The 57671-nt window shown below is 39.3% G+C and carries 59 protein-coding genes and 3 pseudogenes (1 of these 62 running past the window's edge); 23 read left to right on the forward strand and 39 right to left on the reverse strand.

What is annotated here, in order from left to right; genetic code table 11:
- Positions 1-248: 248 nt before the first annotated feature.
- Together KW850_RS15265 and KW850_RS15270 are read right to left on the reverse strand one after the other, a co-directional pair.
- Complete coding sequence (locus tag KW850_RS15265; RefSeq protein ID WP_218348445.1) at positions 249-812, reverse strand: TetR/AcrR family transcriptional regulator; 564 nt, start codon at positions 810-812, stop codon at positions 249-251.
- Between the two features lie 12 nt (positions 813-824).
- Positions 825-1532 (reverse strand): MBL fold metallo-hydrolase, encoded by a 708-nt coding sequence (locus KW850_RS15270; RefSeq protein ID WP_218348446.1) that lies wholly within the window; start codon positions 1530-1532, stop codon positions 825-827.
- Positions 1533-1769: 237 nt separating this feature from the next.
- Between KW850_RS15270 and KW850_RS15275 the strand changes: the two genes are divergently transcribed.
- The 4 genes from KW850_RS15275 (at position 1770) to KW850_RS15290 (ending at position 3313) form a co-directional block, all read left to right on the forward strand.
- A complete protein-coding gene (locus tag KW850_RS15275) occupies positions 1770-2096 on the forward strand; it encodes an ArsR/SmtB family transcription factor (protein ID WP_218348447.1) in 327 nt (108 codons plus the stop codon).
- Complete coding sequence (locus tag KW850_RS15280; protein ID WP_218348448.1) at positions 2080-2535, forward strand: SRPBCC family protein; 456 nt, start codon at positions 2080-2082, stop codon at positions 2533-2535. The genes KW850_RS15275 and KW850_RS15280 overlap by 17 nt, the downstream gene beginning before the upstream one ends.
- A gap of 192 nt (positions 2536-2727) precedes the next feature.
- Positions 2728-2904 carry a hypothetical protein gene (locus KW850_RS15285; protein WP_218348449.1) on the forward strand — a complete coding sequence of 59 codons (177 nt, stop codon included), beginning with the start codon at positions 2728-2730 and terminating at the stop codon, positions 2902-2904.
- Positions 2905-2923: 19 nt separating this feature from the next.
- A complete protein-coding gene (locus KW850_RS15290; RefSeq protein WP_218348450.1) occupies positions 2924-3313 on the forward strand; it encodes an SRPBCC family protein in 390 nt (129 codons plus the stop codon).
- Here KW850_RS15290 and KW850_RS15295 read toward each other — a convergent pair.
- Positions 3201-3635: a 2Fe-2S iron-sulfur cluster-binding protein gene (locus KW850_RS15295; RefSeq protein ID WP_218348451.1), complete on the reverse strand. Its 435-nt coding sequence runs from the start codon at positions 3633-3635 to the stop codon at positions 3201-3203. The two genes, KW850_RS15290 and KW850_RS15295, sit on opposite strands and share 113 nt — an antisense overlap.
- Positions 3636-4062: 427 nt before the next feature.
- Here KW850_RS15295 and KW850_RS15300 point away from each other — a divergent pair, with 427 nt between their 5' ends.
- A complete protein-coding gene (locus tag KW850_RS15300) occupies positions 4063-4566 on the forward strand; it encodes a DoxX family protein (protein WP_218348452.1) in 504 nt (167 codons plus the stop codon).
- 73 nt (positions 4567-4639) lie between these two features.
- Here the strand turns inward: KW850_RS15300 and KW850_RS15305 are convergent, their stop codons facing one another.
- The 5 genes from KW850_RS15305 to KW850_RS15325 form a co-directional block, all read right to left on the reverse strand.
- Positions 4640-4861 (reverse strand): hypothetical protein, encoded by a 222-nt coding sequence (locus KW850_RS15305; protein ID WP_218348453.1) that lies wholly within the window; start codon positions 4859-4861, stop codon positions 4640-4642.
- 179 nt (positions 4862-5040) lie between these two features.
- Entirely contained in the window at positions 5041-5529 is a 489-nt protein-coding gene (locus KW850_RS15310; protein WP_218348454.1) for a GNAT family N-acetyltransferase, read from the reverse strand.
- A 313-nt stretch (positions 5530-5842) separates the two neighbouring features.
- Positions 5843-7474: a M4 family metallopeptidase gene (locus tag KW850_RS15315; RefSeq protein ID WP_218348455.1), complete on the reverse strand. Its 1632-nt coding sequence runs from the start codon at positions 7472-7474 to the stop codon at positions 5843-5845.
- A gap of 241 nt (positions 7475-7715) precedes the next feature.
- On the reverse strand, positions 7716-9056 hold the full coding sequence (locus KW850_RS15320; RefSeq protein ID WP_218348456.1) for a DUF4179 domain-containing protein: 1341 nt from the start codon (positions 9054-9056) through the stop codon (positions 7716-7718).
- On the reverse strand, positions 9034-9570 hold the full coding sequence (locus tag KW850_RS15325) for a sigma-70 family RNA polymerase sigma factor (protein WP_218348457.1): 537 nt from the start codon (positions 9568-9570) through the stop codon (positions 9034-9036). Before KW850_RS15325 ends, KW850_RS15320 begins: the two co-directional genes overlap by 23 nt.
- A gap of 284 nt (positions 9571-9854) precedes the next feature.
- On the opposite strand from KW850_RS15325, the gene KW850_RS15330 reads away from it, so the two are divergent.
- Positions 9855-11375, forward strand: coding sequence for an ATP-binding protein (locus KW850_RS15330; protein WP_218348458.1), 1521 nt, complete (start codon positions 9855-9857; stop codon positions 11373-11375).
- A gap of 242 nt (positions 11376-11617) precedes the next feature.
- Here the strand turns inward: KW850_RS15330 and KW850_RS15335 are convergent, their stop codons facing one another.
- Positions 11618-12862 (reverse strand): MFS transporter, encoded by a 1245-nt coding sequence (locus tag KW850_RS15335; protein ID WP_218348459.1) that lies wholly within the window; start codon positions 12860-12862, stop codon positions 11618-11620.
- Between the two features lie 284 nt (positions 12863-13146).
- On the reverse strand, positions 13147-13824 hold the full coding sequence (locus KW850_RS15340; RefSeq protein WP_218348460.1) for an AlkZ-related protein: 678 nt from the start codon (positions 13822-13824) through the stop codon (positions 13147-13149).
- Positions 13825-14009: 185 nt separating this feature from the next.
- Between KW850_RS15340 and KW850_RS15345 the strand changes: the two genes are divergently transcribed.
- The gene (locus KW850_RS15345) at positions 14010-14789 is read left to right on the forward strand and encodes an alpha/beta hydrolase (protein WP_218348461.1); all 780 of its coding nucleotides are present in this window, start codon (positions 14010-14012) and stop codon (positions 14787-14789) included.
- Positions 14790-14981: 192 nt separating this feature from the next.
- Here KW850_RS15345 and KW850_RS15350 read toward each other — a convergent pair whose 3' ends face one another.
- Positions 14982-15437, reverse strand: a complete 456-nt coding sequence (locus KW850_RS15350) for a DUF2269 family protein (RefSeq protein WP_218348462.1) — start codon at positions 15435-15437, stop codon at positions 14982-14984.
- 325 nt (positions 15438-15762) lie between these two features.
- Between KW850_RS15350 and KW850_RS15355 the strand changes: the two genes are divergently transcribed.
- On the forward strand, positions 15763-15990 hold the full coding sequence (locus KW850_RS15355) for a hypothetical protein (RefSeq protein ID WP_218348463.1): 228 nt from the start codon (positions 15763-15765) through the stop codon (positions 15988-15990).
- A gap of 144 nt (positions 15991-16134) precedes the next feature.
- Here the strand turns inward: KW850_RS15355 and KW850_RS15360 are convergent, their stop codons facing one another.
- The 3 genes and pseudogenes from KW850_RS15360 to KW850_RS15370 form a co-directional block, all read right to left on the reverse strand.
- Positions 16135-16674 (reverse strand): HD domain-containing protein, encoded by a 540-nt coding sequence (locus KW850_RS15360; protein WP_218348464.1) that lies wholly within the window; start codon positions 16672-16674, stop codon positions 16135-16137.
- 12 nt (positions 16675-16686) lie between these two features.
- A complete protein-coding gene (locus tag KW850_RS15365) occupies positions 16687-17259 on the reverse strand; it encodes a GNAT family N-acetyltransferase (RefSeq protein ID WP_218348607.1) in 573 nt (190 codons plus the stop codon).
- Positions 17260-17283: 24 nt separating this feature from the next.
- Positions 17284-17745, reverse strand: a pseudogene (locus KW850_RS15370) (GNAT family N-acetyltransferase); the annotation flags it as partial.
- Positions 17746-17898: 153 nt separating this feature from the next.
- Between KW850_RS15370 and KW850_RS15375 the strand changes: the two are divergent.
- A complete protein-coding gene (locus KW850_RS15375; RefSeq protein ID WP_218348465.1) occupies positions 17899-18240 on the forward strand; it encodes a YqzG/YhdC family protein in 342 nt (113 codons plus the stop codon).
- A 28-nt stretch (positions 18241-18268) separates the two neighbouring features.
- Here KW850_RS15375 and KW850_RS15380 read toward each other — a convergent pair whose 3' ends face one another.
- Entirely contained in the window at positions 18269-18937 is a 669-nt protein-coding gene (locus tag KW850_RS15380; RefSeq protein WP_218348466.1) for an alpha/beta family hydrolase, read from the reverse strand.
- Between the two features lie 319 nt (positions 18938-19256).
- Here KW850_RS15380 and KW850_RS15385 point away from each other — a divergent pair, with 319 nt between their 5' ends.
- Complete coding sequence (locus KW850_RS15385; protein ID WP_218348467.1) at positions 19257-20111, forward strand: hypothetical protein; 855 nt, start codon at positions 19257-19259, stop codon at positions 20109-20111.
- Positions 20112-20284: 173 nt separating this feature from the next.
- On the opposite strand, the gene KW850_RS15390 is transcribed toward KW850_RS15385, so the two are convergent.
- Complete coding sequence (locus KW850_RS15390) at positions 20285-20998, reverse strand: MOSC domain-containing protein (RefSeq protein ID WP_218348468.1); 714 nt, start codon at positions 20996-20998, stop codon at positions 20285-20287.
- Between the two features lie 247 nt (positions 20999-21245).
- Between KW850_RS15390 and KW850_RS15395 the strand changes: the two genes are divergently transcribed.
- The 5 genes from KW850_RS15395 to KW850_RS15415 all read left to right on the forward strand — a co-directional run bounded on the left by KW850_RS15395 (position 21246) and on the right by KW850_RS15415 (position 26873).
- Positions 21246-21965: a GntR family transcriptional regulator gene (locus KW850_RS15395; RefSeq protein ID WP_218348469.1), complete on the forward strand. Its 720-nt coding sequence runs from the start codon at positions 21246-21248 to the stop codon at positions 21963-21965.
- Entirely contained in the window at positions 21962-23506 is a 1545-nt protein-coding gene (gene gntK, locus KW850_RS15400) for a gluconokinase (protein ID WP_218348470.1), read from the forward strand. Before KW850_RS15395 ends, gntK begins: the two co-directional genes overlap by 4 nt.
- A 19-nt stretch (positions 23507-23525) precedes the next feature.
- Positions 23526-24872: a GntP family permease gene (locus tag KW850_RS15405; RefSeq protein ID WP_218348471.1), complete on the forward strand. Its 1347-nt coding sequence runs from the start codon at positions 23526-23528 to the stop codon at positions 24870-24872.
- 148 nt (positions 24873-25020) lie between these two features.
- Positions 25021-26424: a decarboxylating NADP(+)-dependent phosphogluconate dehydrogenase gene (gnd, locus tag KW850_RS15410; protein ID WP_218348472.1), complete on the forward strand. Its 1404-nt coding sequence runs from the start codon at positions 25021-25023 to the stop codon at positions 26422-26424.
- 140 nt (positions 26425-26564) lie between these two features.
- Positions 26565-26873, forward strand: coding sequence for a hypothetical protein (locus tag KW850_RS15415; RefSeq protein WP_218348473.1), 309 nt, complete (start codon positions 26565-26567; stop codon positions 26871-26873).
- 24 nt (positions 26874-26897) lie between these two features.
- Here KW850_RS15415 and KW850_RS15420 read toward each other — a convergent pair whose 3' ends face one another.
- The 6 genes and pseudogenes from KW850_RS15420 to KW850_RS15440 form a co-directional block, all read right to left on the reverse strand.
- Positions 26898-27383, reverse strand: a complete 486-nt coding sequence (locus tag KW850_RS15420) for an HIT family protein (protein ID WP_218348474.1) — start codon at positions 27381-27383, stop codon at positions 26898-26900.
- A 136-nt stretch (positions 27384-27519) separates the two neighbouring features.
- Positions 27520-27636, reverse strand: a pseudogene (locus KW850_RS34280) (hypothetical protein); the annotation flags it as partial.
- A gap of 100 nt (positions 27637-27736) precedes the next feature.
- Positions 27737-28801: an autoinducer 2 ABC transporter substrate-binding protein LsrB gene (lsrB, locus tag KW850_RS15425; protein ID WP_218348475.1), complete on the reverse strand. Its 1065-nt coding sequence runs from the start codon at positions 28799-28801 to the stop codon at positions 27737-27739.
- A 17-nt stretch (positions 28802-28818) separates the two neighbouring features.
- Positions 28819-29829: an ABC transporter permease gene (locus tag KW850_RS15430; RefSeq protein ID WP_218348476.1), complete on the reverse strand. Its 1011-nt coding sequence runs from the start codon at positions 29827-29829 to the stop codon at positions 28819-28821.
- Positions 29830-29920: 91 nt separating this feature from the next.
- Positions 29921-30841 (reverse strand): annotated as a pseudogene (locus KW850_RS15435) (ABC transporter permease subunit); the annotation flags it as partial.
- On the reverse strand, positions 30838-32367 hold the full coding sequence (locus tag KW850_RS15440) for a sugar ABC transporter ATP-binding protein (RefSeq protein ID WP_218348478.1): 1530 nt from the start codon (positions 32365-32367) through the stop codon (positions 30838-30840). The pseudogene KW850_RS15435 and the gene KW850_RS15440, both read right to left, overlap by 4 nt.
- 272 nt (positions 32368-32639) lie before the next feature.
- Between KW850_RS15440 and KW850_RS15445 the strand changes: the two genes are divergently transcribed.
- Genes KW850_RS15445 through lsrF form a run of 4 tightly spaced genes read left to right on the forward strand, consistent with a single transcriptional unit; the run spans position 32640 to position 36329 of the window.
- Positions 32640-33608: a sugar-binding transcriptional regulator gene (locus KW850_RS15445; RefSeq protein WP_218348479.1), complete on the forward strand. Its 969-nt coding sequence runs from the start codon at positions 32640-32642 to the stop codon at positions 33606-33608.
- Positions 33586-35151 (forward strand): autoinducer-2 kinase, encoded by a 1566-nt coding sequence (gene lsrK / locus KW850_RS15450; protein ID WP_218348480.1) that lies wholly within the window; start codon positions 33586-33588, stop codon positions 35149-35151. Before KW850_RS15445 ends, lsrK begins: the two co-directional genes overlap by 23 nt.
- Before the next feature lie 20 nt (positions 35152-35171).
- Entirely contained in the window at positions 35172-35525 is a 354-nt protein-coding gene (locus KW850_RS15455) for a cupin domain-containing protein (protein ID WP_218348481.1), read from the forward strand.
- Between the two features lie 12 nt (positions 35526-35537).
- Complete coding sequence (gene lsrF, locus KW850_RS15460; RefSeq protein ID WP_218348482.1) at positions 35538-36329, forward strand: 3-hydroxy-5-phosphonooxypentane-2,4-dione thiolase; 792 nt, start codon at positions 35538-35540, stop codon at positions 36327-36329.
- 176 nt (positions 36330-36505) lie between these two features.
- Here lsrF and KW850_RS15465 read toward each other — a convergent pair whose 3' ends face one another.
- The 10 genes from KW850_RS15465 to hemY all read right to left on the reverse strand — a co-directional run bounded on the left by KW850_RS15465 (position 36506) and on the right by hemY (position 46601).
- Positions 36506-37576 (reverse strand): sulfate/molybdate ABC transporter ATP-binding protein, encoded by a 1071-nt coding sequence (locus KW850_RS15465; RefSeq protein ID WP_218348483.1) that lies wholly within the window; start codon positions 37574-37576, stop codon positions 36506-36508.
- A gap of 1 nt (position 37577) precedes the next feature.
- Complete coding sequence (gene cysW / locus KW850_RS15470) at positions 37578-38468, reverse strand: sulfate ABC transporter permease subunit CysW (protein ID WP_218348484.1); 891 nt, start codon at positions 38466-38468, stop codon at positions 37578-37580.
- A 70-nt stretch (positions 38469-38538) separates the two neighbouring features.
- A complete protein-coding gene (gene cysT / locus KW850_RS15475; protein ID WP_218348485.1) occupies positions 38539-39372 on the reverse strand; it encodes a sulfate ABC transporter permease subunit CysT in 834 nt (277 codons plus the stop codon).
- 84 nt (positions 39373-39456) lie between these two features.
- Positions 39457-40527 (reverse strand): sulfate ABC transporter substrate-binding protein, encoded by a 1071-nt coding sequence (locus KW850_RS15480; RefSeq protein WP_218348486.1) that lies wholly within the window; start codon positions 40525-40527, stop codon positions 39457-39459.
- 348 nt (positions 40528-40875) lie between these two features.
- Positions 40876-41046, reverse strand: coding sequence for a YezD family protein (locus tag KW850_RS15485; protein WP_218348487.1), 171 nt, complete (start codon positions 41044-41046; stop codon positions 40876-40878).
- Between the two features lie 303 nt (positions 41047-41349).
- Positions 41350-41853 (reverse strand): GNAT family N-acetyltransferase, encoded by a 504-nt coding sequence (locus KW850_RS15490; protein WP_218348488.1) that lies wholly within the window; start codon positions 41851-41853, stop codon positions 41350-41352.
- Between the two features lie 30 nt (positions 41854-41883).
- Entirely contained in the window at positions 41884-42897 is a 1014-nt protein-coding gene (locus tag KW850_RS15495; protein WP_218348489.1) for a glutathione S-transferase family protein, read from the reverse strand.
- 224 nt (positions 42898-43121) lie between these two features.
- Positions 43122-44369: a cation:dicarboxylate symporter family transporter gene (locus tag KW850_RS15500; RefSeq protein WP_218348490.1), complete on the reverse strand. Its 1248-nt coding sequence runs from the start codon at positions 44367-44369 to the stop codon at positions 43122-43124.
- A 387-nt stretch (positions 44370-44756) separates the two neighbouring features.
- Positions 44757-45083, reverse strand: coding sequence for a hypothetical protein (locus KW850_RS15505; RefSeq protein WP_218348491.1), 327 nt, complete (start codon positions 45081-45083; stop codon positions 44757-44759).
- A gap of 111 nt (positions 45084-45194) precedes the next feature.
- The gene (gene hemY, locus KW850_RS15510; RefSeq protein ID WP_218348492.1) at positions 45195-46601 is read right to left on the reverse strand and encodes a protoporphyrinogen oxidase; all 1407 of its coding nucleotides are present in this window, start codon (positions 46599-46601) and stop codon (positions 45195-45197) included.
- A gap of 508 nt (positions 46602-47109) precedes the next feature.
- Here hemY and KW850_RS15515 point away from each other — a divergent pair.
- Entirely contained in the window at positions 47110-47940 is an 831-nt protein-coding gene (locus KW850_RS15515) for an alpha/beta fold hydrolase (protein WP_218348493.1), read from the forward strand.
- Positions 47941-47962: 22 nt separating this feature from the next.
- Here KW850_RS15515 and KW850_RS15520 read toward each other — a convergent pair whose 3' ends face one another.
- The 3 genes from KW850_RS15520 to KW850_RS15530 all read right to left on the reverse strand — a co-directional run bounded on the left by KW850_RS15520 (position 47963) and on the right by KW850_RS15530 (position 49805).
- Entirely contained in the window at positions 47963-48838 is an 876-nt protein-coding gene (locus tag KW850_RS15520; RefSeq protein WP_218348494.1) for an NAD-dependent epimerase/dehydratase family protein, read from the reverse strand.
- 202 nt (positions 48839-49040) lie between these two features.
- Entirely contained in the window at positions 49041-49469 is a 429-nt protein-coding gene (locus tag KW850_RS15525) for a DUF1801 domain-containing protein (protein ID WP_218348495.1), read from the reverse strand.
- Between the two features lie 147 nt (positions 49470-49616).
- On the reverse strand, positions 49617-49805 hold the full coding sequence (locus KW850_RS15530; RefSeq protein ID WP_218348496.1) for a hypothetical protein: 189 nt from the start codon (positions 49803-49805) through the stop codon (positions 49617-49619).
- A gap of 155 nt (positions 49806-49960) precedes the next feature.
- Between KW850_RS15530 and KW850_RS15535 the strand changes: the two genes are divergently transcribed.
- The gene (locus tag KW850_RS15535) at positions 49961-50536 is read left to right on the forward strand and encodes an HAD hydrolase-like protein (protein WP_218348608.1); all 576 of its coding nucleotides are present in this window, start codon (positions 49961-49963) and stop codon (positions 50534-50536) included.
- Between the two features lie 112 nt (positions 50537-50648).
- Complete coding sequence (locus KW850_RS15540; protein WP_218348497.1) at positions 50649-50930, forward strand: YggT family protein; 282 nt, start codon at positions 50649-50651, stop codon at positions 50928-50930.
- A 39-nt stretch (positions 50931-50969) separates the two neighbouring features.
- Here KW850_RS15540 and KW850_RS15545 read toward each other — a convergent pair whose 3' ends face one another.
- From KW850_RS15545 to KW850_RS15555, 3 genes are all read right to left on the reverse strand, one after another.
- The gene (locus tag KW850_RS15545) at positions 50970-54161 is read right to left on the reverse strand and encodes a DEAD/DEAH box helicase (RefSeq protein ID WP_218348498.1); all 3192 of its coding nucleotides are present in this window, start codon (positions 54159-54161) and stop codon (positions 50970-50972) included.
- 134 nt (positions 54162-54295) lie between these two features.
- A complete protein-coding gene (locus KW850_RS15550) occupies positions 54296-55138 on the reverse strand; it encodes an aldo/keto reductase (RefSeq protein WP_218348499.1) in 843 nt (280 codons plus the stop codon).
- Positions 55139-55226: 88 nt separating this feature from the next.
- Positions 55227-55874: a bifunctional 4-hydroxy-2-oxoglutarate aldolase/2-dehydro-3-deoxy-phosphogluconate aldolase gene (locus KW850_RS15555; protein ID WP_218348500.1), complete on the reverse strand. Its 648-nt coding sequence runs from the start codon at positions 55872-55874 to the stop codon at positions 55227-55229.
- Between the two features lie 159 nt (positions 55875-56033).
- Between KW850_RS15555 and KW850_RS15560 the strand changes: the two genes are divergently transcribed.
- The gene (locus KW850_RS15560) at positions 56034-56798 is read left to right on the forward strand and encodes an IclR family transcriptional regulator (protein ID WP_218348501.1); all 765 of its coding nucleotides are present in this window, start codon (positions 56034-56036) and stop codon (positions 56796-56798) included.
- A gap of 68 nt (positions 56799-56866) precedes the next feature.
- Here the strand turns inward: KW850_RS15560 and KW850_RS15565 are convergent, their stop codons facing one another.
- A protein-coding gene (locus tag KW850_RS15565) for a sugar kinase (protein ID WP_218348502.1) crosses the window boundary here: on the reverse strand, positions 56867-57671 show its 3' portion. The gene runs 146 nt beyond the window's last position; only the last 805 of its 951 coding nucleotides appear in the window; its start codon lies off the right edge, out of view; its stop codon occupies positions 56867-56869.

Genomic DNA, 57671 nt, shown 5'->3' on the forward strand with positions numbered 1-57671 from the left:
ATATTTAGGTTAAACTGTATTTGAGTCATAATTAATTCCTCCACATTGTTTTCTTCGCCGTTAACATTGTAACCATGAGGAATTAATTTGACTCATTTTCTTTTTACACAATTATATGGACTCAATCTCCCAGAGGGACCGCGACCGACATTTTTCCACGTCTTCCGGCACTGTCAACCTCTCAGAGGGACCGCGATAGATATTTTCCCATGCTACGGGCACTGTCAACAAACCACATACTAATCTCCTTACCCAATCCCAGCTAGAAAGGCCTTAATGATAATCATCAAACTCTCATTCAAATCCACTGACATCTTAAACCCGCCTTTTTGCTCTAAGGCTGAGAATCCATGTAAAATACTGCGCAATCCCCTGACAGCATGTAAGGCACGGTCACCTTCTAATTGATAGGCCTGCAAAATACGGACTGAAAGGTCTACGATTTTTTCGCCCGCTTGCTGTACATCTACATCTTCGGGATTCGGGGCAAGCAAGGTAGCTTCATAAATACCTGGATGTTTTCGGGCAAAATCCACATATGCCTGACTTACCGCTAGAATAGCTTCGGTGCCTGACACCCCAATCGCAGCATTTGCCATAACTTCATACAGCCTATCAAGTCCGTAGATAGCCAATTTCTTTCGTAATCCAGTAAGTCCATCGAAATGGTTATATAATGAAGGGGGACGGATCCCTAGTTTCTTCGCCAAGTTAGCTAAGGTAACTTCCTGCACCCCCTGTTGGTCGGCAAGTTCTCCTGCTGCTTCAATTATAAAAGATATTTCGAGACCGATCTTGGGTCTTGGTGACATCGTCATTACTCCCTATCTAAGTTTTCGTTCAAGATGCCTGATTGCCTGTTCCATTTCATTCACAGGATTCATCACCATCTCTCCGTGGCCGACTGCAAGTACTGCTGGTTGATAACCTATTAATTTTCGCGCACTTGTCAACGCTGTTTCCTTACTCCATGTACCAAAGGCTGGGAATGGAAACCACGGAATGATATCCCCTGCTACCGCCATTCCACCTCTTGTTTGCAAGGCATCACCGGCAATCAGCGCCTTTGTACGCAAATCTAAAAAGGACATCGAACCAGGTGTATGCCCAGGCGTTTCGATCGCGGTTAACGAACCGATCAGATCGCCTTCCTTTAATAAGATGTTGGCACGCGTTTTTAATTTTTTCGGCACACCGCCTTTAATCGGTGTTTGTGCCTCATGAGAATCAAGGGACCGATCACCATTCATTAGTCTGTGATCGCGATTCGAAATATAGACCGGTACTTCTGGCAGCCATTCTTTTAATGAATCGAGCGCTCCGACATGGTCTTCATGAGCATGCGTCAATACAATTTTGGTAATCGGCTTTCCAATCGTTTTTGCTGCCTTCAAAATCCCCTTCGTGCAAAAACCTAATGCAGCATCAATTAGCGTTAGCCCATCCTCTTCCTCCACCAAATAGCAGTTGACTGGAAAAACACTCGCCATAAATGTGACTTGATACAAGTACCCATTTTTAATCATCCTCATAAGGAACATCTCCTTTTAACTAATATGATTAGTTTTATTTTAACTAATACTATTAGTTTTATCAAGCCCTTTTTGTGAAAAAATATCATTAGATTAGATACCATAAGGGAACCAAGACATTAACTTCTCATAATTTGACATATATTCATCACTTTTTCCAAAAGATACTAACTACTGAAAGGAGATTTTTTCATTAATTAAGTTGACACTTAATTAAGCATACGCTAAAATAACAACATGATTGAAAAAGTCCTACATGCTTTGGCAGAGCCTAGACGTCGAGATATTCTATATCTTGTTCGCGATGGAGAGCTTACCTCCAGCGCGATTGCCTCCCATTTTGACATCTCAGCTCCTGCAGTTTCTCAGCATCTCAAAGTTCTCGAACAATCTGGCCTTGTAGTGGTTCGGAGGGACGGAACAAAACGGTACTACGGTATCAGAAGGGACGGTTTTTCAGAATTAAAGCAGTATATTGACCGTTTTTGGGATGATAGTTTACTTCGTTTAAAAGAAGCTGCAGAAGAGGAAGAAAGGAGAATTAATCGTGAATCAGACCAATAATGACGTAATCACCAAAGAAATCTTTATTGAAGCTCGTCCGGAAACATTATTTTCATTCTTTACGGATGCAGACAAAATGGTCCGCTGGATGGGAAGACAGATCCTGCTCGAGCCTAAAATAGGCGGTAAATATCGAATTGATGTGAATGGCAGCGATATTGCCATGGGCGAATATGTTGAAATTGTTCCTTATGAAAAAATTGTCATGTCATGGGGCTGGGAAAAATCCAAGCTCGTGCCGCCCGGCTCAAGTAAAGTGGAATTCAAATTGACCCCGAAAGAAAATGGGACAAACCTAGTATTAACTCATTATGACCTCCCAGTGGAAGAAATCCCTTCACACCAACATGGCTGGTCACATTACATGCCACGCATCAAAGATTTTGCTGAAGGCAGAGACCCCGGCGTAGACCCCTGGTCCGTTGTAGCTATGCATTAATTTAATAAAATGGTTAAACTCATGGTTGATGTGGAGCGGAAGGCGCAAGACTCCCGCGGGAAAAAAACAGGATACGGGAGACCCCGCAGGCGTGTAAAGCACCGAGGAAGCTCCCGGACCGCCCACTGAAAGCGAACTTCTTTCGCTCTAATCAACTTTAATAAAAATAATTTATTAGGTAGAGAGAAAAAAATGACTAAATTATCTTGTAACTGTGGATTTACTGTAGAAAACGCCGACCGCTATAAAGTAGAGGCGGTTATGTGGCACCATGCCATTCAAGATCATGCGGACATGTTGAAAAGCATGAACGTTGAGATGCTCGAAGAATGGTTAAAAAATAAAGATAATCAGTTAGCATCTGCTTAATAAAATGGGAGGAATAAAAATGTCTAATATCATTCATCAGGAAGTAGTGTTCAACGCAAGCCCTGGACGATTATATGAAGCGCTCACAGATTCTCAACAATTTAGTGAAGTTACGGGAGGGGCTCCGGTTGAAATCAGCCCTGAAGCTGGCGGGACTTTTTCTTGCTTTGGCGGTATGATTCTTGGAAGAAACATTGAACTTGTTCCAGGTGTACGAATTGTTCAAGCTTGGCGTGTAGCGAACTGGCCTGAAGGGGTTTATTCTATCGCAAAGTTTGAACTTAAAGAACAAGACTCTAATACCCTTTTGGTTTTCGATCACATCGGTTTTCCTGAAGCTGAAGAAGTACATCTTGCGGCTGGATGGGGCGAAAATTATTGGAAGCCTTTAGAAAAATATTTAGGGTAAGCTTTTTCCTATCTACGTAAAAATGCTTGGAGCTTCTCCAAGCATTTTTATATATATCGATAACAATTTCCTCTGATTTAGCCCGCGAAACACATGCTAATATGCTCTTTTGTAAACCTTTTTGTTCCTCAGTTAAGAAGGAATCATAATGATCAATTTCCCCCTCTAGCACGTTAAGTTCACACGTTCCGCACCGTCCAACTCGGCAGGAATAAGGTGCCTTGATGCCCGCTTCAAGCAATGCCTCTAACGGGTTGGAATATCGATACACATCTTCCTTAAATGGATATGGAAATGATTTTAGGCCTGCTGCTTGATGCATAACCTCACTATTCACCGAAAATTCTATATATTCATTTTAATAAAAAAAAGGGGGAAATTAATCCTTTTTTTAGTGGGTTTCTGTATAAGCAGTTGGTCTGAAGGTCAAGACTTGCTTGGAAAACGGAGGAAATGTCTTTCATGAAGTAGATGATGGACAAAACTCACTTCGTATGCTGAGGATTTGTCTTTCATAACACCGATGATGGACAAATCTCTCTTCGTATGCTGGGAACTGTCTTTCATAACGCCGATAATGTACAAAAACACACCTGTGAATTGAAAAAAGATCGTTTGTTTGAAATTTGTTCAAAACTTTTTTACAAATATGTGAAATAGTGAACAATTTACCCTGATTTCAAAATAAGTTTGGTATAGTAAAAATGTAGATAACGAATAAAAATTTTATTAAACAAGGAGTGTTTCACATGGTAGTAAATTGGTTAAGAGAAAACAAAGTTGCCGCAGGCATTTTAACAGTCCTTCGACTTTATATCGGTTATTCTTGGTTAACAGCAGGATTCCACAAATTAACAGGCGGGTTCGATGCTTCTGGATTTTTAAAAGGAGTAATTGCTAATCCAGTAAAAGGTCCTGATGGCAGCGTCGTTTATGGCTGGTACGTAGATTTCTTACAGCATTTCGCATTACCAAACGTCGATATTTTTAATACAATTGTTCCTTTAGGTGAATTTTTAGTAGGACTTGGACTTATTCTTGGCTGCTTAACAACAGCTGCAATGTTCTTTGGTCTTGTGATGAACTTCGCGTTTTTCTTAGCAGGAACCGTATCTCATATCCCAACAGACCTATTCATCGGAGCTATTATCCTGTTCTCTGGTTTTAATGCCGGCCGTATCGGTCTTGACCGTTGGGTAATCCCATTTATTCGTAAAACCACTTTAAAAAAGCCCATTAAACAAAACGCCTAATGTAAACAAAAAAAGCGGCTCAATCTAAAGCATCCCTCTAGATTGAGCCGCTTTTTTAATTTTTCAGTGATTCTTAAAAGCTATTATCTTCTTCCAAGCGTTCCTTGTTCAAGTACCAATTTGATACCTGTGTAAGAATGGCAAACACGAAAAAGAAGTTCATCGCCCAGACATTAATGAACGGGGCTATACCGCCAAATTCAATGGTTTCAAGGCCTTTTAGCTTCATGACAATAGTTGATTCGATAAAAATAAGCACAAAACCCACTACACCAGCAATAGCCGCTCTGATCATATGTCATCCCCCTGAAACTTAAAAATTTATGTAAAATAATAAAATGGTGATTTTGACAATTTCGTGAACATCTCCCTCTTATTATATTACAAGAAACGAATTAACAACACCCTGAACACTTAAAAATAGGAGATAAATGGAACCAAAGATCTAACTAGTGGCAACTGCAATATCTTAAATTAAAGCGTTACCACCATATTCCAAGAAGTCCCGTCCACGCCCACCTTTTTAAAGCCCATTTTAGTATATAAATGGAGCGCCTTATTGTTAGGGTCCACGCTTAATGAAACCCTGCTAAATCCAATTTGTTTGGCTGCCTTTAACATCTCGCTAAGAAGAGCTGTCCCTATTCCTTTTCCTCTGTAATCTGGAAGAAGGGCCATTCCTAATAGTGGGGTATTCTCATCGATATAACCATATGTTTTATTGGTATCATTGAATAGTCGGATCCAGACAGCGCCAATTGGTGTGTCAGTCGAAGTTGTCGCAATTAAGGATGTATCGCCTTTTCTTCCCCAGCCTATCAATGATTGGGCAATTTGTGGTTCATTTAGTATATCTCGTGAAGGCCGCTGATCGCCCTCAGGAGTAAAAATTGCTTGATACAACATCTCCCATAAAAAATCCTCCTCTTCTTTAACTCCCTGTCTAATATGATATCTGTCCATATCCATCCCTCCTTTCTAGTAATTAAAAATATGTTGTGGTGCCAATCCTTATACATAACTATATTTCAGCCACATAAATTAGCGGAGCATTTTTACATTGCGCCACTAAAAATCTTCACAACTTCCACACAAGTTCCACCTAATTTCAACACAAGTTTTTCATATGATTAAGTCAAGTTAATACGGAAATAGTTAAAGAACTCATTTCTTAAAACTTCCCATTTTTGGATTGGTGCCTGACACCAATCTATTTTTTTATCCAGAAAAAAAGGTCAGCCATCACATTTTATGATGGCTGACCTACTATATTTTCTTAGTTTACCCCTACTTGTGTCCAAGCAGATTTAACAGCATTATATTGTGTGCTGCCAGAGCCATACAAATCAGCTGCGGCTGCAAGGAGAGCGGCACGTGCACCGCTAAAGTTACTTGTCGGAGTAAGATAGACCGTAAGTGCACGATAGTAGATTTTTTCAGCGACGGCTGTTCCCAGACTTGAAATCGTTAAATAGGCTGCTTTATTCGGAATACCACTATTTGTGTGAACTCCTCCATTATCTGAGGTTGTATTCACATAGCCGCTCATATTTTCTGGTTGTCCATAAAGACCAGGGTTTGAAAGACTGCGAAGGGCATCGCCAGCTTTATTAGGCGTGTACACATCTTCCCCAATTAAATAATCCCCTTTATCAAGGAATACTCCGAACGTATCAGAAATGGACTCATTTAAGGCACCTGATTGATATTGATATTCCAACCCTGCTGTTCTTTCTGTAACCGCATGTGTCAATTCATGGGCAACGACATCAAGTGCACCTGACAATGAACGGAAGGTTGTCCCATCGCCATCTCCATAAACCATTTGTGCTCCGTTCCAGAAAGCGTTGTTGTAATTTCTACCATAGTGGACAGTGGAGCGAAGAGTAGCACCATTATTATCAAAACTATTTCTATTAAACGTATTCTTATAATAATCATAGACAGCACCAGCATAGTAGTGCGCGTCGACATCTGCTCGCTGTGACGTAGCGTTGAAATTATTATCAGCATCAACAGAATAATTACCAGGTAATCGAGATGTATTTCCTGCCGTTCTTGTTTCAATAACACCCGTCATCGGCTTGGTAATATCATATAAATAATATGTTCCACTTGAATAATAAGTATTAATCGATTTCGTATCCCCTAGAACACCGACCCCTGTACCATCTGCGACAGCATTATAGGATTTTAAGATATTACCATTTACGGCATCCACATAGACGACCCAGTTGGCAGGGTATGGCTGAATAAATTGAAGATTTGTTTTGTAAGCCAAATTAAAGTGGTCACCATTTTTATATACCACTAATTCTGCCTTTTCCACCGTATCCTCTACCTTTTTACCAGTAGGACCAGCTTTGGCATTAGTTAAGGTTTCCTCTTTCGTTACTTTAATAGATTTCCAAGCCTTATCAAGGGCAGCATCCTTCGATAGCTGTGCTTTCAGGGCCCCTTTGAAATAGGAGGATGCCTCTGGGAACACATCTCCATTCACTGCGGTAACGATTCCATTTTTATCAGTGTGGACCTTAAACTTTGCTCCATCAACTGGAATCCCTTGAATTGATTGAACAAAATTATAGTGCTTGCTGCCAAGTTCATCCGTCTGAACATCTAGTAATGTTAAATCTTTAGCAGTATCTAATTGATATAACTCTTTATTTTCTTTTAAAAATTGTTTCACTGCATCTTTATCTTTATATGCTTTTGTTGATAGCTTTCCATGGACAAAGGATGGTACCTTTTGCCCTTGTTTCCAATAAACCTTAGCGTTCTGACCAAATTGCGCCGCATCTTTCTTAACCGTAACATTGTACGGAATCGTTTTTGCTGCAGCCGTAATCGGGAGCACAGACCCTATCGTTAATCCCAATGCTAATACAAGTGATGTTCTCTTTTTCATGCCAACCGCCTCCTAATTTCTTTTTGTGTATAATTTTCAAAATAATCATAACACGATGAATCTATTAGGATAATTGGGAAAAAAGTAGGGGGCAAGGTGTCAGGCACCAGCAGAAATATTCTATTCTATTAAAAAAACCAACGCTAGGTATGTCATGGCGTTGGGAAAATTTAGTTATTTATTTTTTCGTAAAACTAAACGTTTTTTTATTTATTGTAACTTTTTATTTAGGGCTTAAAGATTAGTCGATTTCAATTTTCACGGGGGCTAATTCAAGTGGCATATTCATCGCCATGGAATTCAAATTTACTCTAACCACGAACCGATCAGGTTGAAAATTCCCCAAGGTACTACTATCAAACGTACTTCTGAATCGCAATTTTTCCTTATCAAGGGTTTTTATCGTATGTTTGATTGGTTTCTCATATAGCTCTTTTCTTGATACCTTCACGAGTGTCACATCATTGCGGGCAAAATCATGAAAGTACGTGAAATTCCAATTTCCTTTCTCACCTCTATTTAATTGAAAATCGACAGTGACGGATTTTTCTTTTACCGTTATGTCTTCAACCATTACCGAGAGATTTTGTCTTTCAGCCTTGATTAGAACTGGAGTGTTTGTATCAAGGGAAACATATTGATTGGATTCTGATATGGCCGCTTGGGGACGAATTTCTACAAAACCCGTTTTGCCTTGTAACGGTTGTAAAATATTTGTCCTTCCTATTACAATCATCTTGTCCCCTGTCATTTTCTTTTCAAGCGTACTGGTTGATACTGGGTGGATCGGATTTCCTTTGTCATCGAACAACTCCATCCTGATTTGATCGAGTTTCCCTTCGCTTGGGTAGGAAGCTATGTAGTTAAGCGCGGTGGATGCCTTCCCATAAATAACAGAATTAACTTGGAACTTAACGTCATCCTTACTGCTTACTTTATGCATTTTTACAGTTTCAAAAGGTAATTGCTTAATTGGAACATTAAATCTCCAAGAACCCTTTTTTTGACCTATACTTTTAAATTCTAATGGAAATGTTGTATCTGTAGGTAATGCTGATTTTGGATAACTCAGTTGGATATGCCCGGTAAACCCGTTCTCAACACGCTCCATGTGGACGATTTCTTTCGTTTCTTCAATCCGATTGTCCCCATTAAATATCTCGTAAAAAGCAGCTAACCCTCCATCCTCATCCGCTTTTACGTTCCCTTTCACATCAAAAGTAACCCCAATAACAGCCCCATCAAAATAAGCACTCGTAATCGCTACATCTATCCCTTTATAGCTAGCAGTTTCGTTTAATTGGGTAATTAATTTTTGCGAAGCTAATTGTTCGCCTATTAAGTCTTTATAAAACCACCCCACCAGCGGCATCTCTGCCATTACCTTTGAAATGGACGGAAAAATAAACCCAGAAGAAATAAAGATTGCGGCTGCGGCTGCGGCCGAAAAAACAAAGACACGTTTTTTTCGAGGGTTTTTAGCCAAATTAGCTTGTCTCACACCCATTTTAATGGCCCTTACTACATCCTCTTTTGGCACTTCAATCTTTTCATATTCCTTAGAAAAAAGGTTCTTCTCCATTGTAACTGCCACCTCCTAATAGTTTTTTCAATTGATTTTTCCCTCGATAAAGATACGTCTTCACGGTATTCTCTGGGATATTCATCACTTTGGCCACTTCGCTTATCGGCAAATCCTGATAGTAAAACAGTATCACCGCATTCCTATAATGCTCATTTAATCTGTCGATGGCTTCTGCTAAATCTAAGGCCTCATCACGTCTATCCTCTTTCACTGGTAACATTTCAATAAAATCCTCCACCGGTATTTCTTTCTTTTTCTTTTTCAAGACATCATAGGCGCAGTGGATAATTATTTTGGTTAACCAAGTTAAAAAATATCTTTCCTCTCGTAATTGTCCGATTGCTAAAAATGCTTTATAGGCGGTTTCTTGAACAAGATCTAGCGCATCTTCACGATTCCCAACGTAGAGGTAAGCGGTCCGATACAATTGATCGCTATGTAAGATTAACAACTCTTCAAAGGCTTTCTTATTGCCCTTTATCGCTTTTTTTATCAGTTTTATTTCCTTCAATTTCTAACCTCCTTTCACTAATTAGAGAAGAGAGTACACAAAAAAGTTTCAAATTTTTTTAATGATAGTGTAACTATAGAAGTTAATGGAAGGTGGCCCCATACAGTTGGCTTGTCATTGCATTTCTTGGAGTAATTAATAAAACGGAGTAGGATAAAGGAACAACACCTTAAAATAAAGGAAGTTGAATAAAATTCCCAAAAATAAACAACTGTAAGGTATATTCCATTGCTTAAAAAAATAGTAGAATAATGATAAACAAATTTTTGAGGAGTAGATTCAACTTGGTTGCAGTTAGAGTTCTTTCATCAATCCTGAAGAATAAATTTTTAATATATCTACTACTCACTTTGATCCCCACAGTCGCAATCAGTTCGGTCTTAGCACAACACCGGGTAAAGGTATTGGAAGATCGAAATAAAAATAAAGCCGAAGATTATGCTAACTTTCACACAATGAATATTGAAAATTTCTTTAATGAAACGGTTGGCAGATTAGAGATGCTTGCTTCTTCGCTTAAGTTTCAGAATACCAGCCTAGAAAATTTAGAAACGTTACTTCGAGAAACAACAGGAAAAGATCCTCGTCTTTCCGGTTTCTTTTGGACTAACAGTAATGGTGACTTACTAATCAGCACGAATACAAATTCTAAAAATATAAATGTGAGCGATCAACCTTATTTTCAGCGTGCCATAAAGACAGAGAAAACAAGTTTTTCTGACGTACACATCGGCCGAGTCACTGGCAGGCAAATCATCACGATTGCCACACCCATTGTTGACCATGGCAAAATTCAGGGTGTTCTTGTTGCCAGTTTGCGTACGGACAAAATTGAAGCAGCCATAAAAAACCTGGTTACAGATGAAATGGTCATCGTCATGGATGATTCTAACAAAGTATTATTTAAAGCAGGCTCCATCCCTGAAGAAAACTCGATAAAATACAGCATGAAAATGGCCAATGTACCGTGGACGATTTCAGTCCTAGTCCAATCTGGGAATCGACTAGCTTTTTGGAAACCGTTTTTAAAATATATGATCATCTTTCTAACCCTTTCAAATATCGTCTTTTTATGGGCACAATATTTTCTTTTAAAAAAGAAAATAAAAAGGGAACAGGCCCAAACGGAACATCATAAGTTAGAATTAATCGGGAAGCTTGCGGCAAGTACAGCCCATGAAATACGGAATCCATTAACCGGTATAAAAGGCTTAATAAAACTGTTAAGCGAGGAATATCACGATCAAAAGGCCCAATCCTATTTCGAAGTGATTCAAACAGAAATCGATCGGATCAATGTCATTGTTAGTGAATTGCTTGTTCTAGGGAAACCGACTGCTCACACGCTAAAAACTGATAATGTTAATAACATCGTTGCTGAAATTGAGCCGATTATTCATTCCGAAGCCAATTTTATGAATGTGGAGTTAACCATCCATTATTGCAAGGAAAGTCTGCTTGTTTCTTGTGTCAAAGACCATCTCAAGCAAGTTATTCTTAACTTAACCAAGAACTCTTTGCAAGCTATGCCTTATGGAGGGAAACTTTCTATTACTCTAGAGAAGCTAGCAGATAATTGTTTGATTACCGTATTGGATAATGGAGTTGGGATGCAGCAGGATCAAATAAACCAAGCATTTAACCCATTCTTCACATTAAAGAAAGATGGTTCTGGCCTAGGTCTAACCGTCTGCAAACGAATAATTGACTCCTATGGCGGGAACATTTTTATTAAAAGTGTATCCAATGAAGGAACACAAGTAGAAATTACTTTGCCATTAGTAGTCGACAGGGACAGTTATTAAAAATCGTAGTCAGCCACTACGATTTTTTTTACTGCTTTGGCGCTCAAATGCCCCTATCATCAAAAAAAGCACTATTCTACTGAATAGCGCCTTATCTTTATGCTTGAATTTAGTGATCCTTTGAAAAAGGAAAATACACATCTATATTGTAATCGATATCATCCCTTTTTAATATAGGATTCTATGACAGTTTTTGCACAAAAAAAGCTGCCCTATGTAAAGAGCAGCCTTGTTGTATTTAATTAAGCTTCTTCGCTTTTTTTCAAAATTGGGAGCGACTGTTTGAAAAGAGGAACTAGAATAATAACCCCCACGATAAAAAGGAAGGCAGAGGCTTCATACATCGTGACAAGCGAAAAGGTTTTTTTCAGCCAGCCGCTCGCACTCATGGTAATGACCATTGTTCCCATAAACATCGGGTTTAATATCCCATTAACCCGCCCAATAAAAGCTTCATCTGTATTTTGCAAAATCATCGTATTAATTCCAATATGAATACAGGGCATAAACAAACCGCTAATAAATTGTGCGGTCAATGTCAGCCACAACTGTTCTGATAGCCCCATCACAATAAATCCTAAAGCAGAGGCGCTCATTCCTATCGCAAGCAAGATTTGTGGAGGAGTCTTTTTCGCTAATCCCATTATGAGGCCCCCACCTAAAATCATCCCTGCTCCAAATGCCGCCATCAACCATTGTAGGTCCTCTTTTGGTAAACCAAGTTTTTCCGTAATGAGGAATACAGAAAGTGGCTGCGTCAGCCCTAATCCTAACCCTGCTGCTGCAAAACAGCCCCCAAGCAAAGTTAGCGCCCGGCTGTTCCAAACATAGCGGAAACCTGCCTTCATTTCCTCCATAAGTGTGGTTTTTACAGCGTTTTCCTCGATTTCTCGGTCAGGTGGGAGCATAAATAGAATCGCTGCCGAGAGCATAAAGGCAATCCCCATCACAGCGATGGCTGCACTTATGCCGTAATGCTGATAAACAAAAGTACCAATAATCGGCCCTAAAATCATAAACAAAGCAAACACAGTTTGGTACATTGACATACCCATCTGAATAAGTTCTTCTTTTACATGAAGCTTGAAAAGTTTCATTCCAGAAGGCTGGGAAAACTGGGAAAGAATCGATGAAACAAGTGTCGCAAAGAAAATAACCTTCCAACTGCCAAATACTAATGTTAGCAATACAATAAAGATGGACATCGCACTAAGGAAGTCACACCAAATCATTGTCCGTTTCGGCATCCACCTGTCTGCCAAAGTGCCTCCAATAAAGGAAAATAAAAAGATTGGCGCAAATTCTGCAACTGAAATCAGTGAGACGGCAACGGGATCTTCATTTGTCTGCTCAATGACAAATAGTAAAATGGAATAGTTCCGTACCCAGATACCGATTTGTAGAAATAAGGTCGAGAGCAAGATGGTACGGATAACTCGATTACGAAATAAATCCACCATGGTAATGTTTGTTTTTGTTTCTTCCATAAAAAAACCTCCTTATCCATTCATCTGGACAGGAGGCACTTCAGCACAAAAGGACACAGTACACCAAGTACCATTTACTCCCTTTTGTCTATAAAAGCCCGCACTAATCCTATCCAGAAATATGTTCGTTTATTAATCCGAATTTTTTCCTTTTAATAGGTTTAGTGAATCATTGGCTTTATGGTCACCCTCTCAATTATCGTAGTTCCCATATTAATGGATTCAACCCGAAGAATCAAGAGCGAAGTTTGTCATAACATGTAACCAATGATAATCATCTGAACCTAAAACTGAAATATTTTTCCTAAAGCCTTTAAAGACTCGGGACTGCCTATCTTAACAAAATGGTTTTTTAACTCATCTTTTGCTTCTTCCATTTCGATATCATATAAATCAACAACATTATTTTTTGACCAATAGTCAAGTGTTTCAAAGGAAGTACTGCTCCAGCCGTTCTTCTCACCGGATGCGTTTATTTTCTCCTTGGTCCCTGAGACGACAATATCCATTGAGCCTTGTAATTCTAACAACGCCTGATCAAACGGCTTTTTCTTTTCTTTATCCTTCATACCTGCCTTGGCCCTTAACACTCTAGTGTCGATGCCTTCTTCCTCACTTATTAGGGTAAATAACTCTAAGGCCTCCCTTGAAATAAGACCATCCTTATACCGTTTCGATACTGATTCTTTTGACCCTAAGATCGTCTTTACCAAGGGGAGAATCTCACGGGAGATTAACACTGATTTTTTCTTAATAAACTTTCCGTAAGCTGCTACTCCATCGACAGGGAACTGTGCCCTCCATAACCATGGATCATTTTCTGAACCCGTATGCCAATGTTCCTTCGATGTAATGCTATCAAGCGAAGGGTATTGAGGAATAAGTGGCGAAAGAGGCAATAAACCTACTTCCTTAATAACCTTAACTGCTTCCTCATATGTACTAATTTGATAATCTACCAAGCCAACCAATCTCCTTTGATTCCGAATATCTCTTTATTTACTTCCCTATTAGTTTAGGTAAATCCTCCACTTTCTAAACTCATAGGAACCAAAGTGGCCAATTATATTTCGAAATAAAATTTAACGAATTAAATGAAAATTATGGTAAATTTAGAGAGAATATTCTTTAGAAGTAGGTGGACGACTTGTTAGAAAAATTCTCTTTGTATATGAACTCTTTCAAACAAGAAAGATTGATTAGAGTATACCTGCCTGATAGCTATATAGAGGGAAATAAGAGATTTCCAGTATTGTATATGCATGATGGACAAAATGTTTTTGAAGATGAAGGTGCCATTAAAGGGATATCTCTAGGAATGAAAGAGTACTTAGACAAAAGTGGACTAGAGATAATTGTTGTGGCAATTGATTTAAATCCTGAAGGGGAAGAACGGGTTAACGAATACTGCCCATGGGTCAATGGTGAAGTAAGCAAACAAATCTTAGGCTATGCCAGTCCTTCAGGAGGCCGTGGTAAAGAATATATCGATTTTATTGTGAATGAACTGAAACCATTCATTGATGAGAAGTACCGAACCCTTGAAAATCATACATCAATGGCTGGAATATCATTAGGTGGATTAATCTCCACTTATGCTGCCTGCATCTACCCGCATATTTTTAAAAGAATTGCTGCTTTATCACCTGGATTTTATCGAAATCAAGAAGAAATCGAAAAACTATTAAAAACATCGGACTTATCTAAAATCGAAAAGTTTTACATGGATTTTGGCACGAAAGAAGTTGGTGCGGATGAAGAAATGAATCAAGTCTTTCTTAATCTGACCAACCGTGTCTACGAGATAGTGAACGAAAAAATGACCGATTTTCACTTTCAGCTTGTCGAGGATGCGGAACATGCATATATTTTCTTTAGAGAAAGAATTCCTGCCGTACTATCCTACTTGTATTCAGATAATAGATAAATTTACGAAGAAAGGTATGGCTGATAAATGGCCATACCTCTCTTGTTCGTTATACTTTAATGGTGTTCCATTCATTGACTGTCTCTTTCACTAATTGCATAAAGGCGTCCTTTTCCTCTATGAATAAAGAATGGGCCGATTTCTCAAACCATACCCACCATGTGAAAATTTCACATGGTGCCTGACACCCAATTAGAACGGTTTTAAGATCATCAGGGTGATGATGATGATAAAGATTACATTTTCCAGGTTTTCAAATCGAAAGAGTATTTTTGATAAGTTCCAATATTCTTCGGGTATTTCTTCACCTTTATGGGATTCTAGTAGTGCTTTAACAGGCTTGGACCTAGGTGATAAGACAAGTGGCCCAATGGCAAGGGCTGCCAAAAAAAGAATCAGACTTGTTACATACCATCCCATCTTAAACAGACTTGGGTTGAGGAAACCCATACTTAGCCCTGTAAGTAGAAGGAGAATGCCGCCAATCATGACAAAGATATGCAGCCTATGCCTAATACTATAGGAATGTCTTAATTCGGTCATGTTTTTTCCAGATTTGACCACTGTCGTTAAGATGAAACCGGGACCCATCCCTAGGATGGCTGAAAATATATGTATAAAAACAAGGATTTTATAGAAAGACAACATGCTTGCCAACCTCCATTCACTCCAATCCTCATTTTATCATATTCTTATTTAATATATTAACGTGAAATATAGTAGTTTTTATGGCTGCTTTTGAATAAACAAATTCATATAGTGAACCCTATTTACATATGGCTGTTTTCGCATTTGTTGTTGTTTTTCGTATAAGTTCATTAACCCGTATTCCTGAATGTTTCGTGGCATCTTTTCGTAATAATATTGACAAGAAGCGCATTAGTAATTAGGTAAATGACCCTTATTATTATTCAAGAGCAACAAAGTTTACGAAAAGAGCCTTACATAAAGAATGTTACAAAGGAGCATACCCGTGGAATCTTATGAAATTTTTAATATGATTATTGATGATGAGCCATACGACCAAGAGGAAGTAACCGTTGATTTTACTTATCAGCATCAAGATTATAGTATTACCTTTAAAAAAGGTGACCTCGAAGTAGTGAATGCCTGGGTTTTTAAGAATGGTTCGTCATTACCAGCTAATTTGTCTGAGGATATGATCGAATTCATTAGAGAAGATGTTAGAAATAGAATTTAGTTTATTGATGATAACCTATAGCAAAGATTAAGGTCATCAGAAGACGCGTCTGATGACCCTTTTTGTACCCTTTGTTGTGGACGATAGGAGAATGCCATACATGAAGTCCTATTGCCAGGTCCTTTCCACGGTTTACCTCGTGATCTACTCGGTAAAGAGCCGGTGGACCTCTGTTTCCAGCTCCTTTACTAATGGAAACCACGACATCTGACCGAGACTTTTAACAATATTTGTGTAATACCATTTTTGTTGTTCTTCACCGGCATTAAATCTGTCCCAAACTGATTCACCCAGTAGCTCATAATCGTTGATAATAGAGCGAATGTTATGTAGTTTATCTGCACAGGCAACAACACGAATATCCTCTGAGGCAGTCTTTAAAAACTCAATCGTATGTTCCTTCCGCGCTTTCCACGGAAGTGATTTATTAGGTTCAGAACATCCCTCTACAATTTTTGCAATTCTTCCCCCAAATTCCTGCTCGATATCACTCAAGGTAAGGTCAGTGTCCTCTACCGTATCATGAAGAATTCCCGCCGCGATGATCTCCACTTCATACCCTTCCTTCATTAACATCATCCCAACCGCGACTGGATGCACAATATAAGGGATGTTGGTGTTCTTCCTGCATTGTTCTCGATGACGAAAACTTGCTACCTGAAGCGCATGTTCAATAATGTCCATTTTAGCAGCCTCCTAATCATTCGGGTTAATAATCGCCAATACCTGATGGTCTTCCCATTTCCCGTTGATTTTCACATTTTTCAGAGCTAAACCTTCTTGATGAAAACCGGATTTCTCCAACACCCGTATCGAACCAATATTGTGTGGCATGACCCCGGCCTCTATCCGATGTAATTTCAATTCCTTAAATGCATAGTCCACAAGCAGTTTCACTGCCTCAGTTGTGTATCCTTTCCCATTTTGCTTCTTATCTAAAAAATATCCGATGAATGCACTTTGAAGTGAGCCTCTGAGAACTTGAAAAAGATTTATGGTCCCAATTAACCCTCCCTCATTCTTAAAAATTCCAAACGAATAGCTTTGATCATTACTGCTTTCTTGTTGATACGCCTGTATCCGCTGCAGCTGAGTGTCGACCGTATAGAAATCTTTATTCCGCTCCATCGAAAACTTTTCGAAAAAGTGCCGATTTTCTGTCTGTAATTGAAGAAGTGATACTGCGTCTTCCTCAGAAAATGGTCGAATGTAAATATTTTTACTTTTAAAACTGGACTCTTCACTCGTTGATTTCAAATGTAACACCATATGCAGGTCCTTATAAGAGACACCATTATCTTTAATGGCGTTTTCCTCAAACCCATACACTTGAAAACCTAGTTTACAATAAAGTTGTTTTGCTTTTTCATTGCTTGCCATTACAGATAAATTTATTTTCTCAACCGCTTTAATCGATTTGGCTTTATTAATCGCTTCCGTCATTAATGCTTTTCCCACACCGAAGCCTTGTTTTTTAGGTGTAACATACATCGCATATATATTGGCCCGATGCTGGATTTTCTCGGCAGTTTCGTGCAGCAATGTGACTACTCCAATTAGTTCATTATTTTCATATGCCCCGAATGTATAGTTTCCTTCAGCGGAAAAATTGTGGGCAACTTGAGCAATTGGATTTTCCCTTTTTATCGCATCTCCATAGCTCGTTAAAAATGCTTCTGGATTTTGCTTAAGTGCTTCCAGTCTTAGCTCCCAATAGTTTTCTGCATCAGATGCATCTAGTAATTTAATATTCAATTTAATCCCCTCACCTATACAAATTTGCTTTTCGTATGAAAAAAACTAAATTATTTATTGTACAAATTTAACAATGATACTGTTTCATGAAAACTACATAAGTTAATTCTTGAAATGAAATGATAAGAACAAAAACAAAGAGGGTTATAATTTATGAAAAAACTTTTAATTAGTTTATTGATTACCATGTTTGTCTTCTCAGGAAGTGTAAATCCGCTGCCAGCTATGAATAAAGTCTCTGCACAACAAAAACCGATACCTCCCTATGCAAAATGGGGTACTCTTGCCTTAGAAAAAACTCATGAAAAGTACCCGCACGCCAAAATCGTTGACTATCTTCACATCGGAAGGACGAGTGGTCCGCAAACCTCCACCGAAAAGTTCAAGCTTTGGTTAAAAGATAATAATAAGGAATTCGGTGTTTACGTTAATATCGAATTTAATAAGCAGACTGAAAAGGTCGTGAAAGTCACTTTTCAGGAGACATCAAGATAGACTTTTATCCGGAAAAATCAAAAAAGTTTCAAATCCTATGACTCCGGATAAAGTCTTGAAATGAATCAACAATTATCTTTACGACTTCAATACTTGCGGAAACACCCCCTTGTATCTCTAAACTATGGTCAGCACCGGGAATGATAACAGTGGAAATATGTTCATTCTTCTTCAGTGCAGTAACTCGTTCGTTGATAAAGTGATGGTCCTGATCACCGATAATGCATAGAGATGGCAGTTTAGTTTTCAATAGTGTCTCGTAAACATTGTCCTCTTTTAAAAGCGGGGTTAACCAAATGCCAAACGGATTCTGAATGAAATTCTCGAGTGTCCACTCCAATGCCATTGGTATCGTTCCAATCGATTTACTTAGGAGAAAACATTGCTCATAATTCGTGCCAGTTAAACTTTCTTCCACAACATCCTTTACATCTTCATACATCCAACGTTCCTGTTCTTCCTTGCTAAGTCTTGTAAAATGTTCATTCTTCGCAAACTGATAATTAACATGGAGAATATCTATCTGGTGATTCAAGCAAATGTTGGTTGCGTAATGAAAAAGCGGCCGCTGGGTAGTATAGCCAAGGCCTGGAAGCATGATACAGATGCTTTTGTTTCCTTTTTCATTATGAATCCATGTATAAGGAATGGTTGAGTATTCATTTCTAACTACCTGACCTTCTTTAAATTGATACAATCTATTCACCTCATTGATTTGTTCTTCTTAAAGTGACCGTCTTCTCTTTTATGAGTATTTCGATGAGGAAGAAGCTTTGTGAACATACTATATCCCTCCTTAAATACCATTTTAAAAAATTCGTGAAGACGCATTCACATACCTTCTTAAATTCCAATTAATAGGTAAATAAAGAGACATTTTTTATATTAATACGGTTCATATTCAAAAAACCACTAGGGATTTACTCCTTAGTGGTTTTCACTTGTTGGAAGGGCTTGCATAATTTTCATTCTTAGGAACAAACTATCTAAATCCAGTTATTATCGGAGTGAATGTTATGCATAATTCATATTGGTATTATGCTTTACTTGTTTTAAGCACCGGTTTATTTATTTTTATCTTATTAAAAAAAAGAAATACTCAATCACTTTACCTATTATTAACCATGATAGGTTTAGCTTTTATCATTGAGACTGTTATATATAATTTCTTAGCCAGCTATGACTATAATCCGAATTTTATCAAACATAATAACTTCTATGACAACAATTTGGGGGCATTCGTGTCAAATGCCTTCTCTTTACCAGTCATTGCTACGTTTATAGCTGTTTTTGGGTTAAATTGGGTTTGGAGTATTTTCTTTTCCGGATTTTTTGTCGGCGTAGAGTGGTTATTTTTAAAACTGCATATCTATTCCCATAATTGGTGGAGGTTGGCCTATACGGGACTGGGACTCCCATTCTATTTTGCTACAGCTAAGAATTATTATAAGTGGATTTTACAGCCTGCTAATGGGTTCAAGCATTATTGGATTCTCTATTTAATAACGTGCACAATCTCTGCAAGTGCACATATTCTGCCGATTATTTTTTTCTCAAATCGAATTTACTCTCCTGGCTGGTTTGAAAATTCCGGTCGTGACTCAATTGCCTTTAGTGACATTTTCTATTTATGTGACAGTCTGTTTTATTGCCTAATGACGAAGTTTTACTTAAAAAGGAATTGGATCAAATACATTTTCACTGCTTTGCTTATGTTTGTGTTGAATCAAGTACTTATGGGAACAGGAATCCTTCGTAGCCTGGTCTGGTGGGACCAGCCCTACTATGTGGTTGTATCGGTTCTGACCCTCCTGCTCACAGGGACTATTGATAAAAGATTAAATAAACCTAACTATAGAGTAAGCAGCTAAAAAGTTCGATGAAAGGGTGGAAAAATAGTAGCTGGTAACTTCTAATGGTTACCTTTCCCTCTTCTTTTTACGCTTTTGGTAAACAGGATTGACGACCATCTCCTCTTCTTTTTCACACGCTCGGTCGTCAATACACCACACACTTAGTATTTTCCCTGAATAATTAGAATTACTTAATCCAATTCATTAGGTCCAAAAACTCTACTTCGAATATCTGGGGTTTCCAGCCTTTCTACCCTTTTCGCTAATGTCTCTCTCATGCCTGGTGCAAGCAATTCACATTTGGAAAGTTCGAATATATCTTCAAAGTTTTGTTCCTTTGCATGAATAACTTGATTGCACTTTTGGATTGTCCACTGCGGATATGACCTGTCCACCAACGTAAACGTCTGCCCTTTCTCGATATACCCCTCTTTTAACACGCGAAAATACCAGCCTGTTTTTCCGGTATTTTGTAATAACAGCGCCAACGTTTTTACGTTAAAACGGCGGGCTGGTTTCCAGCAAGGCTGCCTTGGCTGCGAAACTTGGACGACTGCTTCTCCAATCTGGAAAGTGTCTCCTATCGAAATCATTTCCTCTGTTAGATGTTCCATGACAAGATTCTCACCCATTCCGCCCGCTGTTATCTTATAATTCTCTAGTTCCTTTTGCCAATATGTATAATTTTCAAAGGCATACGCAAAAACTGCCTTTTCCGGTCCGCCATGATGTTCTGTATCCCATTGTCCATCCCCTGTTAAACCTGTTCTCCCCACCCAAACAGGTTCCTGTACCGGCTCTTTAAATATGGCACTGGTCCATTCTCTTTCCATTGGGTTTTTTGCCTCTTTGCTTCCTACTGTTTTTGGCATACCTACAAACACTTCTTTTAAAAAAATACTCATCTTGATTTCCTCCTTAAAAATAACTGCCAATATTTTCATTCATTTATGCATCAGCAATATCCACTTTTCTTTATGATACCTATATTTTATAGACTTTAGTTGAAATTATTTTTTAAATTCTCTAAGAATAATGAATTCACCTTACTATCATGTCATCAAAAAATTAAAAAAGCGCTTGCATTTTTTGAATTTCATTCTATAATACTTGTATACAAGTATACTCGTATTATATTAAGAAGGTGAAATAATGAAAGAATTATTGTATCCCACAAAATGGCTTTCAAAAGCTTCAGCCGGAGATCGTGTAGCATGTGAACTTAGGATGCAGATCATATCTGGTTTGATTGAAAGCGGTACCATCCTTTCTGAAAATAAATTAGCGGCCGATTTCAATGTGAGTCGGTCACCCATCCGCGAAGCATTAAAAACACTCGCCTCTGAAAATTTGATTCGGCTAGAAAGAATGGGTGCAGTTGTAATCGGATTCACAATGAAAGAAATTGTTGAAATTTATGATGTTCGTTTACTGATTGAAACGTTTGTATATGAACGGCTGGTAAAATTGGATAATTCATCGTTAGTAATGGAATTGAACAAAATACTTGAGATGATGAATATTGCCATCAAATATCATGATGCCGACGAGTTTGCCTATCAAGATGTCTTATTCCATGAAACTATTATTCGAGCGATTGATCATTCCTACATCATGATGATTTGGAATAATGCAAAACCGGTCATGGAGGCTTTCATCCTATTAGCGATGCGGGCTCGGTTTGAGGAAAAATACGATGACTTTCCACGGATTATTGAAAACCATCAACTGTATATTGATGCGATCGAAGCCAAAAATAGAGATCTCATGATTCTATCCTTACATCAAAACTTTGATGATGTGCAGGTTAAGGTAGAAGATCTTTGGAGATCTCAACAAATGCTTGCTAAAGGAGTCGTGCAAGAACAATGACTAAATATATGTTAGGGGTAGACATCGGTACCACAAGCACCAAAGCCGTTTTATTTAGTGAAAAAGGCGAAGTCATCCAACATGAGAATATCGGTTATCCACTCTATACACCTGATATATCGACAGCCGAACAAGATCCAGAAGAAATCTTTATGGCTGTGGTACAAGCCATTTCGCGGATCATGAAACATCATCCTCAAAAAGAGATTTCGTTCATCTCATTTAGCAGTGCGATGCATAGTCTCATTGCCATGAATGAAGACGATCAGCCACTGACGCCTTGTATTACATGGGCAGATAATCGCAGTGAAGCTTGGACCCACAAAATTAAAGATGAATTAAATGGGCATGAAGTATACAAACGGACAGGAACGCCGATCCACCCTATGTCGCCATTAAGCAAAATTACTTGGATTGTGAATGACCGTCCTGAGATTGCCGAAAGGGCAAAGAAATATATTGGAATAAAGGAATATATTTTTAAAAAGTTCTTTGACCAATATGTTGTCGATCATTCCCTTGCTTCAGCCATGTGCATGATGAATCTCAAAAAACTTGATTGGGATGAAGAAGCATTAGAAATCGCCGGGATTTCACGTGAACAATTATCCAGGCTCGTGCCGACCACCGAGATTTTTACCAACTGTCATCCAGATTTAGCAAAACAAATGGGGATTGATCCACAAACGCCATTTGTGATTGGTGCAAGTGATGGAGTCCTTTCCAATCTTGGTGTAAATGCGATCCGAAAAGGTGAGATCGCAGTAACAATTGGGACAAGCGGTGCGATTCGAACCATTATTGATCAACCGCAAACCGACGAAAAAGGCCGAATCTTTTGTTATGCATTAACGGAAAAACATTGGGTTATTGGCGGACCAGTAAACAATGGCGGGATGGTCTTCCGGTGGATTCGCGATGAATTTGCCGCTTCAGAGGTAGAAACAGCGAAACGCTTAGGAATTGATCCATACGAAGTACTTACCAAGATTGCCGAAGGTGTAAAACCGGGGTCCGATGGACTATTGTTCCATCCCTATCTTGCAGGTGAACGTGCGCCCTTATGGAATCCAGACGTCCGCGGATCATTTTTTGGCTTAACGATGGCGCATAAGAAAGAACATATGATTCGAGCCGCCCTTGAAGGCGTCATTTACAATTTATATACGGTATTTCTCGCTTTGCTCGAATGCATGGAAGGTCCTGTGACTCGTATCCAAGCAACTGGAGGTTTCGCCAGGTCAGCTGTTTGGCGTCAGATGATGTCCGATATTTTCGACCTGGACGTTGTGGTTCCAGAAAGCTACGAAAGTTCTTGCCTGGGGGCTTGTATCTTAGGATTGTATGCTACAGGAAAAATTGAATCATTTGAAGTAGTTTCTGAAATGGTTGGCAGTACCCACAAACATACACCGAAAGAGTCAGCAGCACATGAGTATAGACAATTACTGCCCATCTTTATTAACTTATCAAGGGTATTAGAAGCAGATTATACTCGAATTGCCAATTATCAAAGAGGCTTAATAAAAAATAATATATAAGTTTTTGGGGGAAAATAATATGCCATTAGTCATAGTAGCACTAGGGATTGTAGCATTACTGATTTTAATCATGGGTTTAAAGTTAAACACATTTGTTTCACTTATCATTGTCTCATTCGGTGTGGCGATAGCACTTGGAATGAAATTAGATGAAATCATTGCAACTATTGAAGCTGGACTAGGCGGGACACTTGGACATATAGCACTTATTTTTGGACTTGGTGCAATGCTTGGTAAATTAATTGCAGATTCAGGAGGCGCGCAGCGTATTGCGATGACTCTGGTTAATAAATTTGGTGAAAAGAATATTCAGTGGGCTGTAGTAGCCTCATCATTCATTATCGGAATCGCTTTATTTTTTGAAGTAGGGCTAGTGTTATTAATTCCAATTGTTTTTGCCATTTCTAAACAATTAAAGGTTTCTATTCTATTTCTTGGGATTCCAATGGCAGCAGCTTTATCTGTAACACATGGCTTTTTACCGCCGCATCCTGGACCAACCACCATTGCAGGTGAATTTGGTGCCGATCTTGGTCAAGTATTACTTTACGGTTTTATTATTTCAGTTCCAACTGTTTTTATCGCTGGACCTTTATTTACAAAGCTAGCTAAAAAATTGGTCCCAGAATCATTTGCGAAAACTGGTAGTATTGCTTCCTTAGGCGAACAAAAAACATTTAAACTCGAAGACACTCCAGGGTTTGGAATCAGTGTGTTTACCGCAATGCTTCCTGTTATATTAATGTCGATTGCTACCATTATTACGTTGCTTCAAAAAACAATGGGATTTGCTGATAATAATTTTCTAGCTATTATCCGTTTTGTTGGCGGTGCATCTCCTGCCATGGTTATCTCTTTATTATTCGCTATTTATACAATGGGATTGGCAAGAAATATTCCAATTAAAACAGTGATGGATTCATGTTCAACAGCAATCACACATATTGGGATGATGCTCTTAATTATCGGCGGCGGCGGTGCCTTTAAACAAGTACTAATTAATGGCCATGTAGGTGACTATGTAGCCGAATTATTTAAAGGGACTTCCATTTCACCGATTTTACTTGCCTGGATCATCGCGGCAATATTACGTATTTCTTTGGGGTCTGCAACGGTTGCGGCTTTAACCACCGCTGGTTTAGTCATCCCAATGTTAGGTCAAACAGACGTTAACCTTGCATTAGTTGTACTTGCTACTGGAGCGGGCAGCTTAATTGCTTCACACGTTAATGATGCTGGTTTCTGGATGTTTAAGGAGTATTTTGGTTTAAGCATGAAAGAAACATTTGCAACATGGACATTGCTTGAGACAATTATTTCTGTTTGTGGATTAGGATTTGTTTTACTACTAAGTTTAATCGTTTAAGAAAGATATCCAAAAGTGGGAGGTAAATATACCCCCACTTTTGGCAGTTAGTCAAGGCAGTATCCTCCTCAAATGCTTAGAATCCGCTAAGTATGATAAGCGGTGGATTTACTGCCCTTTCATTTTTATTAAAGGAGTCGAAAGTGACATGCATAATACAATTGGAGTTATTGGTTTAGGAGTAATGGGCAGTAATATTGCCTTAAATATGGCAAACAAAGGGGAAAGAGTAGCTGTCTATAATTACACGAGAGATTTAACAGATAAACTTATGGATAGAATTGATCATCAATCTATTGATCCGTACTACGACGTGCAAAGTTTTGTTCAGTCCTTGGAAACGCCTAGAAAAATCTTCCTAATGGTGACCGCCGGGGCAGCGATTGATTCAGTGATTTCCTCTTTAGTTCCTTTTCTTGAGGCCGATGATATTATCATGGACGGCGGTAACTCCCATTATGAAGATACGGCCCGTAGATATGATGATTTAAAGTCAAAAGGCATTGATTATTTAGGAATTGGTATTTCTGGTGGAGAAGTTGGCGCTTTAAATGGTCCTTCGATTATGCCTGGCGGGGATAAAGTCGTGTATGAAAAAGCAGCACCTATTCTTACAAAGATAGCCGCCCAAGTCGAGGATACCCCATGTTGTACATATATTGGCCCAAAAGGTGCCGGGCACTTTGTGAAAATGGTTCATAACGGGATCGAGTATGCTGATATGCAGCTTATTGCTGAAGCCTATACTTTTTTAAGGGAAAGATTACTGTTATCTGTGAATGAAATTGCGGATATTTTTGAAACTTGGAATCAGGGCGAATTGAAAAGTTACCTCATCGAAATCACCGCGGAAATTTTAAAGAAAAAGGATGAAAAAACCGGCTTACCACTGGTCGATGTTATCCTTGATAAAGTGGGGCAAAAAGGAACAGGTAAATGGACAAGTATTCAAGCGATTGATAACGGGATTCCCCTTTCCATTATTACCGAGTCATTGTTCTCCCGCTATGTATCTGCTTTAAAAGAAGAACGTGTTATTGCGGATGATATTTTAACTGGACCGGAAATGAATCATTCGATGTTAGAAAAAGATTTGTGGATTGAATACGTTAGAGAAGCATTATATATGGGCAAAGTTTGTGCCTACGCCCAAGGGTTTACACAATATAAAATGACTTCTGACCTTTATGACTGGAACTTGCCTTTAGAAGAGATTGCGCTTATTTTCCGCGGCGGCTGCATCATTCGTGCCGAGTTTTTAAATGTAATAAGCGAAGTCTATCAAGGACAAGCAAATCTGAAAAATTTATTAATCGCCCCATTTTTTGCTGAAAAAGTAAAAGAGTATCAATCAGGTTTAAGAAAAATCGTATGTGAGGGAATTAATTCAGGGATTTCCTTCCCGTGTTTAAGTGCTTCCCTTTCTTATTTCGATAGCTATCGAAGAGGCCATTCGAATGCCAACCTTTTACAGGCTCAACGGGATTACTTCGGGGCCCATACGTATGAGCGTACCGATATGGAAGGCGTCTTTCACACAGAATGGAACTAAGGAGCCTTTCATAAACTAACAAAGTCCTATACTCATGAAATGAGTATAGGACTTTGTTCTAATTTCACATAGAGTATGAATAGAATGAAAACGTAAGGATTATGAATAGAGTAAAAATAACGAATTATTGGAGGGATTTTATGTCAACATCAAGGATACTGAAATGGGTTTCAGGCGGGCTTGAAGCATTACTCGGAATTCCTGTACTTGGAGGTTCGATCGTTCTCAGTCTTGTATGGACCCCTCTAGCAATCATGTTAATATTACATATTGTTACGTTGGTGATTACCAAAAAAGAGGGCAGCGGGTCAATTACTGGTAGTGTCCTTGGAATCATAACTTCTTGTATAGGTTGGATTCCGTTTGTAGGGATGGTTATGCATATTATCTCGGCCATTATTCTCATGGTTGATGCAGCTAAAGCAGAAAGCAACCATGCAGGAAGTTAAGTTTCCTTCCGACATGATGAATCACTATTTATTTAGCTCAATCGTCAGCTTTTTAATACTTTCCATCACTTCTTGGAGATTTGCTCCATGATTCATTTCATTTCTAGCTTGGAGCAAAACGGGTCGCACCGATTCAACAGAACGGCCAAATTGGTACATCCACTCATAACGCGGGACCATCCACATGTGAAAATGATGGGTGGTATCTTCGTTATAAAAGTAATAAACATTTTCAATCCCAAGGACTTCTCTTTGGGCTTTTCTAATTTTGGTGAGGATATTTATGTAATCAATCTTTTCGGCTTCCGTCAATTCATCAAGACATGTAATATGCCGCTTGGATGCGACGATCATTAATCCCTTAATCGGGTAGGCCACATCTTGATGGGCATGGAAATAGTCTGTTTCATAGACGACCCCGCCATCAGGCTCAATCAATCCACTAGTTAAGGCACAGCTTAAACATTCCACCTCGACCGTGTTTCCATTGGATAAGGTAATTTTTCTCATTAAGTCCCCTCCAAAATTAATTTTTCTCACCAAAAACCTTGCCAGTAATTGGCAAGGTTTTTTTAGGTTTTGCATTTGCATTATATGTTGGTAATTCAAAATCATCAAGTAATTACTTCTTTTCTTTATCAAAACCAACTTTATATAATTCGAGCGGCCAGTACTCTACATCAAAAGACTCCTTTTCATTAAGTGAAACAAAATGACCAATTGATGTAGATGCACCCATTACAGCAATTGCTCTTTTATAACAGGAAATACTTATGAAATGACTTCTAAATTGGGTTATTTTCAAACATCACTTTCTGCCTTCAAAAAGAAAAACTGCCAGCTAAGGCAGTCTTCCTTCTATGTTAGAAATCGTAATTATCAATATTATCCTTCTTAAAAACAACTCGTTCTGGCAATAAGATGATTCCACTGTGGTCATCTGTGTAATCATACCCTTGGATTGTGTTAGGCTCGATTTTAACATGACCTATATTGGGTACATCAAACTCATCGCCAACTTTTAGCTCCTTGCCTTCGACCGTCATTAAGTATGCAACATAAGCTGCAAGGGCACCCTGCTTTTTAACATCCCAGAGTCCGAATTGTTTTACAGTATCACGTTTTACAAAATCTCTCATAACGTTTGGTGTTGAAAAACCTGTGATTGTAATCTTCCCTGCCACTTTAAGATTTTCTGCAGCTTGAGCCATAGCAGGTAATGCAGTAGCATCAGGACAAATGACCGCATCAATATCAGGATACGTCTTAATAATATTTTGACCAACAGTTAATGATTTTTGGGCATCATTTTCTCCATACTGCGTCGTCACAATTTCCCAGCCTGGATGTTCAGCTTTTATTTTTGCTTTAGCTGCCTCAACCCATTGGTTTTGGTCTGTAACCGTTGGACTAGAATAGAAGAAAGCTACTTTGGCCTTATCTGGAATTTGTTCGGCAGTCATATCAATGAGCATTCCACCTAGTTGGTCCGGAGTTCCTTGGTTAATATAGAATGAACGGTGTTCCGGATTTACGTCTGAGTCCCAAGTTAAGATTTTAACTCCACGCTTCTTCGCACGATCTAATGCTTGGTTTAAGCCGTCTACAGAGGTAGATGAAATCATCAGGGCTTTATAACCTTGGTTTACAAAGTTATTAATGTATTTTACCTGTCCAGCAACAGAAGCTTCGCTTGGTCCATCATAAGTTAATTCAACTCCAAGTTCTTTAGCCATTTCTTTAGCACCCTGCCCGCCAGATGTGAAAAATCCAACACCTGTAAGTTTAGGGATAAATGCTAATTTAATATTTTTCTTGTTTGTTTTTTCCCCGCCTGAAGTCTTTTCTCCGCCGCTGCTGCATGCTGCAAGTAGTAACAATGCCGATAAAACAACTGTGAATAGCTTTAATAATGCTGATTTCTTCATTAATCTACACTCCCTTTTTAGGACTCTTTCACAAGATCCTTTTTATTATTTAATTTTTTAAATAATAGTTGGAAATTACGCCAATTGGTTAATCGGAGTAAAACAGCGATGATTAATAAAAAACCAATAACCACACTTGTTTCTTGATTGGTCATACTCATCATTTGTAGACCATATTGCATCATCCCAATAACAATACTTGCAACTCCTGTTCCAACAACGCTGCCCTTTCCACCTGTAATACTAGTCCCTCCTAAGACGACGGCAGTAATGACAGGCAAAACCGCATCTGTCCCAAGGTCCGACCTCGCTGAACTGAAGTAGGATGTTAAGACTACACCACTGATACCACCTCCTAAACCTGCAATAACATAGGACCAAATCAAAATGGACTTAGTACCAATTCCGCTAAAACGGGCTGCTTTGATGTTAATACCAATGAGGAACACCTGTCTGCCAAATCGTGTGAGGTGTAAGATAACAGCAAATACAATCATAAAGAAGACAAAAAATAATAATGGGTTAGGCAAGCCAAAGGTTTCACCATTTGCTAATTGAACAAATGAGTCAGGAAAACCACTGATTCCTTCATACCCAGATGCACTGCTGCCGCCGGAAATGACTAAGGCAATCCCAGAGAACAGGAACATGCTGCCAAGAGTAACAACCAAGGGCTGGACGTTACTATTCGCAACAATTATTCCATTCACTCCGCCAGCACAGGCGCTTATCACTAACGCTATCAAAACCGCCAGCCAGACCTCTACTCCGTTCGTCCAGAGAACACCAATGGAAATTGAGGTTAATCCAATTGTTGATCCAATCGAAACATCGATTCCGCCAGTAATAATGACGTAGGTCATCGGAATAGCAGCCAGTCCGATATATACATAGTCATTCATGCTAAATATTAGATTGGTGAAGTTCAAAAAGTCCGGATTCATCACACTGAAGAAAATAATTTCAATGACTAGGAAAATAACCAGTGCACCTTCCCACCTAAAGAGCGGCTTGGTCAGTTTTGTCATCAGTTTGAGTCCCTCCTTTTAAACCATTTGCTTTTTGATTAATTTTTTTCCCCTTTTTAAATTGGTTTGTTTTTATAAAGCTTTGAAATCTAGTATCACTAATTACAATAAACAGTAATAAAAATCCTGATATCGCATTGTTCCAATAGGCTGGTATTTTTAAGTAGATTAATGAACTATTTATAGCAGTTAGGAATATTGCACCTAGCCCTGCTCCAAACACTGTCCCCAGTCCCCCGTTAAGACTTACACCGCCTAATACAGCTGCAGCAATAACTTGAAGTTCCATACCATTGCCCGTTTGGTTAGGGACGAATCCTATGTTCATAACAAAAATCATCCCAGCTATGGAGGCAGATAGCCCAGAAAGCATAAATGCGATAACTCTTATCATAGAAACAGGTATTCCAATTAATCTAGCACCTTCAGCATTATCCCCCACGGCATAGAAATAACGGCCAAATTTGGTCAGCTTTAGAAAAAGAAATGCCGAAACAAGAATAATAATCCCAAGCCAGATAGGGAAAGGAAGGCCCATGAATTCGGCCCCTGAAAGCTTTTTGAAATAATTAGGAATGTCCTCAATCCACTCTCCGTCTGTTAAAATTATCATTAAACCTCTTAATATACCTAAAGTACCTAATGTCATAATAATTGCCGGGATTTTAAGGAAGGCAACTCCAATCCCATTAAAAAGACCAGCAAGGATTCCAACCATTAATACTAGTGCAGCAGCAAGCCATCCTGAAACACCATTTGTTAATAGTAAGCCGCAAACAGCTGCCGATATACCCATAATCGATCCAACAGACACATCTATTTCTGATGTTAACAAGACAAAGGATTGACCAACAGCTAATATGAGTAAAATGACGCTGCTGCTAACTAATAGCAGTAAACTGTTACCGGAGACAAATTTACTATTAATCGCTCCTACAATTCCTATAAACACAATGATGAGAATAATAATGGAGGCTTCTCTTGCCTTCATAACCTTAGAAAAGAGATTCATAGAGCCTTCCACTCCTTTTTAATACCGAATGCAGCCGAGGTTATGGAATCAACAGTTAAATCTTCTTTTTCAATCGAAGAGGTTATCTGGCCTTCGTGCATAACAAGGACACGATCACTTAGTTGAACAATTTCTTCTGTATCTGAAGAAATCAAAATAACCGCTAATCCATTATTCTTTAAGTCATCAATAATTCTATAAATATCCCCACGAGCACCAGCATCAATTCCTCGTGTCGGTTCATCTAAAATAATGACTTTTGGTTTTGTTTCTAGATACTTCGATAAAACAATCTTTTGTTGATTTCCACCAGAAAGATGGCTTAATAATTGGTTATGTCCGGTAGTGACTACCTTCAAGTTATTGATCGCTTTAGCTGAAATTTCTTTTTCTTTTTTTAGTGGGAGGAATAGGCGCTTATATCTATGCAGAATCGTTGATGTGATGTTCATTTTAATGGAGGCAATGGAGAAAATACCATGTTGATGTCGATCTTCAGGGACATACGCTAAACCACGATTGATTCGCTCACGTATGGAAAGCTTTTTAATACTATCTTGGTGCAAACGTACATCTCCGGATTCCCATGGTTCTAATCCGAAAATGGATGAGGCTAACTCCGTCCGGCCTGCGCCGACGACGCCAGCAATCCCCAAGATTTCACCTGGATAGAGGTCAAAGGTGATATTTTGAAAACGGTGGCCTGTTAGGTCTCTAACAGCTAGGATTGGATTATTTGATTTTTTTATGGATGAATTTGGACCCTTTACATTCACTTCAGAAGCCTCTAATCTAACTACTCTTTCCGATGCACTCTTACTCTGTTCAGGCATTAAACCTTCTAATAATTTGTCGTAGGTGAATGCTTTTACTCCACCTTTAGTCGATATTAGTCCATCACGAAGAACTGCGACTGAATGAGCGAGTTCAAAAATTTCTGTTAACCGGTGGGTAATATAGAATACACCCATCCCATCGCTAGTTAACTTTTTAATAGTAGAAAAGAGAGAATTAATCTCACTAAAAGTTAGTGTCGATGTCGGTTCATCTAATATTAAAATTTTTGAATTTCGTATTAGTCCTCTTAGCAATTCAACAAGTTGCTGTTCAGCAATAGATAAACTTATCCCTCTGCGGCTTATATCCAAGTTCCACCCTAACTCAGAAAGGTAGTTCATTATTCGCTTCTCGCACTCGACTTTGTTTACATTTAAACCAATGGTAATATTTTCACGAATGGTCATATTTGGGAAAATTAGTGGTTCCTGTGGTACTAAGTAGATCCCATGCTTATGAGCATCTGCTGGTTGATGAAACGAAACTTCTTTACCTTGCACCACAATTTGGCCCTCATCTGGACGATATAAACCAGTTATAATCTTCATTAAAGTAGATTTACCAGCACCGTTTCCACCAACAATTGCAAACACTTCTCCCTTATTAAGTGTTAAATCCACACCTTTTAAGACAGGGTTTCCTGCAAATTGCTTATAAATTTGACGAATATGAATGAGCTCGCCATGCATTTTATTCACCTACCTAGCAAGTTATAATCTATTAAACTAAACTTTTTTTTACTATAGTTAACTTTTGTTTAATCACATCCAGAATTGTCATCCATAAAGTAAAACGCTTACAAAACAAATACTAAATGACAATTGACCTACAGTCAATACGTTTATTCTAAATTATCTAAATATTTAGAAGTTATTGACTTTTATTTTTCACCCCCCTATACTCAGTATTAGAGTTAAACATTTGTCTACGAGATGATTATTTGTTGAAAGGTTGATCAAATATGACAAACAACGATATCTATACTGAAAACCTCCTAGTCAAGGTCGCCTGGTATTACTATAAGGATAATCTCACACAAACAGAGATTTCCGATTTATTAAATCTATCCAGAAATAAAGTCGTGCGTTTACTCGAACGTGCACGATCAGAAAATATTGTACAATTTCATATTAAAGGACCTGGTGTAAATTGTTTAGAAATTGAAAAGGATCTCATTGATTCATTTAAGATTGATCATGCCTTTGTTATTCCAACTCCTAAAGATAATCTTAGCCAGTCTTTATCTAAAGCCGCTGCACAATTCCTTGAAAGCAATATTTCTACTAATGACTTAGTAGGGTTTGGATGGGGTGAAGCTGTCTCACGAACGATTGAAGCATTAACTATTGATCCTGCAATTGAAATTTCGATGGTAACCCTAACAGGTGGTGTTAACTACTATTTTCAAAAGCGGGATTATTCATCTGAAAGTGGTCTTGATAAATTCAAGGGCGGGATTCATGTTATCCCCGCACCGTTTCTAGCATCAACAGAAGCTATGGCAAAGAATATGTTATCAGAACCATCTGTCAGTAACATACTCGACCTTGCCAGTCTTTCTAATCATGTGGTGGTAGGAATAGGGGGCCTTTCTAACGCTTCTACGATTATTAAGGAAGAAAAGATGACTCTTAATGAATTAATCTACATTAAAAATCAAAATGCGGTGGGTGATATTTTAGGTCAATTTTTTGATGCTCAAGGGAACATTCTTGATTTACCACATCATAATCGCGTTATTGGCACCCAGCTTAGTACCCTAAAAAAGTTACATAATGTCATCGGAGTTGCAGGTGGTGCCCTTAAAGTCGATGCCATTTATGGTGCTTTAAAAGGAGGTTATATCGATACAATTATTACAGATGAAGAAACTGCTACAGCTTTATTAAAAAAGGAGGTTGCATTGAATGGAGTACATCCTAGTATTTGATGCAGGGACAGGAAGTGTAAGAGCTGTTCTCTTTGATAAAACTGGCAGGCAGGTTGCCACATCCCAATTTGAATGGACACATCTGGAAGACCCACGTTTTCCAGGTTCCATGGACTTTGATTTCAGGAAAAATTGGGAAGTTATCCAAACCTGTATATCTCAGGTACTTACTCAGTCTTGTATCGACCCCAAAGATATAAAAGCTATAAGTGCAACAAGTATGCGTGAAGGATTTGTCCTATACGATACAAATGGTAGAGAACTATGGGCATGCGCCAATGTGGATGCCCGCGCAATGGAAGAAGCGAAAGATCTAAAAAATAATGACCCTGAGCTTGAAAAAAAGCTATATGAATTATCGGGACAAACGTTTGCTTTGGGTGCTCTTCCCCGCCTTCTTTGGATAAAAAACAAACAACCTGAAGTCTACGAACAAATTTCCTACTTAACTATGATAAACGATTGGATCCTCTATAAACTCACAAACAAACTTCAAGTAGACCCTTCCAACGGCTGTACAACAGGACTTTTTGATTTAAAAAATCGAGCTTGGACCCCTGCAATTGCTGAAGCTTGTCATCTAAAAAGCAATATTTTTCCACCAGTTAATGAAGCCGGAGAACTGCTTGGAGTCATACCAGAGTCCATCGCATCTTTTACCGGGCTTGCTGTAGGAACCCCTGTCATTAGCGGTGGAGGTGATGCCCAGCTGGCAGCTGTCGGAGTGGGTGCGATTAAGGATGGTCAAACCTTTATTTGCGGTGGCAGCTTCTGGCAGCAGGAAATTAATATTAAGGCACCGATTGTAGATACAAATAATCGGGTTCGTGTTAACTGCCACGCTATCCCTGAACTTTGGCAAATCGAAACGATCGCCTTCTTCCCTGGACTTGTCATGAGATGGTTTAGAGATGCCTTTTGTGAAACAGAGAAGCTCGAGGCCGCACAAACAGGGAAAGATACTTATGAAATTCTTGAAGAAAAAGCAAAAGATGTCCCTGTAGGATCAAATGGAATTATCCCTATTTTCTCAGATGTCATGGATTATATCTCATGGAGACATGCATCCCCCTCCTTTTTAAACCTCACCTTAGACCCTAACAAAACCGGAAAAAAAGAAATTTTCAAATCAATTCAAGAAAATGCCGCACTCGTTTCCTATGGTAATTTAAAACTTGTTGAAGAGGTTACGGGGCACTATCCGACTGAAGCTATATTTGCAGGAGGAGGTTCGAAAGGTAAGCTTTGGAGCCAAACACTAGCCGATGTGCTCGGAATTCCTGTAAAAGTCCCTGTTGAAAAAGAAGCAGCAGCACTTGGTACAGCCATTATGGCAGGACTTGGTGTTGGTTTATTCCCCAGCCTAGAATCCGCAATTACTGAATTCGTGAAATGGGAAAGAATTCACTATCCTAACCAAGAAAACCACCAAAAATATCTCTCAATCTACGAAAACTGGCGTAATGTTTATAGCGAACAACTTAAATTGGCTGATTCAGGCAAGACAAATCATATGTGGATTGCACCTGGGTTAACCATATAATTTGAAAGGGGGTGAAACAATTGTTTCACACAAGTGAAGAAAATAATGAATATCGTTATGGCAGCCATGGACCAAAATACTTAACAAAAGGACCAAACGTTGATATTGGTGTTGTTCTTTTAAAACCAGGTGATGATCACGATAATCACTATCATACAACTTGCGAAGAAATCTTCTATATTCTTGAGGGAGAAATAGATATTTATATAAATGGTCAACCTGTCCACGTTAAACCCGGTGATATGCTTCAGGTGAGACCTATGGAAGCACACTACTTAAAAAATACGAATACCATTGATTTTAAAGCGGTGTTTATAAAGTCACCACATATAAGTGAAAGAGATTCAGTTATCGTTGAAAATCCAATAATCTAGGAGTGAAAGCAAATGAATTGGGGATTTAAAAATAGAATGAATCAAATATTACCAAATGGAAGGGCTGTTATGTTAGCCATTGACCACGGCTATTTTCTAGGCCCTATCCATGGTCTAGAAAAACCTGGTGAGACAGTTAAGAATCTGTTACCACATACAGACTCATTATTTGTTACACGAGGTACGCTTGATTCCTGTATTCCAGAAAGCGTAAGTAAACCAATGCTCTTAAGAGTTTCAGGAGGCCCAAGCGTTTTAAGCGACCTTTCCAATGAACGAATTGTAACTCCAATAAAAGAAGCCATTCGACATAATGTTGTCGGTGTAGGCGTATCTATTTTTATAGGGTCTCAATATGAAACTCAAACGGTTAATAACTTAGCGAATGTGGTGACTGAATCACATGAATATGGCATCCCAGTTCTAGCTATTACAGCCGTTGGAAAGGAATTAGAAAAGCGTGATGCCAGATTCCTTGGCTTAGCCTCACGTATTGCGGCCGAAATGGGGGCAGATATTGTTAAAACGTATTATTGCGAGGATTTCGAAAAGGTAACTAGCACATGCCCAGTACCAATCGTTATCGCAGGAGGGCCAAAATTAGATACTATTAAAGATGCTCTTGACCTTACTTATAACGCGATGCAACAAGGTGCCGCCGGGGTTGATATGGGCCGAAATATCTGGCAATCGGAATATCCTGAAGCAATGATTCGCGCGATAAACGGGATTGTCCATAAAAATTTAGATGTCAAAGAAGCATTAGAATTATATTCACAGCTTACACAGACTAAAGTATATTGAATCATAAGTAGAAATCTCCATCCACGCCGCTCACATTCCATTGTGAGTGATACTTCATAGAATGCTAATAATAGCCATATCATCAGGATCTTTCTTCCATTCATACCCTTTCATTCGAAACCATCAATTCTACAAATTTTTTAGGGCGAACAGGAATAAATCCTGTTCGCCCTATTTTAAATAGTATAATCCTCAGGGATAAAAACCTTTAATTGTTTCGGTTTTACAAACACTTCTTCTCCTGTTTTTAGATTGAGACTTCGAAATTGCTCCTTTCTTAATTCCACTTCCAAATAATCACCATTATCCTTCCGAATCAATTCGAGTTGGACGGCAGCTCCCACCAAATGAATATAATTAATTTTTGCAGAAACTGAATCCAGGCTTGCTTCTCTTTCGATACTTATATCATGCGGGCGAACATAACCAACTGCCTCGGTATTCTGTGTCCCCGAAAATTCCGGGGCATCGACTTCAAAATTACCGTGCCGTAATTTCCCGTTATGCAGGCGCCCTTTAAACAAATTCACATTTCCTAAAAAGTGATACACAAAAGGACTGTTCGGGTTTTCATAAACTTCCTCTGGTGTGCCGATTTGTTCGATCTTTCCTTCATTCATTACGACCACTCGATCGGCAACGTCCAGCGCCTCCTCTTGATCATGTGTCACAAAAATGCTCGTAATCTGGTAATCATCATGAAGCTTTCTTAACCATCTGCGAAGGTCTTTTCGGACCTTGGCATCTAAAGCCCCAAATGGTTCATCTAACAGCAGAACCTTGGGCTCAACTGCTAATGCCCGTGCTAATGCCACCCGCTGCCGTTGACCTCCAGACAAATGGGATGGATACCTATCGGCAAAGGCCTCTAGTTTTACTAGCTTTAGTAATTCCATAACTTTATCTTTTATTTCATTTTTAGAAGGGCGTGTTTTTCTTGGCCGCACTTTTAATCCATAAGCAACATTATCAAAAACAGTCATATGACGAAACAAGGCATAATGCTGAAATACAAATCCTACTTTCCGTTCCTTTGTACTGATATAAGTGATGTCTTCTTCCCCAAACAGAATCGCGCCTTGATTGGCAGCTTCTAAGCCTGCAATAATCCTGAGCAGCGATGTTTTCCCAGAACCGGACGGACCAAGCAGGGCAACGAGTTCCCCCGTTTGAATATCAAGATTAATTTGATCAAGGGCTTGGAAGTTTCCAAATGATTTTGAGATATTTTGGATTTGTATGCTCATCTTAATGCGCTCCTTCTTCAGATTCAAATGACTTTCTGGCTTTCCACTCAATTACATTTTTTACAATGAGCGTGATGATGGCGAACAATGACATTAAGGAAGCCACTGCAAAGGCAGCGGAAAATTGATATTCATTGTATAAAATTTCGATATGGAGCGGCATCGTATTGGTCAATCCGCGGATATGTCCCGAAACAACCGAAACGGCCCCAAACTCACCAATTGCACGAGCACTGCAGAGGATTATCCCATATAATAGTCCCCATTTAATATTTGGCAAAGTCACCAAAAGGAATGTCTTCCAGCCGCTCGCTCCCAGCGTCAAAGATGCTTCCTCATCGGACGTCCCCTGTGTTTGCATTAAGGGAATCAGCTCCCGGGCGACAAAAGGCAGCGTCACTAAAAGCGTCGCCAATGCAATTCCGGGTACCGCGAAGATGATTTTGATATTATGATCGATTAACCATTGTCCAAATAAGCCATGGGCACTAAATAATAGAACAAACACCAATCCAGCAATGACTGGGGAGATGGCAAATGGCAAATCAATAATCGTAATTAATAGACTTTTCCCCTTAAAATTGAACTTGGTAACCGCCCAGGCCGCTGCCACACCAAAGATGGCATTAAGCGGTACCGTAATTAGGGTAATAATCAGTGTCAACTTAATAGCCGATAACGCGTCTGGATTGCTAATCGCCTCAAGAAAAACTGCTGCGCCTTTATCAAAGGCTTTAATAAAAATGGCAACCAGTGGTAATACCAAAAACAAGCCCAAAAACGCTAATGCGAGTGTGATGAGTGCCCAACGGATGAATCGCGGTTCTGAATTGTGTGTTGTCGTTAGAGGCTGTGTACTTGTTGAGTATTGGATTGGAACATTTCCAGCCATAGTTACCTCCCTCTGAACTAAAAGTAGATTTAATTGCGAATCGGATAAATCTCCTCTAAAACAAGGAAATCTAAATAAACTTCCGATTCGTCCACCACTGCAATACGTTAATAATAAGAAGAATGGTAAACGAAAAAATCAGCATGACTGCTGCAATCGCTGTTGCTCCGGCATAATCATATTGTTCTAGTTTCGTCATGATTAGTAGTGGGGTGATTTCTGTCCGCATTGGCATATTTCCAGCAATAAAGACCACCGAGCCGTATTCACCGAGGGCCCTGGCGAAGGCTATCGCGAAACCTGTTAACGCTGCCGGCAGTATTTCTGGAAAAATAACTTTTACAAATGTTTGCATCCGGTTTGCCCCTAAACTAGCGGACGCTTCTTCTATTTCTTTATCCAAGCTTTGCAGTACGGGTTGTACGGTTCGCACGACAAAGGGCAGCCCGATAAACGTTAATGCCAGCGTAATCCCGAGCGGAGTAAACGCCACCTTAAAACTTAAAAGCTGTCCGACCCAGCCGTTTTCCGTATACAACGTTGTTAATGCGATCCCGGCAATCGCTGTCGGTAAGGCAAACGGCAAATCAACTAGTCCATCGATGATTCGGCGGCCTGGAAAATGATAACGGACCAGCACCCATGCGATTAATACGCCAAAAATAACATTAATAACTGCGGCGGAAAAGGCGGCACCAAAGCTCAATTTGTAGGAGGCCACCACCCTCGGATCTGAAATCGTCCCCCAAATTTTTGACCACTCGACAGTCACAGAATTAATAAAGATCATGGATAATGGCAAAATGACAAGGATGCTTATATAAAACATCGTAAACCCTAACGACAGGCCGAATCCCGGCAGCACACTATTTCTTTTCATTTTTAAACTTGCTAATCGAGCCATGAGGTTGACCCCTTCCAGATAATATACATGTAGGGCGCCTTCCATCATACTTGATGGAGGACACCCGTCTAACTGAACTACTTCTTATGGCTGATAAATCTGATCAAACGTCCCGCCATCACTAAAGTGCGTTTCTTGTGCTTTTTTCCATCCGCCAAAATCTTTGTCAATTGTGACTAAATTAATTTTTGGAAAGACATCTGCATACTTGTCAAGAATCGCTTGATTACGCGGGCGATAATAATTCTTAGCGATAATTTCCTGTCCTACATCACTGTATAAATAATTCAAATAGGCCTCAGCTACCTCTTTCGTTCCCTTTTTCTCGACGTTCTTATCGACCACGGCAACTGGCGGTTCAGCCAGAATACTTATGGATGGGACGACAATCTCAAACTTGTCTTTTCCTAATTCATTAAGAGTTAAGAAGGCTTCATTCTCCCATGCTATTAAAACATCACCAATGCCTCGTTCAACGAAAGTAGTTGTTGCCCCGCGTGCACCAGAATCTAAAACTTCAACATTTTTATATAGTTGGCTCATAAATTTCTTAATTTTCGTTTCATCACCATTGAATTTATCTTTTGCATACGCCCAAGCAGCTAAGTAATTCCATCGGGCACCACCTGATGTCTTTGGGTTTGGGGTAATGACGGAAGTCCCCTTTTTCGTTAAATCATCCCAATCCTTAATCCCCTTTGGATTCCCTTTTTTCACTAGAAACACAATGGTTGACGTATATGGTGTCGAATTATCCTTCAGATTCTTTTGCCAATCCTTTGAAAGCAAGCCGCCAAGATTAGCGATTTCATCAATGTCATAAGCTAATGCCAATGTCACCACATCTGCCTCAAGCCCATCAATAACAGCACGGCCTTGTTTCCCAGAACCACCATGTGATTGTTGAATTGTCACCTTTTGCCCTGTTTTATTTTCCCAATACTTAGCGAATTCTCCGTTAAACTCTTCATAAAGTTCTCTGGTTGGGTCATATGAGACATTTAATAATTGAACAGGTTCTTTCGTTTTTGCGGTTTCCTGTTTGGTTCCTCCATCCTTTTTCTCAGAGCTTTGGTTACTTGCTTGACTGCCGCATCCGGCCAAAATAAGAGCGATTAGAATGAGTACTGTTGTAAATTTGTAAGCTAATTTCATTTGTCATTTCCTCCTTTTTTTAAACAAAAAGCTGTGTTAGACCTTGCCGTTGATTTCCGCTTCAGGCGCGTGCGGTTCGCGGGTGGTCCGGGGAGCCTCCTCCCACAGGAGTCTTCGCGCCTTCCTCTCCAATCAACTTGGCTTTAAAATCAACAATGACCTTTAACACAGATAAATAAAAAAGACTACCTATTTTAGCGCTATTCCATACAAATTAGTGGCTGCGTTTCGGTCTTACGATAAGACTCGTCACAGCTTTGCTCATCTATTGGAAAGTCTAGAAAAATAAGTAGCCTTCAGTGGACTGATCGGCTATACGTTTAAAAATAAACCCTATAATAAGTGTGGTCACTTTTGTTCTTTAGGGGTGTACTTTTTTTGTTGGGCAAATCGAGTTTTCTCCGTTTTATCAATTTGGGTAATGGTGCCGTCATGAACGGTTATGACAACAGAACCGTACTCGATTCCTTTTAGTATTGATAGAATATAATTCGCTTTTGCTGAATCTATAATTGCCATCGTATCATCCTCTCTTAATCTCCTAATTTCACATAAGAATACTTGGTTTTATGGTAAAAAAAGATTTCAATGACGGACAACAATGCGGACTCCACTTACTAATCGGAGAATTCATGATCAGTCTCCCTTCTAATAAAAAAGCCTATACCCCTATCTAACTAAGAGTATAAGCCTTTGGTTTTCCAATCAGCTTGATATTCAATTAATCTCTCGTTTTAAATCTATTTGAATTATTTACATTTTATTCTGACTTTTCCTACCTGTCAAGTGGGTTTTTAAAAATTATCTGATTGGAACTAATTTTCATTCAAAAGTAAGTCGAAACGCTTTCACAATGATACCGTCATTCGCAGGTTCAAAGTCAAATTGCGGTAAACGTTCAAAACCAAGATGTTCATAAAGCCTCATCGCACTTTTCATAAAATCCGCGGTATGCAGGCCGACCGATTGAAATCCTTGCTGTTTTGCCCGCCTTATACATTCAGTAATCAACGCAGCTGCTACCCCTTTACCTCGAGCCTGTCGTGTTACTGCAAGCATTCGGATTTCGGGAAAATCCAGTTCATCTACCAATCCTTCGTAAGCATCCGTTTTGGCTGGAAATAACGCCACACTGCCCACGATTTCCCCATCAATCTCCGCCACTATTCGTGCCACCTCTGCCTGCAAATCTGCTTCTGACGAGATACCTTGTTTAAGGGCGTTCCAGTGTTCTCCAGGTATATTCTCTGCATGTTCTTCATAGGCCTGAACTCTTTGTTCTCGAATGAATGGTAACTCATTTACTTCAGCATCACGAATAATCATTTCTCCACCTGCCTCTAGTCTGTATTTCTCTCAATGTATTAAAAATTTTTCATTGTTATGACTCAGCACTTGTCGATGATGTTCTGAAGTTAAACCAGATAGATCTGGCCCCTTGGGCAAAATCGTATATCCCTTCTGATCATCACTTGCGATATGATTCGATAAATGATAATGCCGTTTAATTGCATCGAAATCAGTCGTATCACCAAATCCAGGTGTTTGATAAAGATCTCTTAAATAGCCCCATAGATTCGGAAAATCGACAATTCGGTTTCGATTTGTCTTAAAGGCAGAATAATACGCAGCATCGAAGCGGACTAATGTAGCATATAACCGCACATCGGAATCGGTAATAAAATCTCCAAATAAGAAGCGTTCTGTCGACAGACGCTCTTCTAATTTATCTAATCTTGCAAATAAAGTATCATAAGCTTGTTCGTAGGACTCTTGTGATTGGGCAAACCCACATTTATAGACACCATTGTTGACATCATGGAATATGACCTCATTTAAAGCGTCAATCTCGGCACGTAATTGCTCAGGATACAAATCAGGTGCCTGTTCTTTGTGCAAAGGGGCCCAGACTGTTTCAAGGTAGTTCGTTAATTGAAAATAATCATTATTTACAACCTTTTGCTCCTTAACATCGACGATAACCGGCACAGTTGGTCTGCCAGAATAATCCGCTGTTGTTTTTATATAAATTTCACTCATATACCTGATTCCTAAGATGGGGTCTACGCCTCCCTCATCTAATGAAAACTCCCAATCTACATGGGGAAGTTTGGGACGCATGGGACTAGCTGTGCCCAGACTGATTGCTTCTTCTAACCCAAGAATTCTCCGCACAATAACCGATCGGTGGGCCCATGGACAAACAGCAGACCATAATAATCGATAACGCCCCGCTTCAATTGGAAGATCCCCCTCGTTTTGACCGAAAGGTGTCGTAAATCGATTTTTTTGACGATTAAACGAACCATCCGCTGTAATTTCATTAACGGCATTAGAAGCCTTATTTATTCCCTGTTCATGTTGTGACATGGAATGATCCCCTCTCACTTTTATACCATTGCATACTTGAGTTTTTCAATCGGTTTAATCTATTTTAGTCTGTAAAACTTTTATTCGTCAATGGTATTACCTGACTTTATCTAAAATTCAGAATTCAATATATAGGAAAATAACGATTCCCTAATAAGCGCTATCAACGAATCTTGACTTAAAAAAGGACATCTCCCAGGAGGAAGATGTCCTTTTGTTCACTATTATGCGACCTTTTGTTCTTGATAATCTTTAAGCTTATGGCCTTCCCATTTGGTAATAACAATCGCTGCTAAAGAGTTTCCGACGATGTTAACACAAGTACGTGCCATATCTAGAATTCGATCAATACCGGCAATAAATGCTAGTCCCTCTACAGGGATTCCTACGCTTCCTAACGTTGCAAGAAGAACAACAAACGATACGCCAGGAACCCCAGCAATTCCTTTTGAGGTTAACATCAATACAAGAACTAAGGTAATTTGATCCATAATACTCATATCAATTCCATACATTTGCGCAATAAACAAAGCGGCAATTGCTTGGTAAAGTGTTGACCCATCGAGATTAAAGGAATATCCCGTTGGAATAACAAACGATGTAATTGCCTTAGGACAGCCTAATTTCTCCATTTTTTCCATGATTTTTGGAAGAACTGTTTCAGAACTGGCCGTCGTGTAGCCTAAAATTAATTCATCTTTTAAATATTTAATGAGACGGATAATGTTAAATCCAGCAATTTTTGCCACTAATCCAAGAACGACAAGAATAAAGAAAATCATTGATCCGTATACAACAAGGACCAATTTACCTAGTGGAATTAATGAGGTAACTCCAAATTTCGAAACAGTAACACCTATTAACGCAAACACACCGAATGGCGCTAATTTCATAATTTGGTTAGTGACATAGAACATGGCATCTGCCGTTCCCCTGAAGAAATTGAGAATCGGGATCCCTTTTTCTCCAATTGCAGCCACTCCAAGCCCAAACATGACGGAAAAGAAAATGATTGGCAGCATTTCCCCGTTTGCGATTGACTGAATGATATTCGTAGGAACGATATTTACAAAAGTATCAATCATGGAATGAGATTCTGTTTGTTCCGCTGTGCTTACATAGCTATTAATATCTGTTTTGGCAAGTTTCGATTTATCTACGCCAGCTCCTGGTTGAAACACGTTCGCTGCAAGCAGGCCGACAATAATCGCAATCGTGGTAATGATTTCAAAATAAAGCAAAGTTTTTCCGCCAAGTTTTCCAAGAGACTTCATGTCGCCTACGCCAGCAACACCTACAATCAGGCTGGAAATAACAATTGGAACAACAATCATTTTTATTAAACGAATAAATATATCGCCAATTGGCTGGAGGTAGCTTGCCACATGTGGATTACCATAAAAAACTGCACCGACAATAATACCGAGTGCCAGCCCAATGAATATCTGCCATGCTAAACTAATCTTCTTCATTTGCATTTCTCCTTTTTAAAAAATAAAAGTTGATTTATAAAGTGATAATTTCTCTCAATTATATAGTACTCATAATTAATATTAATTATTTTTCTCTCTCATAACAACCTATTTTTATTTGGGAAATACTTTCATTTTAGATATCAGAATAATAATAATCCTTATTTACCAAGACTTCACGCCTACTAATTGTTTTGTTTTACATTCAAAAATTTTGTCATCAACTGGACAAATCTACTATCAATATAATCAAATAAATTTAAAAGCTTTTAACATTGCTTATACAAAGAGTAACTAAAAAGTATTTTAAAATAAAAAAATAGAGAGGAAATATTCCTCCCCATCCATTTGAGACCATTACGTACAGATGTACTGCAAACCCGCTTCTTATGCCTTTTTCCAGATATCTGCATACTTCTTCTTATATTTTGGATCGTCAACTTTTTCAATTAATTCCAAGGCGATGTTCTTTAGTTCCTCGTCCTTACTTACATCATATAATTCCCTCATGCCCTGTAGAATATTAGACCGAATCAACTTGATGTTCTTTTCATCAACGCCATGGGTAAATCGGTTCACAAAATGTTTAATTACCATCTCTTTTTGTTCTTGACCGGAAAGACCTATTTTCCAAAGAGACTGAAGAGTATGCCTAGCGGTGACAAATTTTTTATCATAGGTCATTTCCCAAACGGAAGGAAAGTCTACTAGCATCCAAAAATGCTAAATACTTTTGATAAATCAATTATATCTTCTACGCTTGCATAGGGAAAACTTCACACAAAAAAAGAACAGGATTATAAAATATCCTGCTCGATTTATATCCTATTTTAAATACGCTAACACCTTTTTCACTGCTGCTTCACCTTGGTCAATGCAGTCAGGGATACCAACACCTTCATAGGGACCTCCAGCTAGAAAAACGCCTGGCAGTTCCTTAGCAAGTGATTCCTTTACGTTCTTTAACCGTTCCAGATGCCCGACATTGTATTGCGGCATCGCCTTTTTCCACCTTGTAATAACATGAAACATCGGCTTTTCCGTTATATTCATGGTTTTATTTAAATCTCGTAACGCAATGTTAATAATCTCTTCGTCTGATAAATCCACCGCAGCTTGATCATCTGGTTTTCCCACATAACAACGTAACAATGCCATATCCTTCGGTGTCGTCCCAGGCCATTTCTTATGTGTCCACGTACAGGCTGTTATTCTAAAGTCACTGTTTCTTGACACTAAAAAACCTGTTCCTTCAATATCCTGTTTAATTGCCGACTTTGGAAATGCCATTGCCACATTGGCTACAGAATAGGACGGCATATCATCGAAGGTGTCCATGAACCGATAATCAGAAAGTATATGTTGGGCATGGATGTGTTCAGTTGTAATGACCACGCTGTCTGCCCTTTCAACCCTTCCATCGGCGAAGGTAATCTTATAGGAACCTTGATCTTTGATGATTTTGTCCACTGGGCTTCCTTTCCTAACCGTTCCCTCATCCAGCCGTTTGACGACTTCGTCCACTAACGCTTCCAGTCCGGTTGACAAGGAGATAAACATTCCTTTTTTTGATGGTACTTTTTTCGCAGACTTTGGTGGGGCAGGCATTGTTTTTTTCAAACCAAGCACCAAGCTTCGATGTTTTTGTTCCATTTGATAGAACATCGGAAACAATGACATTAAACTTAAGCGGTCAATATCCCCTGCATATATCCCTGACAACAATGGATCGATTAAGTTATCCACGATTTCATTTCCTAACCGTCTCCGGAAAAACTCGCCTAGCGATTGGTCGGACTTTACTTTTCCTCTTGGTAAAATAAAATCACCAGCCGCTCTTAATTTTCCTAGTGGAGAAAAGAGTCCCGAGAGCGCAAATGGTGTCACCTGAGTTGGAATCCCCATAAAAGCCCCCTCAGGCATCGAGTGGATCCTTCCTCTGGCGTAAATATAAGATTTTCCTGCTGTATTGGAGACCACTTTGTCTTCAAGACCGACTTCCTTAATCAATTTAAGCGCACTCGCTTTTCGTGCCAAAATGGAATCGGGGCCTTTTTCAATTATGAAACCGTCCTTTTTCGCAGTCTGAATTACACCACCAAATCGGTCACTCGCTTCAAATAGCTTAACTTCAAGCGGCAGCGCTTGCTCCTTGATTTCCTTTTGCAGGTAATAGGCTGTTGCTAACCCCGTAATCCCTCCGCCGATAATGACTACTTTCTTTTTCTCCATTGTAGAAACCAGCTCCAGTAAATGATTGTTATTTAAAAATTCTTAGATGAATTCATTTGCTCATAATTTCACATATATATATTTTTATTAAAGGAGAGCGCGTTCCATTCTCCTACATTGTTCATTGTAATCTATTTAAGGATGAAAAAAGTGAAGATTTATAAGTTGTACTAAAATGTTCACGAAGTATTAGCCTAGCTATCGATGAATAGCTTAGTTATGAATGGTTTATTCCTTTTTATAAGGCTAAGTTAATTTGACTGTTGATTTTCGCTCCATGCGCTCAGCGCCGCGCGGGCGGTCAGGAGCCTCCTCGTCGCTTGAGAGATGAGCGGGGTCTCCCTTGACCCGCTTTTCCCGCAGGACATCGAATAAGCTTCGGTCGAGTCAACACCGCACGATGGAAATGCTACAGCATTTTCGAGGATCTCGCGCCTTCACTTCAAATCAACATAATGGCAAAATCAACAATGGGCTTTAACAAAGCCTTTTGTAAGGAGGGATTGAAATGGGGTACTTTGTAAAAGTTGCCTCTCATGTGAAAATTTATATAGAAGATATTAATCCCAAAAGTAGTAAGACCATCCTCTTTGTCCATGGCTGGCCAGCTAATCATAAATTATTTGAATATCAGTTTAATGTCCTGCCTGCGATGGGGTATCGTTGTATTGGGATAGATCTTAGGGGATTTGGCAAGTCCGATAAACCATGGGAAGGCTACTCCTACGACAGATTAGCCGATGATATTCGCCAAATAGTAAAAGCACTTCGTTTACAAAACTTCACGCTTGCCGGTCATTCTGTAGGTGGTGCGATTGCTATCAGATATATGGGACGCCATAATGGCTATGGCGTTTCGAAATTAGCCCTTTTTGGGGCAGCGGCTCCTAGTTTTATCAAGCGGCCCGGCTTCCCATTTGGGTTAGAGACAAAGGATGTCAATGCCCTATTGGGGCAGACCTATAACGATCGCCCTGAAATGCTTGCTGACTTCACCAACATGTTCTTTTATCGGGCTCTCACGAAACCTTTCTCAGATTGGTTCTTTCAATTAGGCCTTGAAGCTGCAGGGCATTCGACAGCAGGCTTGCTCGTTTCCTTACGAGATGAAACCTTATTTGCTGATATCAAGAGAATTCAAGTCCCGACATTGATTCTTCATGGAAAACATGATCAAATTTGTTTGCCGCCGCTCGGCTCCGTCCTGCATCAAGGAATCATGAATTCGAAGCTTGTCTGGTTCGAGCATAGTGGTCACGGTTTGTTCTGGGAAGAACAGAAAAAGTTCACACAGGAATTGGCCAATTTCATCGGTAAAAAAGCGCTTTCCACTTTATAAGTGGGAAGCGCTTTTTTTAGACTTATTCCTGTTTATAGAAATCAATGAATCGATTTAATAATGGATTCAATGATGTAAATTTGTACCCCAATGATGTCGCTCGACTCGTATCTACTGACCATGATCCTGGTAGATTGTATGGAGAGGGGTCTCCCTCTAATTGTATGATTGCTTTTGTTTCAGTACGGGCTTCAATTAACGTCACTATTTCACTTAAACTAATATCATCACTGGAACCTGGATTAATGGCTCCTTGATATTCTGATTTTGCGATCGTTGATAAAAACTTTGCTGCTTCCTCCGAATCTATAAAACTATATCTAAAATCAGGATGTTCAATATACATGGCTTTTTCATTTTTTACATGATCAACGTGGAATTTCAGCCGCTCCGTATAATCATCTTTCCCAATAATAATCGGAAAGCGGACAGCCACTACTGGGACTTTTGCTTGTTGAAAAAGAATCGCTTCAGCAGCTCGTTTGGCTTCCTGGTAACCTACATAACCGACGTACTCTCGTCTGCCTTTTAATGTTGGAGTAAATTCTAAGGGATTAAAGTTTTCTTCCTTGTGGTTGGTACCAAATTCATAGACGGCCTGACTGGAAGTAAACACGTATTTCTGGACTTTTCCTTCTAATGCCTTCAGTGTATCAAGAGCTTCTTGAGAAGAATAACAGGTTTGATCATAAACAACGTCCCAACTTTTATCTTGAAAAGCAAGTGTATAGGAATCACTATCTTCACGACTGATTTTTAATCTAGATACTTGATCACCAAAGGAATCAGCGGTTATACCTCTAGTCGCGATGGTCACTTCGATTCCTTCCTCTAATAATAATTGGACTAGCCTTTTACCAACAAACTGTGTTCCCCCAAGTATTAAAGCAGATTTCATGGAAATCCCCCTCTTTGGTTATATGTATTGAATAAGTAGCTCATTCGTTTACCGGAAGTGCTCTTTTTTTCTACTTTCGGTCAATGAAACGCTCTTTCATTTACCTTGAGAGCTCTTTTTTTCTCTTCAAGGTCAATGAAACGCTCTTTCATTTACCGTGAGAGCTCTTTTTCCCCTTCGCGGTCAATAGATCTTATTCGTTTCATTCCGAACTTGGATAGGTTTTTTGTAAAAATTCCACCGACACGGTAATCAATTCTTTTAAGACAGCAGCATCGATATCAGCTACCTTATTGATATATACACACGCTTTTCCAGTCGTATATTTCCCAAATCTCTTAAGCAGCTCCTCACGCTTCGTCTCCCCAGGGGCAAAATACAAACTAATTTTTGCTTTGCGGGGTGAAAATCCAACTAAAGGGGCATCTCCTTCATGACCTGAATCATATTTATAATGATAGGAACCGAATCCAATAATACTCGGGCCCCACATCTTTGCCTCATATCCTGTCGTTTCCGTAAAAATATCTATTAATTTATAGGCATCCTCGCGTTTTTTCGGGTTGTCGACGTTTTCAATAAACTCAATCACACTGTTATCGGTTTCTTTTGTTTTTTGCTGATAGCTCATTTTTTCACTCCTATCGGTTAAATTTAAAGAGTTTAACTACATTATTGGTAAAAAGAGCAAATGACAGACATCTTTTAATTTATACTCTTTCTTTCTTGATTTTCCTGCTTATTGTTACTATTTTTGTAATCAAAAAGGAGAGTATCTCTACTCTCCTTCTTCTACAACAATAATATATCCATGTTGTTGCGGACCGTCCTCATATACTTCCCGAGAGACTATGTAATAGTTTTCTTTCGTTTCATCCGTAATGACCAATTCACTTGGACTTTTGTCAACGGCTGCCGCTTCTAAGCTAAAATACGGTAATCCCAGTGTTGAACTATCAAATGGCATTTTTATCCCTCATTTCTATCTATTAACATGTGCATTCCTAATGTAAAGTATAACAAATTTTCCACTTTCAATGTGCCTAATGATTTTTCTTTATTTTCAACTTATGGTACTCTCTTAAAAGAAAAAGCAAATCGTATCTGAAAAGAGGGATTATTATTAACGTATTATGGGATTTCGATGGAACCCTTTTTGATACCTATCCAGCACTTGTCTCTGGATTCATTAAATTAAGCCAACAAGATCTGGACCGCGATGAGGTTCTGAAATGGCTAAAAATTGATTCCAAAACAGCCTTTAAACATTATGGTATTGATGAGAAGCAGAGACTTGAGTATCAAACCTTACATAACTATTATTCAAAAACGGAAAGCCAGCCGTTTGAACACTTAGCGGAAGCATTATCAGCGGTCGATACCAATATTATTGTGACACATCGTGATAAGGAATCCACCATTTTTCTACTTGAAAAATATCAATTAGCTCCATACTTCAAAGACATTGTTTCCGTTGAGGAACAAGGGTTTACCAGAAAACCACACGTTTCCTCCTATGAATATGTTTTAAAGAGCTACCAGATTGATTTGGTCGTCGGAGACCGCGATTTAGACTTAATTCCCGCACGAAAATTAACTATTAAAACATGTGCCTTTCAAAATCGAAACATCGAAGCTGATTTTCATATCGATAGCTATGCAGATTTTATCCCAGAAGTCCTTAACCACCTTCGCTAAATACTGCAACTCAATAATTTTTTGAAACCTTTTTCTATTTAAACCGTATAAGTAAATATAAGTAGGAAGATTAAATCGATTAAAAAAATTATAATAGAACGGAAGATCTATATTGAGCTCTACTATTTTATTAATTGGACAATATGCATTTGAGATTTATTATTGGTTAATTTTAATCTCTATCTTTGGTTCATGGTTTCCTCAGTTTCAAGCATCCAAACTTGGAATCTGGGTTGCTAAGCTGGTTGAACCTTATTTAGGATTGTTCAGAAAGTTTATCCCCCCTCTTGGTCCTATTGATTTTTCACCGATCATCGCATTAGTTGCCTTTAGATTCATCAGGCAATTTGCATTAGAAGGTCTACGTCAATCATTGAATGTCCTTGGGGCCTAAATGCAATCAAAAAAGGAGCTGCTTTTTCAGCTCCTTTTTCTATATCATTAAAATCTCCCTAATATCCTCCTCGGTAAGGGTAGAAATGACTTTCTCATCAGAATCAATAATTTCTTCAATGAGGTGTCTTTTCTTATCTTGCAGTTCATTCATTTTTTCCTCAATTGTCCCTCTGGCGACCAGTTTGATAACCTGTACGACATTTTTCTGCCCCATTCGATGGGCACGGTCGGCTGCTTGTTCCTCCACAGCTGGATTCCACCACGTGTCATACAAAATGACAGTATCGGCACTCATTAAATTCAGGCCTGTCCCTCCTGCTTTTAACGAAATCAGGAACATATCCCGCTCCCCGCGATTAAAGCGCTCGGAGATTTCGACCCTTTCTTCTGAGGGTGTCTGTCCATCTAGATAAAAGAAAGGCATGCCCTTTACCGTTAACGCGCGCCCAATCAGTTCCAGCATTTTGGTAAACTGTGAAAAGATTAATACCCTTCTTCCAGCGAGCTTTGATTCCTCAACAATCTGCAAGAGCTGTTCGAATTTCGCTGATTTCCCTTGATACCCATCCACAAATAAGCCTGGATGACAGCAAATCTGCCGTAGCCTTGTCAATCCTGCCAATATTTTAATCCGATTTTTTCGAATCGTGTCTTTATCGAGTTGCTTCAACGTGTCGTGTCTAAGTTTCGCTAAATAAGCTGCATAAAGTTTCTTTTGATCAGGGAGCAGTTCGACTGACTCCAGTGACTCCATTTTTTCAGGAAGTTCGGTTAGCACATCTTCCTTCAACCTCCGCAGTAAAAAAGGACGGATTCTCCGCGCAATCGTTTTCCTGGAAAGCTGGCTATATTCCTTTAAACCGAGGAACAGTACTGGAAAAACAACGTGAAAAATGGACCACAACTCCTCTAAGGAATTTTCCACAGGAGTACCTGTTAAGGCAAAGCGATGATTGGACTGAAGTCTCTTTACCGCTCGTGCGGTTTGCGTCAACGGATTCTTAAAGGCTTGCGCTTCATCGAAAAACACAGTATGAAAGGTTTGCTTCTCGAACCAGGTAATCTCGCGTCGCAGTAACGGGTAGGAAATAATCATAACATCGACATCAGTCCGATTTTTTAGCAGGTTGGTCCGCTCTGCTTTCGTCCCATCAATGACGATCGCTTTTAGTTGGGGAGCAAATTTCCTAATTTCACTCAGCCAGTTATAGGTCAACGATGACGGACAAACCACAAGGACGGGCTGGTTATTTATACGAAGATCGGATTGGACGGACAAGATAAACGCGATGCTTTGAATCGTTTTCCCGAGACCCATATCATCTGCCAAAATCCCTCCGAATCCATAATAAGCAAGAGTTTTCATCCATTTTAATCCGTGTTTTTGATAATCTTTGAGAATAGGGTCTAAACTCGTTGTTACCTCGAACTTCAACTTGCTGGGATCGTGAAGGTGATCGAGGAACTGCCGAAAAGATTCCTCTAGCTTGAAGGCATCACTGACCTCGACCGTGTCAAGGAGTTGAAGGCTCTGCTCAATTGGTACATCCAAACCGCTGACGATATCCTTATTCTTAACTAGTGGTGAGTAAAGAAAACGCTGGATTTCATTGAATTCTCTTGTCTGAAGAGAGAGCAGGGATCCATTCGGTAAACGATAATATTTCCTTTTTTCCTCTAAAGCCACCAAAACTTCACGTATTTGTCCTTCAGGAATGCCGTCCATTTCAAATTTGAATTCAAGCCAGTTAGTTCGTTCCTTTTTGACCCTCACCCTTACCTGCGGACGAAAAGTGTCTCTGGAAATCCGATTTCGGACAGCTGTCGTTGCATAGATTCGGACAAGCCTTTGGAGCTTTGGAACGACGTAAGTTAAAAAATCATATTCCAGTTCTTCATTATGGAGAAAATATCCTCCGTCCGTCTTGGCAAACGAACTATCCTCAAAGATCTGCAGAATTTCCTCTTCCTTTTCCGCATCGCGTATTACTACCGCGCCAGCCGGGAGATCTCTATTTTCCAATGGGTTAATAATCCAATTTTCATAATGAAATTCTAGTCCTGCCAGCAAGCGATTTTTGACACGATCCAAGTAAAGTTTGGCGACTAGAGGCGTTTTCATCCATTGCTTCGAAATCGCTTCTGCAATTGTTACCTGTCCTAATTTTCGTAATCCCGGCGCCACTTTTTCGAGAAAAAACTGGATTTGCTCTTGTGGAATCAGAATTTGATTCGTTCCTGATGCTTCAAGCATCTTTTTGAGATCAGAAAGACGTGTAAAGTCCTGATCTTCAAGCTGTTTTATTTTGCCTTCAAATAGAATGGAATGATAGGGTTCTAAAAAAATCATTCGCTGCAAGTTTTTTACGTTCAACTGATAGCCGTTTCCATCCGCATTAGTAAAATCAAACTGTAAGGGCAGCCCTTCGTCTAATACATACAGTCCACGATAGGTTTCGCCATCATACTCCACCTGCACATTGGGTATTTTTCGAAGGAAAGATAGCAGACGACCCCAAGCGGAGGATGGAATGTTCAGCATCTGTTGTTGACTGGTGTCAGGCACCACATCCACATAAACCTTTTCATCCCGTACTACTTGAATGAGTTGTTCGAGAACGTCATTGCTTTCTTTTTGAAAGCAATGCTTACTTGGATCAAATGTAAAAATGCTAGAAAGGGAGAAGGGCTTTCCTATTCTAATCCGATCTAGAAATTCACGGATGTTTGGGACATTGATGGACTCGAGCGTAATGTCGATTGCAAATAGATTTCGTCCCTTGCCCACATCAGCGGGTTTCAAGGCAAACTCGATATCAAGCACGTTTCTTTTTTCAAAATGGCGCTGATGACCGCTTGATCGGACTGGCTGAGCAGAAAAGAGATTGAGTAATCCTTCCGTCAGTTCTTGGTTCGTTGAATGTGTTACCATCGGGACGGATCCTTTTTGCTCGTGCTCATAAATGGCTAGTAAAACCGCCGCAGTATGCTGACAGTCTTTCGTAAAAGAAGCCAGTTTTGGGCAGGTACATTCTGTTCGAAGGTCACCACTTGAGCCTATTTCAATGGTCACTTGAAAGTCTTCGTCGCTACTCACAGTTGCTTGACAACGATGAGGGAGAAATTGATGAAAGATAACTTTATTCGTTTGATAAAAATAATCTCCTCGTTTGAAGGAGACAGTGCCACACATTTCTTTAATGCGTTTATGAGTTAATGTTACATTCAAATGTCCTGCTCCTTCCTGAGGTTTAGACTCTGCTGTCCATAAAGATATAGAACATTATAGCATAAGTACTTTTTTCTTATTCATGAAAAAGCGCCTGCCCTTAGAACTGAGGGCAGACGCTTGATAAGAGAAATTTATTCTTCAAAACCAACTCTCATCGTATCCGGATGGGAACCAGCACGGCTATCTTGATTTAATCCATCAATCTTGTCCATATCCTCAGCAGATAATTCAAAATCAAAAATATCCGCATTTTCAATAATGCGATGTTCTTTGATTGATTTTGGAATGGTTACCACACCATGCTGCAGATCCCAGCGCAAGATCACTTGAGCAACAGATTTATTATATTTATGGGCAAGATCTTCAAGAACTGGCTCATTTAGAAGCTGACCTTGTTTTAACGGCGACCATGCTTCTAATTGAATTCCTTCATTTTTGCAGTAGGCAAGCAGCTCTTTTTGAGTTAAATGTGGATGGAATTCAACCTGGTTTACCATGGGTTTAATCTCTGCGGAACTGATTAAATCCTCTAGATGATGGACCAGGAAGTTACTTACACCAATGGCGCGGACACGGCCCTCTTTATAAAGCTTTTCCAATGCCTTCCATGTATCTTTATATTTATCCTTCCCAGGCCAGTGGATTAAATAAAGATCCAAGTAATCAAGTCCAAGTTTGGTAAGACTAGTTTCGAAGGCTTTTAAAGTCGATTCATATCCTTGATCAGAATTCCATACTTTGGACGTGATAAATAATTCTTCACGCGGCACCCCAGCTTCTTTAATCGCTTGACCAACGCCTTCTTCATTTTTATAAATAGCGGCAGTATCAATACTAATATATCCATTCTTAATGGCTGCTTTAACGGATTGAACGACCTCATCTCCTTCGTTCACTTTAAATACACCTAACCCAACCCATGGCATTTTAACTCCATTATGTAATGTAGTTGTGTCTTTTAAATTTGTTGGCATCATCTATTCCTCCTTTTTATTTAAAGAACGAAACAAAGACTAAAAGGTCTTGTATTCGATACTAGAAAACAGCGCTATGGGATATAGTTTATCTTCCTCTGGCGGCTTGAACTTTTTCGATATACTGTTTTGCATACTCAGTGATCTTGTTAAATTCCCCTGTTTTAGCCGGTGCCACTAGATTACCGCCTACTCCTACAGCTACACAGCCATTCTTAATCCATTGTTCAACATTATCTAAGTCGACTCCACCAGTTGGCATAATGTTGATTTGCGGAAGCGGCGCTTTCACTGCCTTGACAAAGTCTGGACCAAAGGCATTTCCAGGGAACAGTTTCACAATATCGACTCCTGCTTCTAATGCACGTTTCATTTCGGTGAGGGTCATACAGCCAGGCATGTAGGGCACTTGATAAAGATTACATAATGTTGCAGTTTCTTGATCAAATGCTGGACTCACCACAAACTGTGCCCCTGCCAAAATGGCAATCCGGGCAGTTGCTGCATCAAGTACTGTTCCTGCGCCAATTACTACATCATTATTATCTTGATAAAGGGCTGCAAGTTCTTTAATCACTTCATCTGCACCTTGGACGGTAAAAGTAACCTCAATCCCTTGGATGCCGCCTTCTACACAGGCTTCCGAAATGTTAACAGCCTCTTCCTTCGAGTCTGCTCTTACAACGGCAACCACACCACATTCAGCAATTTTCGTTAAGATATTGATTTTCTTCATCATAGCAGTCACTTACTTTCTACTTTTTTTATAATATTATTTCTAAAAAATTTTTACCGTTTTAATTTAAATTTACAAAAGATACCTCTTATCGTATCATATAATAGAACAGTGTTCCAAAAATGTAAAATGAAAAACATTAAAAAGAGGTAGAAATCCATGTCAAATGTTCAATCCCTTGAAAGAGCTCTAACCATATTAAATAAGCTTTCTGAATATCCCGATGGCATCCAAATTACGCGGCTATCGGAGCAGGTTGGACTGACAAAAGGTACCCTTCATCGACTGTTAGCAACATTAGCGAATATGAATTATGTTGTTAAAGATGAAGAAACCGACAAATATAAACTTGGCTTACAAGTCCTCTTTCTTTCTAGAAACCTTTTAAATCACTCGAATATTGTCACGATGGCAAAGCCATATTTAGAAAAATTATCACAAGAAGTGAATGAAACCGTTCATTTATGCATTGAAGACCGCGGCGAAGTGATTTATATTGATAAAATTGAAAGTAATCAAACCATTCGGATGTATTCGCGCATTGGAAGCAGAGCCCCTATGTACAGTACCGCTGTAGGAAAAATATTACTTTCTGATATGAGCCCAAACCAATTTGAAGACATCGTTTCAAATATTACCTTTATTCCAAAAACACCTACAACGATTACATCTAAAGAAGAATTCATCAAAGAAATTGAAAAGGTGAAAGTCCAAGGTTATGCCTTAGACAATGCCGAGAATGAAGAAGTGCTAAGATGTATCGCCTCACCAATTTTCGACCATAAGGGCAAGATTATTGCCAGTTTTAGTATTTCAGGACCCAATAACCGAGTTACAATGGATCTGATCAACCATTCCTTAATTGATAAAATGAAACAGTATAGTATCGCCATTTCAAGGAACCTTGGATACACGGGTCCTTAAACCATTTAATACAAAGGTAAAGAAAGCCACATAAAGAGGGTCTTCTTTACCTTTTTTCATCTCTTCTATTAACTCTTTTCCAATGATTCTTCAATAAAAGCTTCCAAGTTGGCTCTATTAGGTAATCCATCATTATCACCAGGAGACATCACTGCAAGCGCACCGATAGCAGCTCCGCGATTTACCGCTTCCTTCAAAGGCAAACCTTCCAATATCCCGCTGACCACTCCAACGGCAAATCCGTCACCAGCACCTACCGTATCTACGACTTTCTTTACTGGGAAACCCTCGGTGTAGAATTGCTCACCTTGTGAACTTGTGAACGCCCCTGCTGCCCCGAGCTTAATAACCACCGTTTTTACACCGGCGGCGTGATAATAAGCAGCAATTTCATGAACGTCTTCTTTACCCGTTAAGAGTTTTCCTTCCTCAATGCCAGGAAGAACAATGTCTGCACGGCAAGCCAGGTGGTTAATGACTTGAGCCATTTCTTGTTTGTCAGCCCAAAGGTCTGGACGCAAATTAGGATCATACGAAATTTGCACGCCTCGCTCCCGAGCCTCCTTCATTAGTTCGTAAACCATTTCTCGACAACCTGCCGATAAGGCCGGCGGGATACCCGTTAAATGAATATGGTCAAATCCGTCCCAGTTCAAATGAGCGATTGTTTCCAAGTCCATATGTGAAGCAGCTGAATTTTTTCGGGCTGAAAACACTTCTGGGTCACCGCTCATGACCTTTTCCTTCCATTGCATCCCTGTTAAATAGTTCGCATCATACGTCACATACGTGGTATCAATGGCATTCTGCTTCAAAAACTTTTCAATATTTTTGCCAAACGGGTCCATCCCCAATTGGGTAATATAGGTAACT

The sequence above is a fragment of the Bacillus sp. sid0103 genome (assembly GCF_019219025.1).

Coding starts and splice junctions, on each gene's coding strand:
- KW850_RS15265 (WP_218348445.1), bottom strand. CDS start 812: ATGTCACCAAGACCCAAGATCGGTCTCGAAATATCTTTTATAATTGAA.
- KW850_RS15270 (WP_218348446.1), bottom strand. CDS start 1,532: ATGAGGATGATTAAAAATGGGTACTTGTATCAAGTCACATTTATGGCG.
- KW850_RS15275 (WP_218348447.1), top strand. CDS start 1,770: ATGATTGAAAAAGTCCTACATGCTTTGGCAGAGCCTAGACGTCGAGAT.
- KW850_RS15285 (WP_218348449.1), top strand. CDS start 2,728: ATGACTAAATTATCTTGTAACTGTGGATTTACTGTAGAAAACGCCGAC.
- KW850_RS15290 (WP_218348450.1), top strand. CDS start 2,924: ATGTCTAATATCATTCATCAGGAAGTAGTGTTCAACGCAAGCCCTGGA.
- KW850_RS15295 (WP_218348451.1), bottom strand. CDS start 3,635: ATGCATCAAGCAGCAGGCCTAAAATCATTTCCATATCCATTTAAGGAA.
- KW850_RS15300 (WP_218348452.1), top strand. CDS start 4,063: ATGGTAGTAAATTGGTTAAGAGAAAACAAAGTTGCCGCAGGCATTTTA.
- KW850_RS15305 (WP_218348453.1), bottom strand. CDS start 4,861: ATGATCAGAGCGGCTATTGCTGGTGTAGTGGGTTTTGTGCTTATTTTT.
- KW850_RS15310 (WP_218348454.1), bottom strand. CDS start 5,529: ATGGACAGATATCATATTAGACAGGGAGTTAAAGAAGAGGAGGATTTT.
- KW850_RS15315 (WP_218348455.1), bottom strand. CDS start 7,474: ATGAAAAAGAGAACATCACTTGTATTAGCATTGGGATTAACGATAGGG.
- KW850_RS15320 (WP_218348456.1), bottom strand. CDS start 9,056: ATGGAGAAGAACCTTTTTTCTAAGGAATATGAAAAGATTGAAGTGCCA.
- KW850_RS15335 (WP_218348459.1), bottom strand. CDS start 12,862: ATGGAAGAAACAAAAACAAACATTACCATGGTGGATTTATTTCGTAAT.
- KW850_RS15350 (WP_218348462.1), bottom strand. CDS start 15,437: ATGTTGTCTTTCTATAAAATCCTTGTTTTTATACATATATTTTCAGCC.
- KW850_RS15360 (WP_218348464.1), bottom strand. CDS start 16,674: ATGGACATTATTGAACATGCGCTTCAGGTAGCAAGTTTTCGTCATCGA.
- KW850_RS15365 (WP_218348607.1), bottom strand. CDS start 17,259: ATGGTGTTACATTTGAAATCAACGAGTGAAGAGTCCAGTTTTAAAAGT.
- KW850_RS15375 (WP_218348465.1), top strand. CDS start 17,899: ATGAAAAAACTTTTAATTAGTTTATTGATTACCATGTTTGTCTTCTCA.
- KW850_RS15385 (WP_218348467.1), top strand. CDS start 19,257: ATGCATAATTCATATTGGTATTATGCTTTACTTGTTTTAAGCACCGGT.
- KW850_RS15390 (WP_218348468.1), bottom strand. CDS start 20,998: ATGAGTATTTTTTTAAAAGAAGTGTTTGTAGGTATGCCAAAAACAGTA.
- KW850_RS15395 (WP_218348469.1), top strand. CDS start 21,246: ATGAAAGAATTATTGTATCCCACAAAATGGCTTTCAAAAGCTTCAGCC.
- gntK (WP_218348470.1), top strand. CDS start 21,962: ATGACTAAATATATGTTAGGGGTAGACATCGGTACCACAAGCACCAAA.
- KW850_RS15405 (WP_218348471.1), top strand. CDS start 23,526: ATGCCATTAGTCATAGTAGCACTAGGGATTGTAGCATTACTGATTTTA.
- gnd (WP_218348472.1), top strand. CDS start 25,021: ATGCATAATACAATTGGAGTTATTGGTTTAGGAGTAATGGGCAGTAAT.
- KW850_RS15415 (WP_218348473.1), top strand. CDS start 26,565: ATGTCAACATCAAGGATACTGAAATGGGTTTCAGGCGGGCTTGAAGCA.
- KW850_RS15420 (WP_218348474.1), bottom strand. CDS start 27,383: ATGAGAAAAATTACCTTATCCAATGGAAACACGGTCGAGGTGGAATGT.
- lsrB (WP_218348475.1), bottom strand. CDS start 28,801: ATGAAGAAATCAGCATTATTAAAGCTATTCACAGTTGTTTTATCGGCA.
- KW850_RS15430 (WP_218348476.1), bottom strand. CDS start 29,829: ATGACAAAACTGACCAAGCCGCTCTTTAGGTGGGAAGGTGCACTGGTT.
- KW850_RS15440 (WP_218348478.1), bottom strand. CDS start 32,367: ATGCATGGCGAGCTCATTCATATTCGTCAAATTTATAAGCAATTTGCA.
- KW850_RS15445 (WP_218348479.1), top strand. CDS start 32,640: ATGACAAACAACGATATCTATACTGAAAACCTCCTAGTCAAGGTCGCC.
- lsrK (WP_218348480.1), top strand. CDS start 33,586: ATGGAGTACATCCTAGTATTTGATGCAGGGACAGGAAGTGTAAGAGCT.
- lsrF (WP_218348482.1), top strand. CDS start 35,538: ATGAATTGGGGATTTAAAAATAGAATGAATCAAATATTACCAAATGGA.
- KW850_RS15465 (WP_218348483.1), bottom strand. CDS start 37,576: ATGAGCATACAAATCCAAAATATCTCAAAATCATTTGGAAACTTCCAA.
- cysW (WP_218348484.1), bottom strand. CDS start 38,468: ATGGCTGGAAATGTTCCAATCCAATACTCAACAAGTACACAGCCTCTA.
- cysT (WP_218348485.1), bottom strand. CDS start 39,372: ATGGCTCGATTAGCAAGTTTAAAAATGAAAAGAAATAGTGTGCTGCCG.
- KW850_RS15480 (WP_218348486.1), bottom strand. CDS start 40,527: ATGAAATTAGCTTACAAATTTACAACAGTACTCATTCTAATCGCTCTT.
- KW850_RS15485 (WP_218348487.1), bottom strand. CDS start 41,046: ATGGCAATTATAGATTCAGCAAAAGCGAATTATATTCTATCAATACTA.
- KW850_RS15490 (WP_218348488.1), bottom strand. CDS start 41,853: ATGATTATTCGTGATGCTGAAGTAAATGAGTTACCATTCATTCGAGAA.
- KW850_RS15495 (WP_218348489.1), bottom strand. CDS start 42,897: ATGTCACAACATGAACAGGGAATAAATAAGGCTTCTAATGCCGTTAAT.
- KW850_RS15500 (WP_218348490.1), bottom strand. CDS start 44,369: ATGAAGAAGATTAGTTTAGCATGGCAGATATTCATTGGGCTGGCACTC.
- KW850_RS15505 (WP_218348491.1), bottom strand. CDS start 45,083: ATGCTAGTAGACTTTCCTTCCGTTTGGGAAATGACCTATGATAAAAAA.
- hemY (WP_218348492.1), bottom strand. CDS start 46,601: ATGGAGAAAAAGAAAGTAGTCATTATCGGCGGAGGGATTACGGGGTTA.
- KW850_RS15515 (WP_218348493.1), top strand. CDS start 47,110: ATGGGGTACTTTGTAAAAGTTGCCTCTCATGTGAAAATTTATATAGAA.
- KW850_RS15520 (WP_218348494.1), bottom strand. CDS start 48,838: ATGAAATCTGCTTTAATACTTGGGGGAACACAGTTTGTTGGTAAAAGG.
- KW850_RS15525 (WP_218348495.1), bottom strand. CDS start 49,469: ATGAGCTATCAGCAAAAAACAAAAGAAACCGATAACAGTGTGATTGAG.
- KW850_RS15530 (WP_218348496.1), bottom strand. CDS start 49,805: ATGCCATTTGATAGTTCAACACTGGGATTACCGTATTTTAGCTTAGAA.
- KW850_RS15550 (WP_218348499.1), bottom strand. CDS start 55,138: ATGCCAACAAATTTAAAAGACACAACTACATTACATAATGGAGTTAAA.
- KW850_RS15555 (WP_218348500.1), bottom strand. CDS start 55,874: ATGAAGAAAATCAATATCTTAACGAAAATTGCTGAATGTGGTGTGGTT.
- KW850_RS15560 (WP_218348501.1), top strand. CDS start 56,034: ATGTCAAATGTTCAATCCCTTGAAAGAGCTCTAACCATATTAAATAAG.